This is a genomic window from Pantoea sp. Fr+CA_20, assembly GCF_024520835.1.
Taxonomy (GTDB): domain Bacteria; phylum Pseudomonadota; class Gammaproteobacteria; order Enterobacterales; family Enterobacteriaceae; genus Pantoea; species Pantoea allii.
Genome location: NZ_JALNPN010000009.1, coordinates 235 through 57,905 on the forward strand (window position 1 = coordinate 235; position 57,671 = coordinate 57,905).

The window sequence follows — 57,671 nt, forward strand, 5'->3', positions numbered from 1 at the left end:
GCGATTCAGGCTGATGCGCCAGCATCACCCGAAGGGCGAGGCCCACCGGGCCGAGGCAATCCTGCACGACCCACCAAATTCAGAAAAAAGCGCCTTCAGGCGCTTTTTTCGTTTCTGCGCTCCGATGTCTGACGTGCAGGATGAGAACCTGCTGCAGGTTCGACTGAATCGCAAAGCGATTCAGGCTGATGCGCCAGCATCACCCGAAGGGCGAGGCCCACCGGGCCGAGGCAATCCTGCACGACCCACCAATGTTGAAAGGCGCCCTAAAGGCGCCTTTTTGCTATGCGTAAAACGTGCGGGATGAGAACCTGCCGGCAGGTTCGACTGAATCGCAAAGCGGTTCAGGCTGATGCGCCAGCATCACCCGAAGGGCGAGGCCCGGACGGGAGAAACCCTGCACAACATCCCTCTTCACATAAAGCGCTGGCGGCCCTTTTTCTTTTCTGTGCTCAGATGCCAGTCGGGTCCATCTTACCTGCCGTCACCTCTCATCTTCCCTGCCCGCCTTAACCTCACGCAAGAATGTAAGAATCTTTTCACATATTTAACACTCAGAGACATTAAGCTTTTCCTGTTAACGTCCGATAACCTAAAACGTCTAATTGTAAGGAGAGCCTCATGACAACTATATTAACCAGCACACCGAGTATCGGAAGCGGCAGTTCATCAGACACGGTCAATTCAAGTGATACCGCATCACAAATCGCCAGCCTGAATAAGCAGATTTCTCGTCTCAACGACCAACTGAAAAGTTTGGGCGACGATAAGACGATGACCACAGAGGAGAAAAAGAAGCAGCAAGATACGATTAAGGCACAAATCCAGGTTTTAGAAGCGCAAATCCAGCAGTTACAACGCAAAGAGCAACAGAAAGCTGAAGCAAAGCAGGCGCAAAAAGAAGGTAATACTGCCCCTGCAGATGGTGTCAATCGCCCTACGCAAAACAACCAACTTGACGTTTATATTTAAAACGCAGGTCTGGATTCGCGTTGTTGCGTCAGCAATCTTGCCTGCTGACGCACTTCCTGCCATATCGCTTCGGCCGCTGGCGTTAAAGAGCGATTTTTACGCTTAATTAACGTCAGGGTGCGATTGATCTCAGGATAGAGACGCCGTACCGTTAGTGCGCGCCCCGCCGGTAGCGGTAACGCCAGAGCCGGTAAAATGCTGATCCCAATGCCCGCATCAACCATGGGAAAGAGCGTAGCGGGATGGCCGATTTCCTGGATCACGTGAATATTCACGTTCTGCTGGCGTAAAGCCGCATCAATTAATATCCGGCTGCCTGAAGCGTAATCCTGCAGCACCATCGTCCTGCCGTCCAACATAGACCACTGCGCCTGTGCTACCTCGGCAAGCGGATCGTCTTCCCGGCACAACAGCAGAAAAGGTTCGTCCAGAATCGCACAGCAGTCAAAATCCGTGTCATTAAGCGGGCCGATGACGATCCCAAAATCGACTTCAGCATTGCGTACACTTTCTAACACCCACTGCTGAACGCGATCGTGCAAAATGATCTTAATATCAGGATAGCTATGCTGGCTGGCGGCAAGACATTGCGGCATCAGGTGCGCAGAAATGGTCTGGCTGGCCGCGATTCGTACCGTCCCACTGCGCTGTTCGCCGTAGCTGCGAATATCAAGCAGCGTCGTATTCATCTCTTCCAGCAGCCTTTCCATGCGCGATGCCAGCTGCTGTCCGGCCTCAGTCAGGACCACTTCGCGCGTCGTACGGTCCAGCAGGCGAACGCCGATTTCATTTTCCAACTCTTTTATACTGTGGCTCACCGCTGACTGGCTCAGGCCAATAGCCTGCCCGGCCTGGCTAAAGCCGCCATAGTGGGCAACGGCAACAAAGGTGCGTAGCTGACGCAAAGAGTAATTCATCGATTTCTCACATAGATTAATCTAATAAATTAATTTTATTTCTAAACCCGCATCACGCACAATCCTCTCAGACTTAATTTAACCGGATTGTAACGATGGGATTTTTACGTATAGACCCAATGATGATAAAGCTTATCATCACCGTGTTGTTGGCCTCTTTTATTCCTGCCAGAGGCGGCTTCGTTGACGTTTTCCAGTACCTCACTACCGCCGCGATTGCCCTGCTTTTCTTTATGCATGGTGCCAAGCTATCGCGGGAAAAAATCATTGCCGGTAGCAGCCACTGGCGTCTCCATCTCTGGATTATGTGCAGTACGTTTGTGATGTTCCCGGCTATCGGCATGCTAATCGTCTGGTGGCATCCGGTAAACGTCGGCGCAGAGATTTATACCGGTTTCCTGTATCTGTGTATCTTACCTGCCACCGTGCAGTCAGCGATTGCCTTTACCTCGATGGCCGGCGGGAACGTTGCCGCCGCGGTATGTAGCGCATCGGCATCCAGCCTGTTGGGCGTATTTATCTCCCCGCTGCTGGTGAATCTGGTCATGGACGTCAACAGTAACGGGCCGGGCGATGGTCTGGAGCAGGTGGGAAAAATCATGCTGCAGCTGTTGGTGCCTTTTGTTCTGGGCCATCTGTCGCGTCGCTGGATTAGCGGCTGGGTGGAAAGACATCGTGGTCTGATTGGGATTACCGATCAAACCTCCATTCTGTTAGTCGTTTATTCCGCCTTCAGTGAAGCCGTGGTCAACGGCATCTGGAAACGCGTGGGCGTTGATACGCTGCTGTGGATTTTGGCGGGATGCGTACTGCTGCTGACGATCGTACTGCTGATTAACTACTTTGCCTCTCGTCTGTTCGGCTTCAGCCGCCCGGATGAGATCGTTGTTCTGTTCTGTGGTTCTAAAAAGAGCCTGGCAAACGGCGTGCCCATGGCGAACATTCTGTTCCCCGCCAGTGCGGTCGGCATCATCGTTTTGCCCTTGATGATCTTTCATCAGGTTCAGTTAATGGTGTGTTCGTTTATAGCCGGGCGCTATAAGAAAACCAACGACATGCAGGCTAAAAAAGTAAAAGCCGCGGCGGTGGAATCGCAGAAGTAACCCAAACGCTGCCTTGTTGGCTTGATACCCACGAGGCAGCGTGCTTATTCACCGCGCTTTAAGGGCTTCACCAGCCCTTCCAGCCCTTCAATTTTAATGGTCAGCGTCAGCTGCATCAGCTCACCTAAACGCCCTGACGGAAAATCACCACTCCGGGCAAACCACAGCAAATAGGGTTCAGGCAAATCAATCAGCATCCGGCCTTTATATTTGCCAAAGGGCATGGCTGTATTGGCTATCTCAACCAGATACTGTTTGTCCATTTCAGGCCCCCAATAACCGAATCATTTCAGCCTCATCAATCACTTCAATGCCCAGCTCCTGCGCCTTCACCAGCTTTGAACCGGCAGCTTCGCCAGCGATAAGCAAATCGGTTTTCCTGGATACACTCCCGCTCACTTTCGCGCCGAGTTCGGTAAGACGGGCCTTGGCATCGTCCCGATTCATCTGTGACAGCGAACCTGTGAGCACCACGGTTTTGCCTGCAAATGGACTATCAATTTCTTCGGCTTTCACCACCACCACTTGCGGCCAGTGAATGCCAATATCCTCAACCAACTGACGGATGACTTCCCGATTGCTCTCTTCTTCCATAAAGTTGCGGACATGCTTAGCAACGACGGTGCCGACATCCTGCACCGCAATCAACGCATCAAGATCGGCGTCCATCACCTTCTGCAACTCACCAAAGTGGTTGGCCAGATTAGCCGCCGTGGCTTCTCCGACTTCACGAATCCCCAGTGCATACAGGAAGCGCGCCAGCGTGGTGGATTTGGCCTTCTCCAGCGCATCGACCACGTTCTGCGCTGATTTCGCGCCCATGCGATCCAGACCGGTCAAAGTTTCACGGGTTAAACGGAACAGATCCGCTGGCGTTTTGACATACTCTTTTTCCACCAGTTGATCGATGATCTTATCGCCCATGCCATCCACATCCATGGCACGGCGCGACACAAAATGCTTCAGCGCTTCTTTGCGCTGCGCGCCACAGATCAGCCCACCGGTACAACGCGTCACGGCTTCGCCTTCGATGCGCTCCACATCTGACCCGCAGACCGGACAGTGGGCAGGAAACACGATTTCACGCGCATCCTCAGGACGTTCGCTGGCGATGACATTCACCACCTGAGGGATAACGTCACCGGCACGGCGAATAACCACCTTATCGCCGATACGCAGGTCAAGCCGTTCAATCTCGTCCGCATTATGCAAGGTGGCATTGCTGACCATGACGCCTGCCACCTGCACCGGCTCCAGTCGGGCGACAGGCGTAATCGCCCCTGTGCGGCCGACCTGGAATTCGACATCACGCACCACGGTCATCTGCTCCTGGGCGGGGAACTTGAAAGCCACCGCCCAACGGGGCGCGCGGGCCACAAAGCCCAGTTTTTCCTGCAAATCCTGAGAATCGACTTTGATCACCACGCCATCAATATCAAACCCCAGCGCTGTACGCTGGGCTTCAACGTCGTGATAAAACGCCAGAGCCTCATCGGCATTATGAGCCAGACGAATACGATCGCTGACGGGCAAACCCCAGGCTTTAAACTGTTGCAGACGCGCCATGTGGCTGCGCGGCATCTCGCCCCCTTCCAGCAGACCTAACCCGTAGCAAAAGAAGGTCAGTGGTCGTTTCGCGGTGATTCGCGGATCAAGCTGGCGCAGGGAACCCGCTGCCGCATTGCGCGGATTGGCAAAGACTTTGCCCTCGGTACGGCGCGCTTCAGCGTTCAGCTTTTCGAAACCGCGTTGGGTCATAAAGACTTCACCGCGCACTTCGACGCGGGCGGGAATATTCTCGCCTTTGAGCCGCAGCGGAATGGCGCGAATCGTCCGCACATTGGTGGTGATATTCTCGCCGGTCGTTCCGTCTCCGCGTGTGGCGGCACGGGTTAACAGTCCATCTTCATACAAGAGGCTGACGGCCAGGCCATCCAGTTTGAGTTCGCAGCAGTAAACCAGATCGTCGCTGCTTTTCAGACGATCCTGAACGCGTTTGTTGAACGCTCTAAAGCTGGCTTCATCAAAAGCATTATCCAGTGACAGCATGGGAACTTCATGACGTACCTGCTCAAACACCATCAGCGGAGCAGCACCCACGCGTTGCGTCGGTGAATCCGGGGTAATCAGATCGGGATGTTGTTCTTCAAGCTCACGCAGTTCACGCATCAAACGGTCGTATTCCGCATCGGGAACGTCCGGCGCATCCATTACGTGATAAAGGTATTCATGATGGCGCAGCGTAGTGCGCAGTTCGGTGATGTGTTCCTGGACGGATTTCATATAACCCCATCAGATAAAAAACCCCCGACAGGCGGGGGTTTATCATAACAAATTGGAAAAGTGCGGATCAGTCTCTGGATTCAACCACATCGCGGATACGCGCTTTGTAGGTTTCCAGTTTCTGCGGCGTCATCATGCGGCGCTCGTCATCAAGTACCACGCCACCGACATCGTCCGCGATGCGCTGTGCCGACTGCAGCATCAGTTTGAAATTCTGATTCGCATCACCATACGACGGCACCATCATGAAAATGGACACGCCAGGCGTAGTGAAGTCGGTCATTTCGTCTGGATTAAATGAACCGGGTTTGACCATGTTAGCCAGGCTAAACAGCACCGGGCCACTTCCGGCCGGACTGAGATGGCGATGGAAGATGTTCATTTCGCCATACTGGAAGCCGGCCTGCAAAATGCCCTGTAACAGCGCTTCACCATTAAGTTGACCACCAGAATGGGCGGCAACATGCAGAACCAACACGGCTTCTTTCGGTTTGCTGCTGGCCGCCGGTCGGGACTCGGGCTGCTTAGGCTGCGGCGGGCTAACCACTTCAGGCTCAGGCTCAGGTGCCGCCTGGTAAACCGGATTAGGCTGCACCGCATCCAGCGGGTCGGCATCCAGCAGAGGGTCCGCCTGTACCGGAGGCGCGGCAACAAAGGTAGGCTGCTGGCGTGCTGGCGCGGGCCGTTGCTGGGGCGTAGGTTCAGACGTTGGCGCTGGGGCAAAAAGCGGATCGCTGTCAGGCCCGGCGGTGGATGACTGACGCGCACGCGCTGCTGTGACAGGCTCGTCCGGCTGCACGCGAGTGTCATCGAAATGAGGCTCCTGGTGTTCGCGCGTGTGGCGCACACGAACTTCACCGACGCCTTCTGCTACGTCATCGGTCAGGGTCTCATCATCATGTTCATCACGTTGTTTCAAACGTTTGTGAGGGCGATCGCGGAACACTGAAGAGCGCTCTTTACGGCTGGTCCACAGTCCGTGAATAAGAAGCGCTATAATGGCGATCGCGCCAACAACGATTAATATCAGACGCAAATCCTGCATCATTGTATTCTCTGTTGTTCCAATACCTTGCCACCGCGGCAAACTTTATTCTCTAACTGTATTTGCCCTGCCAGATAAGTGCAAGTCTGTGCAGTATTTTCTCACAAATAAGATAGACCACCCACGCTTTTTCGCTGTTTTTTTACCCAAACGGCACCTGGCCAGCAGAAAAAGCCAGGTTATAGTGGGCGCGCCTTAACATCTTCAGGAGAATGGGCTCTATGGCTGTAAACAATTCGGTATCCTCTTTTAACGGTGTGCACTACTTCAGCCAGGGCTGGAAGCTGGTCAGATTACCCGGCCTCAGGCGCTTCGTGATCATCCCTTTACTGGTCAATATCGTTCTGCTGGGCGGCGCTTTCGTGTGGCTTTTTTACCAGCTGGATACGTGGATACCACAGTTAATGTCCCATGTGCCAGACTGGCTGCAGTGGCTGAGCTATTTGCTGTGGCCGCTGTCTGTGATTTCCGTCGTGCTGGTGTTCAGCTACTTCTTTTCCACTATAGCCAATCTGATTGCTGCCCCCTTTTGTGGCCTGCTGGCAGAACAACTGGAAGCGCGCCTGACCGGCAAACCGCTCCCCGACAGCGGCTGGGTCGGCATGCTCAAAGATATACCGCGTATCATGAAACGTGAATTACAGAAGCTGGGCTACTACCTGCCCCGCGCGCTTGGCTTACTGCTGCTCTACTTTATTCCGGGCTTTGGGCAAACTGTCGCGCCGGTGCTGTGGTTTATGTTCAGCGCATGGATGCTGTCCATTCAATACTGCGACTATCCTTTCGATAACCATAAGGTAGGTTTTCAGCAAATGCGCCATGCCTTGCGTCAGCACAAGACGGCGAATATGCAGTTTGGGGCGCTGGTCAGCCTGTTTACTATGATTCCTGTAGTTAACCTTGCCATCATGCCGGTGGCGGTTTGTGGCGCAACGGCGATGTGGGTCGATCGCTATCGCACGCGCCTTGCCCGCGCAAACCCAGGCTAAACTCATCAGCCAGCCTTATGCGATTTTTTGCAGGTCTTATTGCCATGAGACATATAGATATATGATTTCTTTCCTTCCGCCAGAAAGAAGAACAGGTATGCTCTGAGGGTTCCCAATAATTCATACAGTTAAGGACAGGCTATGAGCAAGATTTATGAAGACAACTCTTTAACAATTGGTCATACGCCGCTGGTTCGACTGAACCGCATCGGTAACGGCCGCATCCTTGTCAAGGTTGAGTCCCGTAACCCAAGCTTTAGTGTGAAATGCCGTATCGGTGCCAATATGATTTGGGACGCAGAAAAGCGCGGTATTCTTAAGCCCGGCATTGAGCTGGTTGAGCCGACCAGTGGTAACACCGGGATTGCACTGGCGTACGTGGCTGCCGCACGCGGTTATAAGCTGACGCTGACCATGCCGGACACCATGTCCGTTGAGCGTCGTAAACTGCTGAAAGCATTGGGTGCGAACCTGGTGCTGACCGAAGGCGCAAAAGGCATGAAAGGCGCAATCGGCAAAGCTGAAGAGATTGTTGCCAGCAATCCGGATAAATTCTTGCTGCTGCAGCAGTTCAGCAACCCGGCTAACCCGGAAATTCATGAAAAGACCACCGGCCCGGAAATCTGGGAAGACACCGATGGTGAAGTGGATGTGTTTATTGCCGGTGTCGGCACCGGTGGCACCCTGACAGGTGTGAGCCGCTACATCAAAAACACCAAGGGTAAAAAATCATTGATCACGGTAGCGGTCGAGCCAACCGATTCTCCCGTGATTGCTCAGGCAATGGCAGGCGAAGAGCTGAAACCTGGCCCACATAAAATTCAGGGCATTGGTGCCGGTTTTATTCCCGGCAACCTGGATCTGGCGCTGATTGACCTGGCTGTCGCCATCACCAACGAAGACGCTATCTCTACGGCACGTCGTCTGATGGAAGAAGAAGGTATTCTGGCAGGTATTTCCTCTGGCGCTGCCGTCGCCGCCGCGCTGAAGCTGCAGGAAGACGAAGCCTATGCCGACAAGAATATTGTGGTTATCCTCCCCTCTTCTGGTGAGCGCTATCTGAGTACTGCCCTGTTTGCCGATCTCTTTACCGAGAAAGAACTGCAGTAAGCGGGAAGGCTTTCGGATAAATGCTTAAAAAGCACCCAGATGGGTGCTTTTTTGTGGCGTAGATCTCACTTTTACCATGCGGCAGATTGATTTCAGTAACGTGGCTCTGGTATTTAGACTGCCAATTATTTCGAAGCCTGAAATTAATCCTCCTTTGAAGTGGATCAAGCTGAGTCAATATTCAGATTTAGTGAAAGGGCGAATCACGGCATAATTACCCGGTGACGTGCTCAAAACGCTTTTTGACACTCAGCGGGAAAGAAAGACTCATTCAAGCGCATTTGTCAGACAGTAAGATGTATACCCGCGCACCTACACAGGCTAAAGTTACGGCTCCAGGCTAGACTTTAGATCCATAACACTAATCCTGAAAAAGTTGGGGAAATAGAATGTTCCAGCAAGAAGTTACCATTACCGCACCAAACGGACTGCATACTCGCCCTGCTGCGCAATTTGTCAAAGAAGCTAAAGCCTTCCAGTCAGAAATCACTGTCACCTCCAATGGTAAATCTGCCAGCGCGAAAAGCCTGTTCAAGCTGCAGACGTTGGGTCTGACCCAGGGCACCGTTGTCACACTTTCTGCGGAAGGTGAAGATGAGCAAAAAGCCGTAGAGCATTTGGTTAAGCTGATGGCGGAACTGGAGTAATCTCCTTTCTGCACCGCTTTAAAACGACTCTTCTGCGCCATTGCGTGCAACATCTTGATCGCGGACAAACTGTCCGCGTTATTGCTTTCGTAGAGTACGTGTCCCACGACTATGGCAATGCAACGAGTCCAGTCAGCCATCGTGATAAAAAGGTAAGGTTATGATTTCAGGCATTTTAGCATCACCAGGTATCGCTTTCGGCAAAGCTCTGCTGCTGAAAGAAGACGAGATCGTCATCAACCGCAAAAAGATTTCAGATGATCAGGTTGAGCAGGAAATTCAGCGTTTTCTTCAGGGCCGTGGCAAAGCGGCTGAGCAGCTGGAAGCCATTCGCATTAAAGCCAGCGAAACCCTGGGTGAAGAAAAAGCAGCGATCTTCGAAGGCCACATCATGTTGCTGGAAGACGAAGAGCTGGAGCAGGAAATCACCGACCTGATCAAAAAAGATCACGCTACTGCCGATGCCGCTGTGAACTCAGTGATTGACGCCCAGGCTAAAGCCCTGGAAGAGCTGGACGATGAATACCTGAAAGAGCGCGCGGCGGACGTGCGCGACATCGGCAAACGCCTGCTGCAAAATATTTTAGGTCTGCACATTGTCGACCTGAGCGCAATCCAGGACGAATCTATTCTGGTGGCGAAAGATTTAACGCCGTCAGAAACCGCACAGCTGAACCTGAAAAAGGTGCTGGGCTTTATTACCGATTTGGGCGGTCGGACTTCGCACACGTCAATCATGGCTCGCTCGTTAGAGATCCCGGCAATCGTCGGTACCGGTAACGTGACTGCCACGATCAAGAACGGCGATTTCATTATTCTGGATGGCGTGAACAATGCGATTCACATTAACCCGTCTGAAGCGGTTCAGGAAGAGCTGAAAGCCGTTCAGCATCAGTATCATTCAGAAAAACATGAACTGGCCAAGCTGAAAGACCTGCCGGCGGTGACGCTGGATGGTCATCAGGTCGAAGTCTGCGCCAATATCGGAACCGTGCGTGATATCGCCGGTGCCGAACGTAACGGCGCTGAAGGTGTAGGTCTGTACCGCACCGAGTTCCTGTTTATGGATCGCGATTCGCTGCCTACTGAAGAAGAGCAGTTCCAGGCCTATAAAGCCGTTGCTGAAGCGATGGGATCGCAGGCCGTTATCGTGCGTACCATGGACATCGGCGGTGACAAAGACCTGCCTTACATGAACCTGCCAAAAGAAGAGAACCCGTTCCTGGGCTGGCGTGCTATCCGTATCGCGATGGATCGTAAAGAGATCCTGCATGCTCAGCTGCGCGCCATTCTGCGAGCCTCCTCCTTCGGTAAGCTGCGTATCATGTTCCCGATGATTATTTCGGTCGAAGAAGTACGCAGTCTGAAAGCGGAACTGGAGCTGCTTAAAGGGCAGTTACGCGAAGAAGGCAAAGCGTTTGATGAGTCAATCGAAGTCGGCATTATGGTTGAAACCCCCGCTTCTGCCGTGATTGCCCGTCACCTGGCTAAAGAAGTCGACTTCTTTAGCATTGGGACAAACGATTTGACGCAGTATACTCTTGCAGTAGACCGTGGTAATGATTTGATTTCGCACCTGTATAACCCAATGACACCGTCAGTATTGAACCTCATCAAACAAGTTATTGATGCGTCTCATGCTGAAGGTAAATGGACTGGCATGTGTGGTGAGCTGGCAGGTGACGAACGTGCTACACTACTGTTACTGGGAATGGGGCTGGACGAATTCAGCATGAGTGCCATTTCTATCCCTGGCATCAAGAAAATTATTCGTAATACACATTTCGAAGATGCGAAGGCGTTGGCAGAGCAGGCACTGGCTCAACCTACGGCGGAAGACTTGATGAACCTGGTTAACAAGTTCATTAAAGAAAAAACGCTCTGCTGATCCACGAGATGCTGGCCCCAAATTACTGCTTAGGAGAAGATCATGGGTTTGTTTTCTAAACTTTTTGGCGAAAAAACAGATAGCGCTGGGACAATTGATATCGTAGCGCCTCTGTCAGGCGAAATCGTGAACATTGAAGACGTACCAGATGTGGTGTTTGCAGAAAAAATCGTGGGTGACGGTATTGCGATCAAACCCAGCGGCAACAAAATGGTTGCACCGGTTGACGGTACTATCGGCAAGATTTTTGAAACCAATCACGCCTTTTCAATTGAATCAGATAATGGCATTGAGCTTTTCGTTCATTTCGGTATTGATACCGTTGAGCTGAAAGGTGAAGGCTTTAAACGTATCGCTGAAGAAGGTCAGAAGGTTAAAAAAGGCGACGTGGTTATCGAGTTCGATCTGGCCCTGCTGGAAGAGAAAGCAAAATCAACGTTAACACCGGTTGTCATTTCCAACATGGATGAGATCAAAGAGCTGACTAAGCTTTCTGGTCAGGTCATCGTGGGTGAAACGCCGGTGATTCGTATTAAGAAGTAATCCGCACTAAGATGTAAAAAGAAAAACGGCACCCTCAAAGGTGCCGTTTTTTTATGGCCTGTGACAACATTAATGCGGCTGCCAACGCGGTAAACGCAGGGTCAACTCAAGACCGCCTTCTGGCCGGTTAACGGCGCGGACTTCGCCATGATGCGCCAGAACCACCTTACGCACGATAGCGAGCCCCAGCCCATAACCTTTCCCCATCAGGGGTGAATTCACCCGCACAAAAGGGTCGAAAATACTGGAGAGCTTGGTTTCATCCACGCCAGGCCCCTGATCGCGCACGTGAATGGCCAGCCACTGAGATTCCACCTTCAGGCTCACCTCAATCCGCTGTCCCGGAAGCGAGAAGCGCAACGCATTGCGCAACACATTCTCAATGCCACGACGACACAGTTCAGCATTGCCGCGCACGGTATGATCGGCCTGACCGTCAACGTCAAACGTCACCTCAACACCGGGAATCTGCGCTTCATAACGCAGATCTGTCACGACCGCCTCTAACAATCCCGCCAGATCAAAATAGTGTTCACCCGGCATACTTTCATGCTCCGCACGCGCCAGGGTCAACAGCTCGCCGATCATCTTATCGAGCCGTTGTGCCTCTTCGTCAATGCGATCCAGCGAAGCATTCACGTTTTCCGGCCGTTGCCGTGCCAGGCCGGTTGCCAGTTGCAGGCGGGCAAGCGGGGAACGCAGTTCATGGGAGATATCATGAAGCAGAGCTTCACGCGCCTTCACCAGCGTATCCAGCCGCTCCACCATGGCATCAAAGGCCTGTGCCACGCTGGACAGCTCATCGTGACGTTTACGCAACGCCGGGTAAAGCCGGACGCGCAAATCACCATTTGCCACCCGGGAAAATCCTTCACGCAGCTGTCGCATCGGCCGGGTCAGGTTCCAGGCGAGAAGCAAACTGAACAGCAGCCCCACCGAGCCAGCAAAGATAAACATCGGCTCGGGAATATTCAGGAAACTGTGCGGCCGCCCTTCCCGACTCCGTTCGCGCATGCCTCTGAGATCGTACAGGAGCTCATAATCCTTGCCGTCGGCACCTTGCACCTGGCGCACCAGCTGGTCGGGAAATAGTGATTTATCGGGTGTTTCGGAAACGGAGGGGATTGCAGTGGCGTCAGACTGAAGATCATCAACGGGATTGATGCTGAGAAATTGCCGTTCTTCAGGCGTCCATTCCGCTGTCATTACCGCAAGTGCGGCGGGCCCTTCACGTTCCAGCACAGATGACGCTGACGCCATTAGCACGTCAGCCAGACGCTGTGTCACCAGGAGTTCAGGTGGATGGTGTCGGGTACCGGAAAGCGAAAACCCCAACCAGATAAGCTGGCTGATAATGACAAACACCAGCCAGAAGCCCAGCAGGATCTTCCAGAACATGCGTCCGCGATAGCTGTGATTCATCGAATGCGATAGCCAATGCTGCGGACGGTTTCAATCGTAATGCTCTCCGCCGTCAGCGCACTGAGTTTCTGACGGATATTGCTGATGTGCACGTCCACGCTACGATCGTAAGCCTCACGCGGTCGTCCCAGCCCTTTTTCTGACAGTTCGTCTTTGGTGACAACACGGTCGGGTGAGCGCAACAGCAAATCGAGCAGGTTAAATTCTGAAGCGGTCAGGTCAAAGGTTTTGCCACGCCATTCCGTAATGCGCCTGGCCGAATTGAGGGTTAACTCGCCCCATTGCAGTGTCTCTTTCTTGTCCTGCGGCGGCGCAAGCTCCTCAACGCGGCGCAGTACGGCACGCAAACGCGCAACCAGCTCACGGGGATAACAGGGCTTGGGCATATAGTCATCAGCGCCCATCTCCAGCCCGATGACCCGGTCAATGTTATCGCCTTTGGCGGTCAGCATAATTACCGGTAAGCGGCTTTGCTGACGCACCTGGCGCAGCACATCGGTGCCGCTCATATCGGGCAGCATGATATCCAGGATCATGGCGCTAAACTCACCGGACAGCGCCCCCTGAACCCCGGCCGTGCCGGTTAAAACCAGTTGCGTGTCAAAGCCTTCCGTAATCAGATATTGGCTTAACATCGTGCCTAACTCTACGTCGTCATCTACCAGCAAGATTTTCATTGTTATCTCTCATGTGTAACTGGCGCTATTTTGACCCGAGTCAGCGCAATGCGCAGCCGGTTTTACGCGATCCTTACAGATGCGATTAAGCATAGTGCGAACCCAGGCAAATAAAAAAGGCTTATGCACCCGGCGGATAGCACAAGCCTTTCTTAACGCGTCGATATTGACGACACGCTACTGATAGATGCCGGTAGAAAGATAGCGATCGCCACGGTCACAGACGATGGCCACCACCACGCTTCCCGGCCAGGCTTTGGCAATGCGCAACGCCCCGGCAACCGAGCCACCGGAACTGACGCCACAGAAAATGCCCTCACGACGCGCCAGCGCGCGCATGGTTTCTTCGGCTTCCTGCTGGCCCATATCAATAATCTCATCCACCAACTCAGGACGATAAATGCCCGGCATATAGGCCTGTGGCCAGCGGCGGATGCCGGGAATACTGCTGCCTTCGGTCGGCTGCAGGCCAATCACTTTGACGCCGGTATGATGATCTTTTAAAAACCGACCTACGCCGGTAATCGTGCCGGTGGTGCCCATGCTGGAAACAAAGTGGGTCATCCGCTGTTTCGACTGCTGCCACAGCTCCGGCCCGGTGGTTTGGTAGTGGCCAAGTGGATTGTCGGGATTATTAAACTGATCCAGTACGGTGCCTTCACCCCGAGCAGCCATCTCCTGGGCCCGATCGCGGGCGCCTTCCATTCCCTGTTCACGGCTGACCAGCACCAGCTCGGCACCATAGGCACGCATCGCATCCTGCCGCTCCTGGCTCATGTTATCCGGCATCAGCAGCCGTAGCTTATAACCTTTCATTGCCGCAATCATCGCCAGCGCAATACCGGTGTTGCCGCTGGTGGCTTCAATCAGCCGATCGCCTGGAGTAATGTCACCGCGCCGCTCCGCCTGATGGATCATCGACCAGGCGGCGCGATCTTTCACTGAACCGGCGGGATTATTCCCTTCCAGTTTAAGCCAGACCTCACTGCCGTTGTCAGGCGTCAGGCGTTGCAACCTGATGAGCGGCGTATTACCGATGGTGTCTTCCAGAGTGGTCACGGTGCATTTCCTGGCAAAACGCTATCCGCCATCGTTCAGGCTTCAGCCTGAATCATTGCGGTATAACGGTCATTAAAAAGGCGGGACACTGTCCCGCCCTGCGTGAAAAAGAAAATATCAGGCGCTATGCGCAAAGGCAACCGCCCGTAACGGCGTCGCCCCCTGATACAGTCGGGCCTGCTGTAACCCGACGAACAGGCGTTCGCCACGCAGCGGTGCGGTTTGTTCGCCATCAAAGACCAGCGAGAACGGCTCGCTCTGCCATCCGCTTGGCTGCACTACCAACTGCCAGAAATGACCGCGAGGGCTTACCTCTAAGACCTGAACAGGCAATGGCGTTTCCAGGCTGCTCCTGCGTGAAACGTCGATTTCCCACGGACGCAGGAACAGATCGACCGCGCCCTGATGTGCTGAGGTATAACCTAACGGCCAGTGATGCGCACCCACATGGAACTGAGAGCCATGAACTTCACCGTCAAAGCGGTTAACCTCACCCAGGAACTCCAGCACGAAACGCGTGGCAGGATCGCGCCAGACCTCGTCCGGCGTGCCCACCTGTTCGATGCTGCCCTGGCTCATCACCACCACGCGATCGGCCACTTCCATCGCCTCTTCCTGATCGTGCGTCACAAACACGCTGGTAAACTTCAATTCTTCATGCAGTTGGCGTAACCAGCGACGCAACTCTTTGCGCACCTGCGCATCCAGCGCGCCAAACGGCTCATCCAGCAGCAGGATTTGCGGTTCCACCGCCAGCGCCCTTGCCAACGCGACGCGCTGTTTCTGCCCGCCGGAAAGCTGGGCCGGAAAACGGTTTGCCAGATGGGACAGTTGCACCATCTCCAGCAGGCGCGTGACGCGCTGCTTGATCTCCGCACTGGACGGACGCTCACGGCGCGGCAACACCGTCAGACCAAAGGCAATGTTGTCAAATACCGTCATATGGCGGAACAGCGCATAGTGCTGGAAGACAAAGCCTACCTGACGCTCGCGCGCATGCAGACGGCTGACATCGTGGTCATGAAAACGGATCTGACCGCTGTTCTGATGCTCCAGCCCGGCGATAATACGCAGCAGCGTTGTTTTACCGGAACCGGACGGCCCCAGTAATGCCACCATCTGGCCAGAAGGAATATCCAGTGAGATATCGTTCAGCACCGCTGTGCGACCAAAGGATTTGTTGATCTGGTTAATCTCAATGCTCATGATTGTCCTCCAGTTGCAGGCGTTTATGCTGTTGCTCTAAACGCCATTGCACAATGCTTTTCAGAAACAGCGTCACGATTGCCATCACGGTCAGTAAGGCCGCAGCAGTAAAGGCGCCTACCGTATTGTAATCCTGATGCAGTAATTCAACCTGAAGCGGTAAGGTATAGGTTTCACCGCGAATAGAACCGGATACCACCGATACCGCGCCGAATTCACCAATGGCGCGGGCGTTTGTCAGCACAACGCCATACAGCATGGCCCAGCGAATGTTGGGCAGCGTAACGCGACGGAACATCTGCCAGCCCGAGGCACCTAACAGCACGGCGGCTTCGTCCTCATGACTGCCCTGACTCAGCATCACCGGCACCAGTTCGCGCACCACAAACGGACAGGTAACGAAGACGGTGACCAGCACCAGGCCAGGCCAGGAGAACATCACCTGAATATTATGGGCATCCAGCCAGCCCCCCGCCGGGCCATTGATGCCCCAGAACAGGAGATACATCAGGCCCGCCACGACAGGCGATACGGCAAACGGAATGTCGAACAGCGTTAAAAGCAGCTGGCGACCGGGAAAGGTAAAGCGTGTCACCAGCCAGGCCAGCAGCGTGCCGAACACTAAATTCACCGGCACGGTAATCAACGCGACCAGCACTGTCAGCCATATGGCATGCAGCATATCGCTGTCGGTCAGGTTGCTAAACGTCACGCCCAGCCCTTTGTACAACGCTTCCCAGAAGATGGAGACCATCGGCACCACCAGCAGAAGCAGCGATATCAGTGCGCCAATACCAATAAGCAGCCACTTACTCCAGTTAACCGGCTGGCGATCGGCCGTGTTGAGTTGCGAAATCTCTGCCATTAGTGGCCTCCCAGACGACGACCAAATCGGCTTTGTAATGTATTAATCGCGAACAGCAACAGCAGCGATGCCGTCAGAATCACCGAGGCGATAGCGCTGGCTGCCGGGTAGTCAAATTCCTGCAGGCGGACAAAAATCATCAGCGAGGTCACTTCGGTTTTCCAGGCGATGTTGCCCGCGATAAAGATCACCGCACCAAACTCACCCAGGCTGCGGGTAAACGACAGCGCAGTGCCCGCCAGAAGGGCTGGCGCGACTTCGGGCAACACGACCCGGCGAAAGCTCTGCCAGGGCGTTGCGCCCAGTGTCTGAGCGGCTTCCTCGTATTCGGGACCTAACTCTTCCAGCACCGGCTGCACGGTTCGCACCACAAAGGGAATACTGGTGAACGCCATCGCCAGCGCGATACCGATCCAGGTATAGGAAATCTTGATATCGAAATGGGCAAACCACTGCCCGTACCAGCCGTTAACGGAAAACAGACCGGCCAGCGTCAAGCCCGCCACGGCGGTCGGCAGCGCAAACGGCAAATCCATCAGCCCGTCAAGCAACGTGCGGCCCGGGAAGCGATAGCGCGTTAAAATCCATGCCATTAACATGCCGAATACGGCATTAAACAATGAGGCCACACCGGCCGACAGCAGCGTCACTTTGTAGGCTGCGATCAGTTGAGGATTGGTGACCACGTCCCAGTATTGCTGCAGCGTCATCTGCGACAGCTGCATAATCAGTGCGCTGATGGGCAGCAGCAGCACCAGGCAGGTAAACAGCAGGCTGGTGCCGAGGCTCAGACCGAAACCGGGCAGAACGCGTTTTTGGCTGGCTGCAAACATGATTACCGCCCCGCCGCTAACAGTTTATCCAGCTCGCCGCCGCTGGCGAAATGGGTTTTCATTACGTTATCCCAGCCGCCAAACGCCTCTTCCACCCGAAACAGGTTGGTGGCAGGGAAACGGGCTTTTTGCTGCGCCATTAACTGCGGATTGTTCACGCGGTAATAGAAATCCGTGATGATTTTCTGCGCCTCGGGGGAATACAGCCAGGTCAAATACGCTTTTGCCGCATCGCCCGTTTTATTCTGCGCGACATTTTTATCAACCCAGGCGACCGGAAACTCCGCCAGGATATCGGTTTTTGGCACCACGACTTCATAGTCATCTTTGCCGTATTGGTTGCGGATGTTATTTACTTCTGACTCAAAACTGATCAGCACATCTCCCAGGCCGCGTTCGGCAAAGGTGGTTGTGGCACCGCGACCACCGGTATCGAACACTTCAACATTCTTTAAAAACTTCGTCATAAACGCGCGGGTTTTGGCCTGATCGCCCCCGTCAGCCTGGCTGGCAGCGCCCCAGGCCGCAAGATAGGTATAGCGCCCGTTGCCGGAGGTTTTGGGATTAGGAAAAATCAGCTTCACATCGTCACGGGTTAAATCGGACCAGTCGTGAATCTGCTTTGGGTTTCCCTTGCGCACCAGGAACGCCATGGTGGAATAAAAGGGTGAACTGTTATTCGGCAGACGCGTTTGCCAGTCGGCCGGAATCAGCTTGCCTTTATCGTGTAATACCTGCACATCCGTGACCTGGTTATAGGTCACGACATCGGCACGCAGACCTTGCAGGATCGCCAGCGCCTGTTTAGATGACCCGGCATGGGACATCTTAATGGTCAGCTTGTCGTCAGGATGGCTGGCATCCCATTGACTGACAAAAGGCGCATTCAGGGCGACGAATAATTCACGTGCAACATCGTAAGAGCTGTTTAGCAGCTCGGTCGCGTTTGCGGCACCGGCCAGGCTCAGCGACAGTGCGAGTCCGCTCACGATTTTTTTCATCGCTGGTAAGGTCATGGTTCACCCTGAAGAAATTTGATGCAGATCTCATCTGCCGATACAGCAGTTTATTTATAACTCAGCGTAAACCCGTAACGGTTTTATATATCGTTTGCTGATTTCAAAGTCGAAAAAGGCATAAGGCGGTGGCAGAAGATAGCGGGAAAATGGTATTGGACGCGCAGGGCTGAGGGTCTGCCCTGCGGTTTAGCGGTATGAAAAGGCCTTAGCGCTGCCAGACAATTTTGCTGAGCTTCCAGCTCTTGAGTGTATCATCCGACGGCATTAACCCTTCTGGCCCGTGCCAGGTTCCGCTGTAGACATAGCGAAGATGCTGACTGTTGGGCGCGCGGCACTCCACGTCACGGTTGTCCAGCCCACTCGCCAGCACGCAGTTATTGAAGGCTTTGTCGAATTTAGCGCTGAACGCGTCACCGATTTTGCTGCCATCGGCGCTGGCAATGTGGCTGTCCAGCACTTCAATGCGGTCAACCTGCGACTGGCCATAAACCACCAGCATTACTTTGCCGTCATCCATGGCCTGCCAGAACGACACCACCTGACCATTATGACCGCGCATGCCCTGGCGCAGATCGTACTTGCCTTTCAACCCCTCTTTTATGGCGGCTTCGGTCATGGCGGTGGAGCCATTAATGCCACCCACGCCCTGCTCTGTGGCTGTCAGCGAGGCCCCAAACCAGTTCCAGGGCAGCGCCGATGACCAGTGGTAGCTCAGTGGATTCCACCAGCTTACCTGCTGGCTGCTGTTAGCATCAGTACCGGAGGAACTGGCACACCCACTGACCAGTATGGCCGCAGTCAGTAACGTGTAACGAACAGCTTTCATGAAAACTCCTGTGAATAAAAGAACAATAAAGGACAATAAGGCAGAACTGATTGGAGTCGCAAAGCGGCAAAAAGTTTATTCGGGATACTGTTGCGGTACAAAGCAGGCGCGAAGCCGGATGCTGCTGAATAACCACAGCAGCGCCAGCAGATCGAACAGCGTCAATAACAAGGGGAGCGGCGAGCTGAGAAAATCAGCCAGATACAGTTGAGCGCCTTGCCAGAGCAGGTTAATCGCCATAGCGAGCATTAAGACCTGGCGCCAGCTGCGCCACAGTCTTGGCAGACGCGAACGGTAGCCGGTCAACAGCAGGCCAAACAGCGCCGGTAAGCCCAGCGCCAGGCCTGACCAGAAGGCCTGGCGGTCAGGATAAAAGAGCGCCAGAAGATCGTTCCCCTGCTGGCGTGACGCGCCGGCCATAATCAACAGCAACCAGGTCCGTGACTGTAGCAGCAGAATCAGCCAGAAAAGAAACGGCAGGCGCAACTGGCCTTTATCATCGTACTCTTCCGGTGGCCAGACAGAATTAATATTCACGATCTTCGATTAAACGTTTGCCCAGTAACACCACATCGACCGTTTCGTAGTCGAGCTTTTCATAGAATGCGACCACCTGATCGTTCTCTTCACGCACCATCAAATGGATTTTTGGACAGCCGCGTGCGATCAGTTTTTTCTCAAGGCGGTTCATCAAGGCATTGGCAAAACCGCGTCCCTGATAATCAGGATGCACAGCAAGGTAATAGGCCGCGCCGCGATGGCCGTCGTAGCCACCCATCACCGTGCCAACGACTTCACCGCCCACTTCGGCCACCAGGAAAAGATCGGCGTCGTGATGCATTTTGCGTTCGATATCCAGCTCGGGATCGTTCCACGGCCGTAACAAATCGCAGCGTTCCCAGAGCGTGATTACTTCTTCAAAGTCTTCCTGGCGGAAGGTGCGGATTTCCATCTTCTTTACCTGCTATTCACCACAATTTGCTGATTATCACGCTTTCTTCGGCTGGCGCAACCCTCCCTACCGGGGGCAACGTTAAAAAAAAGGGATTTGGCTGTTAGTGAGCTGAAATACAAAGTAATAACCTGAAATGGTTGAAAGATCGCCGTGGCGCTAACGTTACGCTATAACACTTTGCATAATTGTTGCTTATGGACCTGCACATGCATTTGCTTAAACGTTTAATTCACCGCCGCCAGCTTCTGCTGTCAGGACTTGCACTGGCCGTGTTGTCTCCGCGCGCCGTACAGGCAAAAGAACAGCAGGCGTCTCTCTCTTCCCGTCACACCTCGCCAAAGCCGCCAGCCAGTAACGGTAAACGCATCGTCATGATCGACCCGGGCCACGGCGGGATTGATTCGGGTGCGGTGGGCGAAGAAGGCGCGGAAGAGAAGCATATTGTCTTAGAAATCGCCAACAACGTCCGCCGTGAGCTACAGTCACATCCGCGCATTGAGGTGCGCCTGACGCGCGACAGCGATCACTTTATTCCCCTTTATCAGCGCGTGGAAATTGCCCATCAGCATGGCGCGAATCTGTTTATGTCCATCCATGCAGATGGCTATACCAGCCCGGATGCCAACGGTGCCTCGGTTTTCGCCCTGTCCAACCGCGGTGCCAGCAGTAGCATGGCGCGCTATCTGTCAAACAGAGAGAACGATGCCGACAAGGTCGGTGGCGCAAAGGTGGAAGCGCAGGATCACTATCTGCAGCAGATCCTGTTTGACCTGGTGCAAACGGATACCATCAAAAACAGTCTGACGCTGGGCAAACACGTGCTGGATCAGATCCGTCCGGTGCATCACCTTCACAGTCAGCACACGGAACAGGCCGCCTTTGCCGTATTAAAATCCCCGTCGATTCCCTCGGTGCTGGTGGAAACCTCATTTATCACTAACCCGCGGGAAGAGCAGTTACTGGGCACCAGCGCATTCCGTCAAAAAATTGCATCGGCTATCGCCACCGGAATAATCAACTACTTTGATGAGTACGATCGCCGAATGTCGTAATGAATAAGCTATAATCACGTCCAATTTTTACCAAGAGAAGCCCATCACATGCCTGATATCTCCCGTGTAAAAACGTTCCTGTTGGATCTGCAGGATGAGATTTGTAGCAAGCTGACCGCCGAAGACGGCGGTGCACAGTTCATTGAAGACAGCTGGCAGCGCCCCGGCGGCGGCGGCGGACGAAGCCGCGTGCTGCGTGATGGCGCGGTCTTTGAACAGGCCGGCGTCAACTTTTCGCACGTTCATGGCGACCAGATGCCCGCGTCCGCTACCGCGCATCGCCCTGAACTGGCCGGGTGCAGTTTTGAAGCCATGGGCGTTTCACTGGTCATTCATCCTCATAATCCGTATGTGCCGACCAGTCATGCCAACGTGCGTTTCTTTATTGCCGAAAAACCTGGCGCTGAACCTATTTGGTGGTTTGGCGGTGGCTTCGATATGACGCCGTTTTACGGTTTCGAAGAGGATGCACTGCACTGGCACCAGACGGCATTCGATATTTGTCAGCCCTTTGGCGAAGATGTCTATCCGCGCTTTAAAAAGTGGTGCGATGACTATTTCTATCTGAAACACCGCGACGAGCAGCGCGGCATCGGTGGGTTGTTCTTTGATGATATCCACCAGCCCGGCTTTGAAAACAGCTTTGCATTGATTCAGGCGGTGGGCCGGGGCTTCCTGGACGCTTATCAGCCAATCGTCGCGCGCCGCAAACACGTGCCTTTTGGCGAGCGGGAACGTCAGTTTCAGCTCTATCGCCGTGGTCGCTATGTGGAGTTTAATCTGGTGTGGGACCGTGGCACGCTGTTTGGTCTGCAAACCGGGGGCAGAACGGAGTCTATCCTGATGTCCCTGCCGCCGCTGGTACGCTGGGAATATAACTATCATCCTGAGCCAGACTCGCCGGAAGCGGCGCTCTACCGTGATTTTCTGCCGGTAAAGAACTGGCTTAACCTGCCGGCATGAAGTCTGTCCGCCTGCCCCGCATGACAGGCAGGCAAACCAGCCCTCTGCGGGGCGAAGGTTAACACGGGGCCGCATCGTTGAATGCGGCCCCGTTTCATTATAGCGGCTGGGTTTGTGCTTCCACCACGGCCAGCGCCACCATATTAACGATGCGCCGCACGGAGGCGATACGGGTAAGGACGTGTACGGGCTTCGTCATTCCCATCAGCACCGGCCCCACCGTTACACCTTCAGAACTGGAGACACGCAGCAGGTTGTAGCTGATTCGCGCTGCCTCCACATTGGGCATGATCAACAGGTTGGCACTGCCTTTTAGCGGGCTGTCGGGCATGATTTCCCGACGAATACTTTCCACCAGCGCCGCATCACCGTGCATTTCGCCGTCAATTTCCAGCTCAGGTGCCCGCTGCTGCACCAGCGCCAGTACGTCACGCATTTTACGTGCGCCGGGTGCATTTGAGGTGCCAAAGCTGGAGTGCGACAACAGCGCCACGCGCGGTTCAATCCCAAATCGCCGCACGGTCTCGGCCGCCATCAGGGTAATGTCTGCGAGCTGCTCGGGCGTGGGATCTTCATTCACATAGGTGTCAGCAATAAAGGTGTTGCCGTTTGGCAGCAGCAACGCGTTCATGGCTCCCGCGACTTTCACATCGGAACGCAGGCCCAGCACTTTTTCCACAATCTCGTAGTGCTCGTTGTAATCCCCAATGGTGCCGCAGATGAGCGCGTCCGCTTCACCGCGATAGACCATGATGGCACCAATCAGCGTCGGATTACCGATCACCGCGCGCTGCGCCTGCTCAGGTGTTACGCCGCGCCGCTTCATCATCTGGTAATACTCATTCCAGTATGCTTTGAAACGCGGATCGGATTCATTATTGACGATTTCAAAATCCTTCCCGGCTTCGATTTTCAGCCCCTGCTTCTCCAGCCGCATGGCAATCACGTTCGGGCGGCCTATCAGAATGGGTTTTGCCAGCCCCAGCGACACGAGTTCCTGCGTCGCATGCAGCACCCGCACCTCTTCCCCTTCGGCCAGCACCACGCGTTTCGGCGCTTTACGGGCCTGAGAGAAAATCGGCTTCATAAACAGATTGGTTTTATAAACAAATTCCGTGAGCTGTTCGCGGTAGGCGTCAAAGTCGCTAATCGGCCGGGTTGCCACGCCGGAATCCATCGCCGCTTTCGCCACGGCGGGAGCAATCTGCACGATTAAACGGGGATCGAAGGGTTTAGGAATCAGATAGTCCGGCCCAAAACTCAGGTCCTGATCGCTATAGGCCGATGCCACCACATCGCTCTGTTCTGCCTGCGCCAGATCGGCGATAGCGTGAACCGCGGCCAGCTTCATCGCTTCATTGATGGCGGTCGCGCCAACATCCAGCGCACCGCGGAAGATAAACGGAAAGCACAGGACGTTATTCACCTGATTAGGAAAGTCAGAACGGCCGGTACAGATAATGGCATCAGGCCGCACGGCTTTGGCTAACGGCGGCAGGATTTCTGGCTGCGGATTCGCCAGCGCCAGAATCAGGGGGTCCTTTGCCATGGTTTTCACCATCTCAGGCGTGAGCACGTCCGGGCCGGAGCAGCCAAGGAAAATATCCGCGCCCTCAATCACCTCCGCCAGCGTACGTTTGCCCTGATCCTCAACCGCATAGTCGGCCTTGGTCTCGGCCATATTGGGTTCGCGCCCGCGATAAATCAGGCCTTTGGAATCGCACACCTGAATATTGTGTTTCTGTAAGCCCAAGGCGACCAGCAGGTTCATACAGGCAATCGCCGATGCGCCCGCGCCGGACACCACCAGCCGCACGTCTGAGATCGCCTTTTTGATAATGCGCAGCCCGTTTAACACCGCTGCCGTACAGATAATCGCCGTACCGTGCTGATCGTCGTGAAACACGGGGATTTTCATCCGTTGCCGCAGCTGCTGCTCAATGTAAAAACATTCCGGCGCTTTAATATCTTCAAGATTGATGCCGCCAAAGGTCGGCTCCAGCGCCGCGATAATCTCAATCAGCTTGTCCGGGTCATGCTCATCGACCTCAATATCAAAGACGTCAATGCCGGCAAACTTCTTGAATAATACACCTTTGCCTTCCATCACCGGTTTACCGGCCAGCGCCCCGATGTTCCCCAGGCCCAGCACCGCCGTGCCGTTAGAAATGACCGCCACCAGATTGCCGCGCGCGGTGTATTTATGGGCGGCCAGCGGATCGGCGGCAATTTCTAAACAGGGTGCGGCGACGCCGGGTGAGTAGGCCAGGGCCAGATCGCGCTGCGTCGTCAGCGGCTTGGTCGGCGACACCTGAATCTTTCCGGGAGTGGGATACTGGTGAAAATCAAGCGCACTTTGCTTCAGTTGGTCATCCATTTGACGTCCTTCTTCGCCAGGTGAGTGAGCGCCCAGTATAGAAAGCAGACCACCACAAAGCGGTGAGGCGCTTCAAAGAACCTCATTTCTTAGGGCACAGATTGTTACAGTCTGGCCTGCGTCATTTGTCATGGCTGCTATTCTTAATAGCCGGGCAGTCGTTATCCGCAGAAATGCTCTCTCGGGTGGTAACGCGCTACCCTCATCGCACAACATTCAGAGAAAACGCATTTTCACTGCACCCCGTCTGTTGCAATGTGGTGAGTCGGCGTTACTGCGACCCGTAATGTCTGCACGGATTAGGGCACGAGGCCAGAGGTGTTCCCTTTCGTTACAATGTATTTTCAAGGAGTGTAGAAATGAACCAGCTTGAAGCCCTTAAACAGTTCACCACCGTGGTGGCTGACAGTGGCGATATTGAATCGATTCGAAATTATCACCCACAAGATGCGACCACCAATCCCTCGCTTATTCTGAAAGCATCTGCTCTCCAGCCTTACAAACATCTGATTGATGACGCCATCGACTATGCGAAAAAACAGGGCGGCAGCAAAGAGACGCAGATCATCAATGCCAGCGACAAAGTGGCTATTAACCTCGGTATGGAAATTCTGAAAAGCATACCGGGCCGTGTTTCGACCGAAGTGGATGCGCGCCTCTCCTTCGATCGTGGCATGTGCGTCACGAAAGCTGAAAAGCTGGTTCGCATGTATGAAGAGCATGGCATTGACCGCTCACGTATTCTGATCAAACTGGCGTCAACGTGGGAAGGCATTAAGGCAGCGGAAGAACTGGAAAAAAATGGTATCCAGTGCAACCTGACGTTGCTGTTCTCGTTTGCGCAGGCGCGCGCCTGCGCCGAAGCCGGTGTTTACCTGATTTCGCCGTTTGTCGGTCGTATCTATGACTGGTACAACTCACGCAAACCGATGGACCCGTACAGCGCTGATGAAGATCCTGGCGTGAAATCCGTGCGCCGTATTTACGATTACTACAAGAAGCACCGTTATGACACCATCATCATGGGTGCCAGCTTCCGTAAAGTTGAACAGGTACTTGCGCTGGCCGGTTGTGACCGCCTGACGCTTTCACCGAATCTGCTGGAAGAGCTGCAAAACAGTGATGAGCCAATTGAACGTAAGCTGGAGCCGTCAACCGAGTGTTTCCATCAGCCGTCGCCGCTGTCTGAAGCTGAATTCCGTTGGGAGCATAATCAGGACCCCATGGCGGTAGAAAAACTGGCAGACGGTATCCGTCAGTTCGCCGTTGACCAGCAAAAACTCGAAGATGTGCTGGCGGCACGCCTCTAGTTTTCCCCTCTTTTACCGGGCGGGAGCACTCCCGCCCTGATGCTTAACAAGGGAGACCCTTTATGTCCTCACGCAGAGAGTTGGCTAATGCCATTCGCGCATTAAGTATGGATGCGGTACAAAAAGCAAAATCTGGTCACCCTGGTGCGCCAATGGGCATGGCAGATATCGCCGAAGTATTATGGCGTGATTTCCTCCAGCACAATCCCACCAATCCCGCCTGGCTGGATCGCGACCGCTTTATCCTTTCGAACGGCCACGGCTCCATGCTGCTTTACAGCCTGTTGCACCTGAGCGGTTACGATCTGCCTATCGAAGAACTGAAAAACTTCCGCCAGCTGCATTCCAAAACACCGGGGCACCCGGAAATTGGCTACACGCCGGGCGTTGAAACCACCACCGGCCCACTGGGCCAGGGCCTGGCGAATGCCGTCGGTCTGGCGATTGCTGAACGTACGCTGGCGGCCCAGTTTAACCGTCCCAATCACGATATCGTCGACCACTTTACCTATGTGTTCATGGGCGACGGCTGCCTGATGGAAGGTATTTCCCATGAAGTCTGCTCGCTGGCCGGTACGTTAGGTCTGGGTAAACTGATTGGCTTCTACGATCACAACGGTATCTCTATTGATGGCGAAACCGAAGGCTGGTTTACTGACGATACGCACAAACGCTTCGAAGCCTATAACTGGCATGTGGTGGGTGAAATTGACGGCCATGACGCCGATGCCGTGAAAGCGGCCATCCAGGAAGCGCAGAGCGTCACCGACAAACCGTCACTGATCATCTGCCGTACGGTCATTGGCTTCGGCTCACCGAATAAAGCCGGTAAAGAAGAAGCCCATGGCGCTGCGTTAGGCGAAGAAGAAGTGGCGCTGACCCGTAAGCAACTGGGCTGGAACTACCCGGCGTTTGAGATCCCTAAAGAGATTTACCAGCAGTGGGATGCCAAACAGGCAGGCGCTGAGCGCGAAAAAGCCTGGAACAACAAACTGGCTGCCTATAAGCAGGCTTATCCAGAGCTGGCCGCAGAATACGAGCGCCGCATGAACGGTGGAATGCCGGCAAACTGGGAAGCGGAAACCGCGAAGTTTGTTGCCGAGCTGCAGGCGAATCCGCAAAAGATTGCCAGCCGTAAAGCCTCGCAGAACGCACTGGAAGCTTATGGCAAACTGCTGCCCGAGTTTCTGGGCGGTTCCGCCGACCTTGCGCCGAGTAACCTCACCATCTGGTCAGGCTCAAAATCCATTAAAGACGATCCGGCCGGGAACTATATCCATTATGGTGTCCGCGAATTCGGCATGACGGCGATTGGTAACGGGATTGCCCATCACGGCGGCTTTGTGCCCTATACCGCAACCTTCCTGATGTTCGTGGAATACGCCCGTAACGCGGTCCGTATGGCGGCACTCATGAAGGCTCGCCAGATTATGGTGTATACCCACGATTCCATTGGTCTGGGCGAAGACGGTCCGACCCACCAGCCGGTTGAGCAAATTGCCAGCCTGCGCGTGACGCCAAACATGAGCGTATGGCGTCCCTGTGACCAGGTAGAGACCGCAGTGGCCTGGCAGGCGGCGATTGAACGTCATCACGGCCCGACTGCGCTGATCCTGTCGCGTCAGAACCTGGCACAGCCTGAGCGTACTCCAGAGCAGATGGCTAACATCAAGCGCGGGGGTTATGTACTGAAGGATTGCGATGGCACGCCAGACATCATCCTGATTGCCACCGGGTCCGAAATGGAAATTACCCTGGGTGCGGCGGCGAAGCTGACGACCGGCGGTCATAAGGTCCGGGTGGTTTCGCTGCCATCCACCGACCTGTTTGACGCGCAGGATGCGGCTTACCGTGAGTCGGTACTGCCTTCCACCGTGAAAGCGCGCGTCGCGGTAGAAGCGGGCATTGCAGACTACTGGTACAAGTACGTCGGACTGGACGGTGCCATCGTGGGCATGACCACCTTCGGTGAGTCGGCTCCGGCGGAAAAACTCTTTGCTGAATTTGGCTTTACGGTGGAAAACATCGTCAGCCATGCTGAAGCCCTGCTGAAACCGGCGTAATCCCTACCCGCCTGAGCGTCCTGCCGCTATCCGGCAAGGTCGCTCGTTCAGCGTACCACTGCGCGCCAGCCTTGTGCTGGCGCGCGGCTTTCTGAAATCCGCTTCCTGTCGCAGATCGCCTCACGCCTGGTCTTCGTTATCCGTCCTGAACAGGCTATCCATTGAGCATGGCATCCCGCGCGTTATCTCGCGTATCTTCCTGCTCGACAGCCGATGTGCATGATGCCGTTGCCGCCCTGCTTTACGCTCCCTTCATTGGGAACCCCAGCGGAACAGAAGAGGAAAACGCGCGTATGGGATGCGATGGCGTTGAGTGGCGCGGATTAATCGCTATTGCCGAGCGATGACGCGGGTTTACCCTGATTGAATCCTGTTTCCCTCTGTGAATATCAGCCAGGCCAACGCTTTTATCAGGACGCCAGGTCAGACTGCCGTTTACGCAGCCTCACCTGGCGTTATTCATGGAACAGGTTTATTTCAAAAAATGGCTCAGTAATAACAACGAAAGCGAAACGTTAATGGCCCCGCCGATGCGCGTGGCGATCTGCGCAAACGGCATCAGGCCCATGCGATTACCGGCCGTCAGAATGGCCACATCGCCGGTGCCGCCCTGACCACTCTGGCAGCAGGAGACAATCGCGACATCAATCGGATGCATACCAATCTTTTTCCCGACGAAAAAGCCCGTGGCGACCAGCGCACTGACCGTGCTGATAATCACCAGCAGGTTGGTGAGCGTAAACGCGGTGACCAGAATATGCCAGGGCGTAATGGCGACACCGACGGCGAACAGCACCGGATAGGTGACAGCAGTGCGAAAGAACCGGTAAACGACCTGAGAACCCGCCAGAATACGGGGAGAAACGCCATTGACCAGCTTCACCAGCACAGCCAGAAACAGCATCCCAACCGGCGCAGGCAGACCGGTAAATTTCTGACCCAACATGCCCACCATATACAGCAACACCGCAAGCAGCGCTCCGGAAGCAATCGCGGTGACGTCAACTTTCCCCGAAAAAACGGATTGCAGCGGCTCAGGTTCAACATTGGCGATGTTCGGCATCAACTGGCCTTCTCCCGTCAAGTGCGGATAACGTTTCCCCAGTTGGTTCAGGCAGCCCGAGATAATAATGGCGGTTACGCCACCCAACATGACCATGGGCAGAATACGGCCCAGCGCGACGCCCTGATCCATATGCAGTAAGGCCGCATAGCCAATGGAGAGCGGAATCGCGCCTTCACCGACACCACCCGCCATAATCGGCAGAATAATAAAAAAGAAGATCTGGAAAGGTTCCAACCCCAGCGCCAGCCCGACGCCCATGCCAACAATCATGCCCACCACTTCTCCGCACAACATGGGGAAAAAGATGCGCAGAAAGCCCTGGATAAGCACCGTGCGGTTCATGCTCATAATGCTGCCGACGATAATGCAGCAGATGTAGAGATAAAGAATATTGGTCGATTTATAGAATTGCGTCGTGGACGTCACCACGATGTCGGGAAGCAAACCGTAGTAAACCAAAGCAGAAGGGATAAAGGTGGCGCAAATCGCGGCGGCCCCCAGCCTGCCGACCACGGGCAGACGTTTACCAAACTCCCCACAGGCAAAACCAAAAAAAGCAAGCGTGGCGACCATGACCACGATATCGCTTTTCAGCGTCCCACTCAGGCAGTCTACCGCGATAAGCAAGCCCGCCAGTACGAAGAGCGGCAGAGGAATAATCCCGACTTTCCAGTTATCCATAATATGCCACCACTGATCTTTCATGGTTTTACGGCGCGATGTACTGGACAGTTTCTCAGACAAGAAAGAATCATCAGGTGTGCTCATTATTATCCTCTTTGCATCATTATTTTTTTCAGGATGCCGTTAAAAGAGGATGAATTACGTGAAGGGGAAGGTGTCTGGCATAAAGTTTTAATGGTCTTTTTTAAATTGAGTGATCGTCGTCCTGATTCGTGCCGTGGTTTTTATGGTTTTTATTGCGGTTCCGTCTGCTTTTCCACGTTAAGGGGCGGCAACGCGGTCAAAAAAACAGTCAGCGTTTTTTTTATGCTGCTTATCATGGGGTTATACTGGGTTGGCCCATATTGTTAAAAAGATGATACAGTAATGTTATTAATTCAAAGCACGTGTAATCGTCATGAAATTGTCATTTCAAACGAAGCTGTTTCTTTCGCTCGTTGTTTTTACGTCTGCCCTGTTCGTGCTACTGGGTAGTTATTATTACGTCAGCATCAACCAACAGATCTACCAGGCGATGAGCATGCGTGCCAAAGTTCAGGCCGAGGAGATTGCGCAGATACCTGACCTTAAAAAAGAGATAGCGGACCACAACATTCAGGCCATCCAGTCATTGATGCAGACGATTGCCAGCAAGAGCGATGCCAGTTTTATCGTTATTGGTGACCACCAGGGCCTGCATCTTTTTCATTCCGTGAGTGAAGATAAAGTCGGCAAGCCGTTAGTCGGCGGGGACAACGCTGCGGTTCTCTCGGGCCAAAGTATCACCACCATCCGGACTGGCGGTCTGGGGATTTCGCTGCGAAGCAAAGCACCGATTGTTAACGCTCAAGGCCAGGTCATTGGCATTGTCTCCGTGGGTTATCTCACCCGCTATCTTGAGGCGATTACCTTCAGCAATATGGTCAATATTCTGATCGTGGCTGCCCTGCTGCTTATTGCCCTGTTCGTCTTCTCCTGGTTTTTTACCTGCAATATTAAAAAGCAGATTTGCTCGCTGGAACCGCGTGAGATTGGCCTGATGGTGCGTCAGCAAAAAGCGATGATGGAGTCCATCTATGAAGGCGTTATCGTCATCGATGAACATCTGCGAATCGAAGTGATCAACCAGGCGGCGCGAAAACTGCTTGGACTGGCGCAGTCCGCCGAACAACTGCGCGGGCAATCTGTCAGCCAGGTGATCTCACCCGTTCCATTTTTGTCGCAGCCGGTCATGCTGGAAAAAGATACCCATGATGAGATTAGCCGCTTCAATTCGCTGACCGTTATCGCCAGCCGGGTCCGTATCATGCTGGAATCGTCCCTGATGGGATGGGTGATATCCTTTCGCGACCTCAATGATATCGACTCACTCAGCGCCCAACTCAGCCAGGTAAAACGTTACGTCGATAATCTGCGCATTATGCGTCATGAACAGCTTAACCGCATGAACACCCTTTCTGGCCTGTTGCACATGGGCCGCTTTGAAGAGGCAATCGATTATATTGAGGCACAGTCAGAGCACGAACAGGAGCTGCTGGACTTTGTCTCCACCCGCTTCCAGTCGCCCCTGCTCTGCGGTTTGCTGCTGGGCAAAGCGGTACGTGCCCGCGAGAAAGGCGTAGATATCCACTTTGATCCCGCGTGTCTGATGGATCGCCCCTTTCTTCCGCTCACGGATGCCGAACTGATCTCGGTAATTGGCAATCTTCTGGACAATGCCATTGAAGCCACCCAACGCGCGCCACTGCCACACGATCCTGTCGAAGTGCTGATTAAGCTCAACGCGCGTGAACTGATCATTGAAGTCGCCGATCGCGGTGTAGGCATCCGCCCTGAAATCCGTGAGCATATGTTCGAACGCGGGGTGACGACCAAAACCCGAGGCGATCACGGCATCGGGCTGTATTTAATCGAAAGCTATATTGCCCGCACCGGCGGAACGATTGAGGTGAGCGATAACCTGCCGCGCGGTGCTATTTTCTCGCTGTTTATTCCCTGTGTGGAAATAAATCAGTATCCCACCACGGAAACGGAGAAGGTCAGCAATGCAACATGATCCTATTGATGTCCTGATCGTTGAGGATGAGCACGAACTGGCTCAACTTCATGCAGAACTGATTAACAACCATCCTCAGCTGCGGCTGGTTGGAATAGCGCACTCGCTGTCAGAGGCGAAGCAGCAGCTTGAAACAAGATTGCCGCAGCTTGTGCTGCTGGACAATTATCTGCCGGATGGCAAAGGCATCACGCTGATTGGCGATCCTCTCCTGGCAAACGCTAACTGTTCCATTATTTTTATTACGGCCGCCAGCGATATGGATACCTGTAGCCAGGCCATTCGTAATGGGGCCTTTGATTACGTCCTTAAACCTGTCTCATGGAAGCGGCTTAACCGTTCGCTCGCCAATTTTATCGCCTTTGCGGAACAGCAACGCACATGGAAAATCGTCGATCAGAAGAATGTGGACGTGCTGTATCAGTTACAGGCAAAAAACTATCCGCACGACAACGGCAGCAAAGGCATTGAAGAAAATACCTTAGCACGGGTACAAACGCTTTTTGCGGCAGCCACGACGCGCCTTTTTTCGGTGGATGATGTGATGGCCGAGACCGGAGTGAGTAAGACGACCGCCCGCCGCTATCTGGAGCACTGCGTTGAAACAGGGTTTCTGACGGTGGAAATGCTGTATGGCAAGGTAGGACATCCCAGACGAATGTATAAACGCGCATGATGTTATCCCGGGATTGACGCTGTCGGCGCTAAGCTGCCCAGGCATCACGGCACAAGGGAAACCTGTCCGACAGGTGATCGCCACATTGGGCCAGGATGCGCTATCAGCCCGGCAGCGTGCTGTAATCCGAAACAAAAAAAACTGCCCTTCCCTCTTCCCGTCATTCGCAAACGCATTACTATAGGCTTTCTCCCTATTTCTATAGCGAAGCCGTCCCCGTTGAAAATGCGCACTCCTTATTTACTGGCCTTAATGGTTTCTTTGCTTCCCCTTAAAAGCATGGCGCAGGTTGCGCCCGATCCGTTGCTGGCATCGCAAATTGTCGATCGCTATGCCGAGCACATCTTCTATGCCAGCGGTGCCACCGGTATGGCATTGGTCGCGATAGACGGTAATCAGCGGGTTTTCGCCAGTTTTGGTGATACGCGGCCGGGCAGCAATATTCGTCCGCAAAAAGATTCATTGATTCGCATCGCCTCACTCAGCAAGCTGATGACCAGTGAAGTGATGGTAAAGATGGCCGAGCGCGGTGAGATCCGTCTTGACGATCCCCTGAGTAAATATGCACCGCCCGGAAAACGGGTTCCCAGTTTTGACGGTCAGCCCATTCGTTTGATTAACCTGTCGACCCATACCAGCGGCCTGCCGCGTGAACAGCCCGGCGGCAAACCGCATCGTCCGGTGTTCGTGTGGCCCACGCAGAGTGAACGCTGGAGCTGGTTAAACAAGGCCAACCTCAAAGCCGCGCCAGGCACCAACGCGGCCTATTCCAACCTTGGTTATGATCTGCTCGGTGATGCGCTGTCACGTGCAGCAGGTAAACCTTATCCGGCACTGCTACAGCAGTTGATTACCCGTCCGCTGGGCATGAAAGACACCACCTTTACGCCGTCACCTGAACAGTGCGCCCGTCTGATGGTCGCGGAAAAAGGGGCCAGCCCCTGTAACAACACACTGGCAGCGATTGGCAGCGGCGGCGTCTATTCGACACCTGATGATATGGGGCGCTGGATGCAGCAGTTCCTGAACTCATCGGTGAATCATCGTACGCCGCAAATCGACCGCCTGCAGACCTTGATCTACCGTCGCGACCAACTGCATAAAGTCGATGGCATGGATGTGCCGGGCAAAGCCGACGCGCTGGGCATGGGATGGGTTTATATGGGCCCGGCAAACGGTCGTCCTGGCATTATCCAGAAAACCGGTGGTGGCGGTGGTTTTATCACCTATATCGCGATGATTCCGCAGCAAAACGTTGGGGTTTTCGTGGTCGTCACCCGTTCGCCACTGACGCGTTTTACCCCGATGAGCGACGGCGTCAACAACCTGCTCGCGGAGCTGGTGGGCAATCAGAACGGCTCACCGATGATGGTGCAGGCGATTCCTTAACCGCGGCTATCCGCCGTGGCGGACTGGCTCACCCAGAGCGTGGGCCAGTCGTCACTGCTGTGCCAGGCATCGCAGGTCGACTCCTGCGCGTATTCGGCTAAAACAAAACGATCGCCATCAAACTGCCAACGGGTGGCCGTGCCGCAGTCGCCCAATCCACGTCCCTTGCCAAAGGTATAGAGCTGCCCGGTTGCCGCATCATAATCCGCATTAATCAGCTCAAGCTGGCGATCTGTGTCACCCGGCGGCGTAAAAGGCAGAGTCAGGGTCAGACCGCGCGCGACATAGGGCGGCGCACGCGTCACTTCAAAGGCCAGATCGATAACGTTGTACGCGCCCATCTCACAGCTCACCAGCAGCAGCGCTTTTTTATCGGTCAGGGGAGATACGCTCACTTCCCGGCGCAGCGGATCGAGCGAACAGCTGTCCGAATTCACGCGCCAGGTGCCGTAATCGATAAGGCCACTGGTCTCTTCACGCGTCAGTGGCGCAGGCGCAGCTACGGCGGGTTGCAGCTGTGGCACCGCAGGGGCGGCCGGCACGCTGTTTCGTTCCCCGCGCCTGACCCAGGCACTGATGTCATTAACCCGTCCCTGTACGTCATCCATATATAACAGCGCCGCCTTCATACCGCGCAACGAAATCTGCGGACCGGCATTGAACGTCAGCTGCAGGCTTTTGGCATCCATGGTCAGTTCAAGGAACTCATTAATAGCGATGGGATTACTGGTGTCAAGATGGTGCGGTTCGACCGTCCAGTGCTTGAAATCGGGCCGGAGTCGGCGTTGATCGACTAACAGATTATCTTTTAGTGCCGGGCCGGGAAGCGCTCCGCTGTAGGCGCTGCCGTAATCGATGCGCAGTAAAGGCTGGTCATCCGTTCCCGCGTGGCGGGAAAGGGTCATCACCAGGCCTTTGTCGCCAGGTATGCTTCGCGCAACGCAAAGCGCTGCATTATTGCAGGTTAATTGCCAGTCAGAAAACAGCTTCTGTACCGGCTCAGCCTGAACAGCCGCAACCATAAAAAAAGGCAACGCAAACAGCGATTTCATCCCATACCACATTAAGAAAAACCAGCCCCAACTTCTTTGAGTGGAAGATGATAGCGCAATCGCGCACGTCACGAAGGCCGCATTCTGTGAAGTGCTCAGCAAGCGCAGCTAACCGTCTAAAAAACATCCGCTTTATGACAAGAGAAGTGCAATAAAGTCTGCAGAATATTTATCATGCTGATTCACCCCGCGCCGCTCAATCGGATTCGTCGGACATTCCCGCCAGCGCAATCGGTCAAATACACATAAACGGTCAAAAACAGGCATGATATAGTCGTCACAAGATTAAACATAAAAGGTTATCAACAGATTCTTCTCAGGTTAAAAAGACCTTTAAAGGTGATCAGCATCACTTTTTAATAATAAAGATTACATCCCGTTTCATAAAAACCCAACAAATATCTCTTTATATGCGCCGTGAAAATAGCGTCCTGCGTACCCACGCTCAGGCCACATTTTTGCCGCGCGCCTTCCAGTACTTTATAACCCTCGGAGGCCAGCATGTTGCCGATTGAACGCCAGCAGAGAATTATTGATGAATTAATGCGTAATGGACGTGTCATTGTCGCGGAACTTACCGCATTGTGTCAGGTTTCGCAGGAAACGATTCGTCGGGACTTAGCGCAACTGGAAAAGAAAGGCATATTACAGCGAAGTCATGGCGGTGCAGTCCCGGTTAAACAATATAATGCGGCTATACAAATAAATAATCGTGGCATTAATGAATATGAATTATCTTTTCGCCAGCGAATTAATGAACATGTCGATGCCAAAATGGCCATTGCCAAACGGGCACTGGGATTTATTAGCGTGGGTGACTGTGTATTACTCGACAGCAGTACCACCTGTTTTTATCTGGCCCGACAGTTACCCGATATAGAATTAACGGTATTAACCAATTCTCTGCGCATTGTGCAGACGCTGGCGGCGCGCAGCAGTATTCGCACGATTTGCCTGGGCGGAGAATATTCCGATCGCTATGAAGATTTTCACGGCATCGTGACTGAACAACCCTTAAAAGAGTTTCAAATAAATAAAATCTTTTTTTCCTGTAGCAGTCTGGGCAATGACGGTTATTTACGCGAAGGGAATGAACGTAATGCACATTTAAAACAATAGCTCATTCTGGCAGCAGAACGAAAACATTTATTAATGGACAGCTCTAAGTTTCTTCGGCCCTCATTCGCGCGTGTTTGCCATTACCGTGATGTGGATTTTCTCATTACTGACCAATTAAAAGATAAAGAACTGGAACAGGAACTGGCGTGGAACGGGGTAAATATTATCGACTGTTCGCAACGCCCTCAGTCCGTACAGCTTATGAATAATTAAATGGAGTCGCTATGAAAAAACAGCTTATCGCCTGCACCCTGATCGCGTTATTTGCATTCCAGGCCCAGGCAGCAGAAAAAATACGAATGGGGATCGTGGTGAAAATTGGCGGCATTCCGTGGTTTAACGCCATGGAGGCCGGGATAAAAAGTGAAGCGGCGAAAAGTGGGATCGATGCGTGGATGGTCGGGCCCACCGCAGCCGACCCCGCCTTACAGGTGCGGGCCATTGAGGATTTGATTGCGCAGAAAGTGGACATCATTGGCGTGGTGCCGAACGATCCCAAGGTGCTGGAACCCGTTTTACAGCGCGCCCGTGATGCGGGCATCAAAGTGATTACCCACGAGTCGCCGGGCCAGAAGTTTGCCAACTGGGACTTTGAGTTGGTGGATGCAACCACCCATGGCATCAACCATATGAAAGCGCTGGCAGCCTGTATGCACGATGAAGGCCAATACGCGATGTACGTTGGCAGCCTGACGGTGCCGCTCCACCAGCAGTGGACCGACGCCGCGCTGGAATATCAAAAGCAGCATTACCCAAAAATGCAATTAGTCACTGACAAATTTGGCGTGGGGGAATCGCTGGATGATTCCATCCGCACAACCAATGAGCTGATGTCCAGGTATCCGGATCTCAAAGGGATTCTGGCCTTTGGTTCTCAGGGCCCTATCGGCGCAGGCCGGGCGGTGATGAACCGCAACAAGATTAATCAGGTCTGCGTCATTGGCGCATTCAGTCCGGGCCAGGGCGCGCAGCTCGTCAACCGGGGTGCCATTAAAGGTGGCTATATCTGGAATCCGCATACCGCCGGAGAAGTGTTTGTCCGTCTTGCCGAGATGATGGAGAAGAACACGCCGATTAAAGATGGCATGACCATTGAAGGATTAGGCAAGGTGCGGGTGGATGAAACCACGCACACCATTCTGGGCAACAACACCGAAAGCCTGGATAAAGCCAACCTGCCGAAACTGATTAAGCTGGGGCTGTAGTGATGGAACCTGTCGCACCACAAACGCTCGTCACCCTGAACAGGTTGTCGAAAACCTTTGGCGGTCATCGCGCACTGAGCGATATGTCGCTGACGCTGCTGGCCGGTGAAGTGCACTGCCTTGCCGGGACGAATGGCTGTGGCAAAAGCACGCTGATCAAGGTGATGTCCGGCGTACATGCGCCGGACAGCGGCAGCGAGATCCGCCTGGGCGACGGGGAAATCGTGCCTCGCCTCTCGACACAGCAGGCCAGGGACTTTGGCATACAGGTGATCTATCAGGACCTGTCCCTGTTCCCCAACCTGAGCGTGGCTGAAAATATCGCGTTTGAACACAACCTGCGTGGCCTGTTCGGCTGGCACCAGCGTAAGACACTGTTTGACAGCGCCCGGCGCGTTGTCGAGGAGCTGCAATTCACGCTCGATCTTAACGAAAAAGTGGCGCATCTCTCTATCGCCCAGCGGCAACAGGTGGCTATCTGTCGTGCCCTGGTTGCCGATGCCCGGCTGGTGATCATGGATGAACCCACCGCCTCACTTACCCGCACGGAAGTGAATCAGCTGTTGCGCACGGTGCGCTATCTCAAGCAGAAGAACATCTGTGTGGTGTTTGTCAGTCATCGTCTGGATGAAGTGCTGGAGATCTCGGATCGGGTCACGGTCATTCGCGATGGTCGCAAGATTGGCAGCTTTCCAGCGCAGGAGATGACGCCGCACCGCCTGACGGAGCTGATGACCGGACAGAAGCTGGAATATCCGTTAAAAAATCCAACGCGTAAGCGCGATCGGGTGCTGCTGGAGGTGGAGGATCTCAGCCGTAACGGACAGTACCACGACGTGAATTTTCGTTTGTATGAAGGCGAAGTGCTGGGGCTCTGTGGCCTGCTGGGTTCAGGCCGTACCGAGCTGGCCCTGTCGCTGTTTGGTATGACCCGGCCTGACAGCGGCAAGATCTGGCTGGACACGAAACCGGTGCGCTTTCGCAGCCATGAAGACGCTATCAAAGCCGGTATTGGCTATGTGTCAGAGGACCGCCTGACGCTGGGGCTGGTTCAGCAACAGTCGGTGGCCGATAACATGGTTTTACCCATTCTCGACAAACTGCAAAACCGCTTTCACCTGATTGATGAATACCGCAAGAACAGGCTGATCCTGCAGTGGATTCAGCAACTGGGCGTCCGGGTTGCCGACCCCGAGCAGGCGATCGCCACGCTTTCCGGCGGCAATCAGCAAAAGATCGTTTTAGCCAAGTGGGTGCTCACTCAGCCTCGTCTGTTAATTCTTGATTCGCCCACTGTCGGTGTTGATGTCGGGGCGAAAGCCAGTATTTACCAGTTGATCCACGAGCTGGCGCGTGAAGGCTTGTCGATTATGTTGATTTCCGACGAGGTCCCTGAGGTCTGGCACAACTGTGACCGCATTTTGCATTTCCGCGACGGCACGATCCATGCCGAATACCAGCCAGACAGCGTTGAGCAACAGCAACTTGCAGAGGTGATCAATGCCTGACTTATCCCGCTTACGTCCTCACTCCAGTCAGGGCTGGCTGACCTGGGTTTTACTGCTGTTCATTGTGGTTTTCTCACTGACCAGCGACCAGTTCCTCAGCGTGCAAAACCTGCTGGATTTAGCCGAAAGCTATGCGGTAACCGGCATCTTTGCGCTGGGGCTGTTTGTGGTGCTGGTCACCGGCGGCATCGATATCTCCTTTGCTGCCGTCGCCTCGGTGGTGCAGTACTTTATCGCCGCCCTGTTTGTGCACTATCAGTTTGATAACGCACTGCTGAGCATTATCCTGGCCATTGCCTGCGGCACCCTGTTCGGGGTGATCAATGCCTGGCTCATCACCTGGCTGCGGGTCGTTTCCATCATTATCACCATCAGTATGCAGTCGCTGTTGTTTGGCCTGCTGATGTGGTTAACCGGCGGACGCAGCCTCTATCAGTTACCCGACTGGTGGATCACCTTACGCAACGTGCTGCCGTTTACGTGGCAAGGCCAGACGTTTCAGCTTGGCCTGCCGCTGCTCATCCTGCTGATCATCGCCACCCTGACCGCCGTGTTACTCAACAAAACCCACTTAGGCCGCCAGCTTTATGCCGTCGGCGGTGACGCAGAGTCCGCCCGGCGCATCGGGATTCGCGTCGGCCTGATCCACCTGTTTGCCTATGGCTGGTTGGGTGCGATGGCAGCGATTGGCGGGTTGGTACAGGTTTACCGCATGGGGGAAGTGGTGCCGAACGCGCTGGTGGGCGGTGAACTGGATGTGCTGGCTGCCACCGTACTGGGTGGTGCCAGCCTGATGGGCGGAAAAGGCACGGTCAGCGGCACCTTAATGGGGGTTTTCCTGATCGCCATTTTGAAGAACGGTCTCAACCTGCTTGGTGTCTCCAACTACTTCATGAACATCGTGGTCGGCGGGGTCATCATGATCGCCATCGCCGTTACTCACTATAAAAAACGCAAAGAGACTGACGTCAGCTTTGTCTGATGGGAGAACCCCTATGAAACCTTTATTGGCGTTAAAACCTGACGGCACCAATACCGGCCTGCTGCTGCTCATCGCGTTTGCACTGGCGCTGTTCAGCATCCTGTTGCCCGGTCGTTTCTTTACCGATTCCACCTTTCTCAGCATGGCCTTTCAACTGCCTGAGCTGGGCTTGCTTACTCTGGCGATGTTTATTGCCATTCTGAGCGGGGGATTAAACCTGGCCATTATTACGACCGCCAACCTGACCAGCTTATTCATCGCCTGGGTGCTACTGAGCATGTTGCCGGACGGCGCGGGAACCGGCCAGCAAGTGGGCTGGTTACTGCTGGCGATGCTGGGCGCGATGGTCATTGCGGCACTCATCGGTCTGATTACCGGCGTGATGGTCACGCGCATCGGCGCGCATCCTATTCTGGTGACGCTCGCGACCATGATCACGCTCAACGGCATCGGCATCTGGCTGACAAAAGGGGCGGCGGTGAGCGGCATGCCGCCGGTCGTGCGCGCCCTGGGCTCCGATACGTTGCTGGGTGTTCCGCTGCCGCTGTGGGTATTTTTACTGGCCGCCGCCCTACTGGCGCTGTTCCTGGGAAAAACCGGCGCCGGTAAATGCATCTATATGGGCGGCAGTAACATCAATGCCACCTGGTTTAGCGGTATCAACACACACCGCATGATCATCCTTGTCTATGTCATCTCCAGCCTGCTGTGTGTGCTGGCGGGGCTGGTAATGATGGCGCGCTTTAACTCCGCGCGCATGGGTTATGGCGATGCCTATCTGCTACTGACCGTGCTGGCCATTATTCTTGGCGGCACCGATCCCAACGGCGGCTTTGGCCGCGTTACCGGTGTCGTTCTGGCGCTGATTGCACTGCAGATCCTCTCCACCGGCTTCAACCTGATGAATATCAGCCAGCACGTGAGCCTGGCGATGTGGGGCGCGGTACTGATTGTGGTGCTCGCCGTGAAACAGGGCAAAGCCCGACTGAATGCACGCCGTGACGTGAAGCGCAGCAAGCGCCTGAGCGCGGCACTGAATCCTCTGACTGAGAAAAAGGAAGTATGATGCGTATTCAAATCTCCCCATCATTGATGTGTATGAACCTGATGGAGATCAAACAGCAGTTGGCTGTGCTGAACTCCCGCGCCGACTTCCTGCATGTCGATATCATGGACGGTCACTACGTTAAAAATATCACCCTCTCGCCGTTCTTTATCGAGCAAATCCGTCCGCATACGCCGGTGGCTATCGATGTGCATTTGATGGTTGAGCAGCCTACTGATTTTATTGAAGCGGTGGCCAAAGCGGGGGCTGACTTTATTTGCCCGCACGCAGAGACGATCAACCGTGATGCCTTCCGGGTCATCAACCAGATCCGCAGCCTGGGGAAAAAACCGGGCGTGGTATTAAACCCTGCCACGCCGGTGTCCTTTATTCACCACTATATTCATCTGCTGGAGAAGATCACGGTGATGACGGTGGACCCGGGTTATGCCGGGCAGCCGTTTATTCCGGAAATGGTCGAGAAGATTCAGACACTCAAGGCGTTAAAACAGGCTCACGGCTACCGTTATCTGATTGAGATTGATGGTTCCTGTAATCAGCGCACTTACCGCACCCTGCTGGAGGCCGGGGCGGAAGTGCTGATTGTGGGCACCTCGGGTCTGTTCAATATACATGAGGATCTCACCACCGCCTGGACGATGATGCGCAGCAGTATTGATGCGGCGCAGGAACTGGTGCAGGAGTCGGCATGAAACGACGCTGGCTTGGCATTGACATTGGCGGTACCAGTACGCGCCTGCAGTTGATGGAAGAAGGCCGGAACTGGTGTGGCTTTCGTAAAGTGCCGACCGCCAGCTGGTCACAACAACCGGATGCGCTGACCGCGCTGGGCGATGTGATCGGCGAAACTCTGGAGACACAGCCGGTAAACGGCGTGATGCTCGGCTTGCCCGGTATTCTCAGCCGTGACCGTCAGCAGGTGATCTCTTTGCCCTTTATTCAGGCGCTGGATCAGCAACCCGTGGTGGCGCAACTCAGTGCGCGGCTTGGCGTGCCGGTTGCGATGGATAAAGATGTGAACCACCTGATGTTATGGGATCTGCTGCAGCTTGAGAGGCTACCCGCGAATGCCGTGGGCTTGTATCCCGGAACAGGTCTGGGGAACAGCCTGTGGCTGGAAGGCCGGTTTTATCATGGTCATCATGGGGGTTCAGGCGAGTTAGGCCATATTCCGCTGGCGGGCAACGATCTGCCCTGCCCGTGCGGAAACCGGGGTTGCGCCGAAACCCTGATATCCGGTCACTGGCTGAGCGGCTGGGCAGCATCACAGCAGCCCGATACCGCCATTTCGCAGCTCTTTACCCTGCACGGCGATCACCCCGATCTGCTGGCGTTCGTCGAGCGCCTGGCCCAGCTGATCGCCAGCGAAATGAATATTCTCGATCCCGAATACCTGATTCTGGGCGGTGGCGTGCTGGCGATGGCTGATTTTCCGCTGGCGCGGCTGCGCAGTGCCATACAGCAATACCTGCGTCCACCCGTGACGCGCCAGGGTTTGAAAATCGTCTTCAGTCACGCGACCGATCACACCGGCTGTCGCGGTGCCTGTCTGGCCGCTGAGCGCTATTTTGGAGGGGAAAAATGAAAGGCAAAGTGTGTGTGTTTGGCTCCTTCAACCTGGATATCGTGGCAGGCATGACGCGCTTTCCGTTACCGGGCGAATCCTTAATTGCACAGCACAGCATGATGGGGCCAGGAGGCAAAGGGGCTAATCAGGCCACCGCCGCGCTGCGCGCCGGTGCCCGGGTGCACTATATTGGCAAAGTAGGACACGACGACTTTGGTCTCTTTGCCCGGCGACATCTGGAAAAAACCGGTTTTGATGCGATTACGCTGTTCACCTGCAAAGACAAACCCACCGGAAATGCGTTGATTTACGTGGCCGGGAATGACGCCGAGAACATGATTTCCGTCTATCCGGGTGCCAATCTCACCGTGACAGCCGCGGAGGTTACGCGCTGTAAACCGACCGTTGCGGCGGCGGACATTCTGCTGGTGCAGTTGGAAAATAATCTGAGCGCCATTCAGCGCATGATTGATCACGCACGCGCAGCAAATACCTTTGTGATCCTCAATCCGGCGCCGTTTCAAAAAATCAGTGATGCCCTGCTGGCGAAGGTCGATCTGCTGACGCCAAACAGCACCGAAGCCATGCTGCTGACGGGCGTGAAGGTCACGGACATGGCCAGTGCCCGGCAGGCCGCCGAGGCGCTTCACCGTAAAGGCGCACGTCAGGTGATTATTACCCTTGGCACAGCCGGTGCCTTACTGTCTGACGGGCAACAGCTGCTTCACATTCCTGTTTTTCCCGCCACACCACTGGATACAACTGGCGCGGGCGATGCCTTTAACGGTGCGCTGGCTGCCCGGTTAGCCGCAGGGGTTTCTCTGGAGCAGGCCGCGCTTTTTGCGGCGGCGTTTGCCTCCCTGTGCGTCGAACAACCCGGCGCCGCCCACGCTATGCCCTCCTACGCCGATGCACTGGCGCGCCTGCAGGCGCATCCCGAATGCGTGGCCGGGAACGTCATGGCCTGCGCGTAACCCGGCAGCAGATGTGCCGCCAGGCACATCTGCTCTGCACATCATCAGAGCGTCAGCCAGCCCGCGATAAGCGCATGCTGCAACAACATAATGGTTTTGCCGTCGCGAATCCGCCCTTCTTTCACCCATTGCATGGCATCAGGAAAAGCCATTTCCAGCACGTCGATCGCTTCATCGTCGACACCGCCGCCCGCATTCTCACGCAGCGACTCGTGATATTCAGCCGCAAAGAAATGCACCAGCTCGGTCACGCCACCCGGCGACATGTAAACCGCGTAGAGTTTTTCCACCTCTCCCACGGCATAACCGGTCTCTTCGATGGCCTCTTTGCGAATGCAATCTTCAGGGGAATCATCATCCAGTAAGCCCGCACAGGCCTCAATCAACATACCGTCCTGATTACCGTTAACATAGGTGGCGATGCGGAACTGGCGCGTCAGCACCACACTGTTTTTTTCACGGTTATACAGCAGGATGGTGGCACCATTGCCGCGATCGTAAACTTCGCGTTTGTGACGCACGATTTCGCCCTGGTTGTCGGTAATCTCATAGGTGATATTACGCAGAACAAACCAGTTCTCTGACAGCAGCTTATCTTTGATGATGTTGATCTTGAACGACATGGACGCTCCGCAGCCATATGAAGGGAGCCAGAGATAATAGGACGTGCAGCCAAAGAAAACTATCTGAATTGCGCACCGCCCGCACGCCATCATCAATAACGGCGAGCCGAAAACGCAGGTGCAGCGCAAAAAAATGCCAGCACGCTGGCTGGCATTTTATGCAGCAAATGGGGTCATGTTTATGACGATTTGCCGTCGTGCTCATGGTGGTCATGTTCGGTAGCGGCGATGGCATTAACACGCTTGCGCACGCCAAACCAGCCCAGTACCAGAATCACCGCGATCAACGGAATGGACGCGATAGTGTAGGTTCCATTTGGATAGTCGAACGCCATCAAGACCAGCACGCTAAACAGGAACAGCAGCGTCAGCCACGAGGTAAAAGGTGCACCCGGCAGCTTGAAGCTGACATCGTCCGCTTTGCCTTCTTTGATCGCTTTACGCAGGCGTAACTGGCAAAGCACGATAAAGCCCCACGACGAGATAATGCCGAGCGACGCCACGTTTAATACGATTTCAAACACTTGAGACGGCACGTAGTAGTTAAGCACCACGCCGATGATATAGACACCCACGGTGACCAGAATTCCGGCATACGGAACCTGCTGGCTGCTCATTTTTGACATGAACTTAGGTGCAGATCCGCCCATCGACATGGAACGCAGGATACGACCGGTGGAGTAGAGACCGGAGTTCAGGCTGGATAATGCCGCACTGAGCACCACGATATTCATGATGCTGCCAATATAAGGCACGCCTAACTTAGAGAAGAAGGTCACAAACGGACTTTGTCCGGCCTGATAGGCATTCCACGGCAGCAGCATCACCAACAGCACCACAGAACCGACATAGAACAAACCAATACGCCAGATGACGCTGTTGATCGCTTTCGGCAACATGGTTTCAGGATCTTTACACTCGCCGGCGGCCGTACCGACCAGTTCTATCGAGGCGAAGGCAAACACGACGCCTTGCACCAGCACCAGCGCCGGTAACAGGCCATGCGGGAATAAGCCGCCGTTATCCGTGATCAGATGGAAACCCGTTGCATTACCATCCAGTGGTTTGCCCGTGCCGAGAAACACCACACCGACCACCAGAAACACCACAATCGCCAGCACTTTCACTAAGGCGAACCAAAACTCCATTTCGGCAAACCACTTTACGCCGATCATGTTCATGGTGCCGACAATCGCCAGTGCGCCCAGGGCGAACACCCACTGCGGCACATCGCCAAACGCGCCCCAGTAGTGCATATAAAGCGCAACGGCAGTGATATCAACAATCCCGGTCATGGCCCAGTTAACAAAGTACATCCAGCCCGCCACATAAGAGGCTTTCTCGCCCATGAACTCACGAGCATAGGAGACAAAGCTTCCGCTGCTGGGACGGTGTAAAACCAGTTCGCCCAGTGCACGCAGGATGAAGAAAGAGAAGATACCGCAGACCAGATAAATGATGGCTAAGGCCGGACCCGCTGCCTGTAAACGGGCGCCTGCGCCCAGAAACAGACCCGTACCAATGGCACCACCGATAGCAATCATCTGTACGTGACGATTGCCCATGGCTTTCTTATAGCCGGAGTCGTGGGAATTGAGCCAGCGTCGTTTCGCAGCGCGCATGTCCGCTGCTGATTTCTTAGTAGATTTCATAGCCTTCCTGTTTGTCCTGACCATAAGTCATAGCGCATCCAAACGATTGCGTTTAGCAGTGCGAAATGGGTTGTCTTCCTCTGTGCGCCCGCCTGTGAGTTGACTAAAAGCGGCGCGGGAATTTACGGCGATGAATCCTAACCGTTATGTAACATCGAAGCAAAATATACCGAGGGGATCAGTCGGACGATTTGTAAAAAATTTTTCTGAGATCACAAAAAAACCGGCCTTTGGCTGGCCGGTAAACACTACAGGGATGGAAAAAGAGAGGGTTTAGCGGTAAATCTCTGCGGTGCCGGTCCAAAGACTGGAATCGCCGGGTGTGTCCACGCCGATAACTCGGAAATGGCTGGCGCCTTCGGCTTTCGCCTGCTGCGAAAGCTGGCGGGTGACATCATCAAGTGAGCCATTCACGCTGGAGACAGAGACGCTGCCAATCTTTTGCAGGTTCTGGGCTTCACGTTGATCCACCGCCGTGGCGGCGAAGGTCGGGAATGACGCAGTGGCCAACAGGGCGGCGGCGGTGAGGTAAGCAGGTAAATGTTTCATCAATACTCCTGTACTCGCGTTGGTCGCTGTGGTTAAACACGGTAGTGATTATTGCCGAGATAATGAAAGGCAACCTTTGTGAGGTGTAAAGCTGTGCGAGTAATGTTCGCTCTGACGTCGGGATTCCTGGGAAACGTCAACTGCGGTTATTGAGTGACTGAACGGCGCGCGTTGGGCGATGCCATGACAAGCCGCTTGCGTATCCCGCCACCTCTTTTATAATTCCCTGCCATTAAAGGGGTTATTACCGTGATTGTTAAACGCTCTGTTACCAGAAGTATTGCGCAGTCTTTAACCTTGATTGTGTTGCTGGCTTTACTGACTACCGGTCTGGCGCTGCTCACGCTGTCCAGCAGCCTGCGCGACGCGGAAGCCATTAACCTGGCGGGCTCACTGCGGATGCAGAGTTACCGGCTGGCCTGGGATGCCAGACTGGAGCCACAGCTGCTGGCGAATCATCTGGTGCAGTTCCAGCAAACCCTTGATGCCTCAGTTTTACAGCAGCTCGACCGTCCCTGGGTGCCACGCAAAGTGATTGACCACTATCAGCGTTTGCGTGTGGGCTGGCCCGTTTTGGCTCAGCATCTTCATGACAACGCGGCGCAGGCCTGGCGGCAACAAATGCCTGCTTACGTCGGGGAAATTGACCGCTTTGTTCTGGAACTGCAGCGTTATGCAGAACTGAAAATGCGGGTGGTGGCGGTCAGTAGTCTGACAGGCGTGGTGGCGATTGTGGCCCTGGCGCTGATGACAATCCGCTTTACCCGCCAGCAGGTGGTTAAGCCGCTGAATGCGCTGGTCACGGCCAGCCGGTATGTGGAAAGCGGTAATTTTGCCTTTCCGCCACTGCATGTCCAGCAGCAGAATGAACTCAAGGTGCTGTCACATACGTTCAGCAGTATGGCCGCACAGTTACAGTCTCACTATCAGATACTGGAGCAGCGGGTACGCGACAAAACCCGGGATCTCACCCAGGCGAACCATACGCTGTCGTTGCTGTATGAGAGTTCACAGATTTTGACCCGTGGCCCCTTGCACCCTGCCCTCTTCGACAACGTGTTAGCCAACGTGCGCGCCAGGGAAAACCTTGCGTTTATCCGGCTGGAAGGCGAGTCGTTTATGTTTGCGTCGGGCCAGATCGATGCTTCGTACGCCTGGCATCATTTACCCTTGCAGCAGGACGGTCAACCTATTGGCACGCTGCGCTGGCAAACGACCGTCACCACGCCGCCGGAGGCATTAATGCGAAGCCTGGCCGCCATGCTGGGGCGGTCACTCTGGATCTGGCAGACCCAAAAACAGCATCAGCAGATGCTGCTGCTTGAAGAGCGCGCAACGATTGCACGCGAGTTGCATGATTCGCTGGCCCAGGCGTTAACCTACCTGCGAATTCAACTGACACTGCTTAGGCGCACCGTCGATGCTGGCGATCGTGCCGCACACGACATCATTGCTGAATTTGATCGGGCGCTGGCAGAGGCTTACCGCCAGCTGCGCGAGCTGCTTGCCACCTTCCGCTTAACCATTGAAAAATCAGATCTGGTGGCGGCCCTGCAAGCCATGATCGCCTCCTTACAGGAACAGTCCGCGGCCGAGATCCAGTTCACCTGCCAGCCAGGCCTTCAGGACCTGGATGCCCAGCAACAGGTCCACGTCTTACAGATCGCCCGAGAGGCGCTGTTAAATGCGATTCGCCATGCCAGTGCTCAGGTGATTATTATCGACTACCAGCACACGGAGAAAGGTGAACATGTCCTGACCGTGACGGATGACGGCATCGGTATCGGCAGCACGGAAGAGCCGCCCGGCCATTATGGTTTAACCACGATGACCGAACGTGCTGAACGGCTGGCAGGGTCTTTGCAGATTACAGCACTGCAACGGGGCACGCGCGTCGCACTGCGCTTTCCGCCGCGCCTGGCTCAGCAGATTGAATAACGCCACAACCGCACCGTTTTGCATTTTACCCACGCCGCAATAATCATGCAGGATGTGGCAGATCAACAGACGAAGACGAGATTGCCCCGTACAATGAACATCCTGCGCCTGAACGTTCAGGCGCAGTCTGGAAAACCGATCAGACGCACTGCCCATACCGCAAGCCAGTAATGCCAGGGGACAGGGAGATAACATGGAACAACCTGCTTTAACCATCATGATAGTGGACGACCATCCACTCATGCGCCGTGGCATTCGCCAGTTACTGGCGCTGGAACCGCAGCTACAGGTCGTCGCGGAGGCCAGTAACGGCACCGAAGCGCTGGCGGAAGCCCGCCGCCTGACACCGGATGTCATCCTGCTCGATCTGAATATGAAAGGCATGTCGGGCCTTGATACGTTGAAAGCGCTGCGCCACGAAGGCATTAGCTCACGTATTCTGGTACTGACCGTCTCTGATGCGCGCAGTGATATTTATGCTCTGGTGGATGCGGGCGCAGACGGATATTTACTCAAAGACAGCGAACCCGAAATCTTGCTCGGCCAGATTATGCAGGCCTCGCAGGGCGAGAAGGTGTTTAGCGACGCGGTGAAGCACTATCTTGCTACGCGGCACAACAGCGACGATCCTTTCCGTTTGCTGACCGAACGCGAACGCGGGGTGATGCAGGAAGTGGCGCGAGGACTGTCAAATAAAGAAGTCGCGAATGCGCTGCATATTTCGGAAGAAACGGTGAAGGTGCATATTCGTAACGTCCTGCGCAAACTGGATGTGCGTTCACGCGTTGCTGCAACAATTATGTGGATTGAACGTCGAAACAGTTGATAAAAAACGCGCAAATTTACACATTCTCTATAATTTCTCCACTTTTCAACCCGGCCTCGCACGTAAAGTAGACTTCTACCCGTGCGTGGTTTGCGTGGATTTTTTGTGCATCATGCGCTGTATCGCTCATATTAATAATAAAAGCAGTGAGGAGTGTCGATTCAATGTCGAATTTCTTTATCGACCGCCCTATTTTTGCCTGGGTTTTGGCAATTTTGCTGTGCCTGTGCGGCACGCTTTCCATTATTTCGCTTCCTGTTGAACAGTATCCTGACCTGGCTCCCCCAAACGTGCGTATCACCGCCACCTACCCTGGCGCGTCGGCACAAACGCTGGAGAATACCGTAACTCAGGTTATCGAACAAAACATGACCGGCATCGATAACCTGATGTATATGTCCTCCAACAGTAGCAATACCGGACAGGCACAAATTACCCTGACCTTCACCGCCGGGACCAATCCAGACGAAGCGCGCCAGCAGGTGCAGAATCAGTTGCAGGCAGCGCTACGCAAGCTGCCTCAGGCCGTGCAGTCGCAAGGCGTCACAGTAAACAAAACCGGCGACAGCAATATTCTGATGGTGGCCTTTGTCTCGACCGATGGCAGCATGGACAAGCAGGATATTGCCGATTACGTCGCCAGTAATATTCAGGACCCGCTGAGTCGTATTGACGGCGTGGGCGAAGTGGACGCCTACGGCACGCAATATGCGATGCGTATCTGGCTCGATCCCTACAAACTGACCGCTTATTCTCTGACCACAGATGATGTGGTTAACGCCATTAAATCTCAGAACGCCCAGGTCGCCGTCGGCCAGGTCGGTGGCCTGCCCGCCGTCAAAAAACAGGCGCTAAACGCCACGGTAAATGCGCAGTCGATGTTGCAAACACCCGAGCAGTTTAAGGCAATTACCCTGAAGAACAATCCTGACGGGTCGGTCGTCACCCTGGGTGATGTGGCTGATGTGGCGCTGGGTGCAGAAAAATATGATTATCTCAGCCGCTACAACGGCCAGGCGGCGTCCGGACTGGGTGTAAAACTGGCGTCCGGCGCGAACGAGATGAACACGGATAAACTGGTGCGTGCTCGTCTGGATGAGCTGTCACAGTATTTTCCACATGGGCTGGAGGCCAAAATCGCCTATGAAACCACGCCTTTTGTTAAAGCCTCTATTACGGATGTCGTGAAAACCCTGCTGGAGGCCATCCTGCTGGTGTTTGGCGTGATGTACCTGTTTATGCAGAACTTCCGTGCCACGTTAATCCCCACTATCGCCGTGCCGGTGGTGCTGTTTGGCACCTTCTGCGTTATCTATGCCTTCGGATACAGTATTAACACTCTGACCATGTTTGCCATGGTGCTGGCTATCGGTTTGCTGGTGGATGATGCCATCGTGGTGGTCGAGAACGTTGAGCGAATCATGAGCGAGGAAGGGCTGTCGCCCCGCGCGGCCACCCGCAAATCCATGGGTCAGATTCAGGGCGCACTGGTGGGCATTGCGCTGGTGCTGTCAGCCGTGTTCATCCCCATGGCCTTTTTTGGCGGCACCGTGGGGGCGATCTACCGTCAGTTCTCCATCACCATCGTCTCCGCCATGATCCTGTCAGTGCTGGTGGCGATGATCCTGACGCCCGCGCTCTGTGCCACGCTGCTCAAGCCCATCGCCAAAGGAGAGCATCACGGTCAGCGTGGGTTTTTCCGTTGGTTTAACTACCATTTTAACCGCAACGCCGACCGCTATGAACGCGGTGTCGCCAGTATCCTGCGCACCGGCGGGCGCTGGCTGCTGCTGTATCTGGCGATTATTGGCATTATGGCGTACCTGTTTCTTCATCTGCCCTCCTCTTTTTTGCCGCAGGAAGATCGCGGCATGATCATGACCCAGGTACAGCTTCCTGCCGGTTCGAGCATGGATCAAACCTCAGCGGTAGTGGCAAAAGTTGAAAAATATTACCTGACCAAAGAGAAAGACAATGTTCTGTCGGTCTTCTCAACCATCGGTTCCGGGCCGGGCGGTAACGGGCAGAACGTGGCGCGTCTGTTTATCCGTTTGAAAGACTGGGACGACAGACCAGGTGCCGATCGCACCTCATTTGCCATTATTGAACGCGCCGGTAAAGCGTTTAAACACATCAATGAAGCCGTCGTGATTGCCAGCAGTCCACCGGCAATCACCGGGCTGGGCAGCTCATCCGGCTTTGACCTGGAATTACAGGATCATGCCGGTATTGGTCATGACAAGTTAATGGCGATGCGTGACACGCTGCTGGACAGGGCCAGCAAAGACAAACTCCTGTCTCGCGTGCGCCACAATGGTCTGGACGACAGCCCGCAGTTGCAAATCGATATTGATGAGCGCAAAGCACAGGCACTTGGCGTGTCACTGGATACCATTAACGACACGCTGACCACCGCCTGGGGTTCCAACTACGTTAACGACTTCCTGGATCGCGGCCGGGTGAAAAAGGTTTACGTTCAGGCGGAAGCCCCGTACCGCATGCTGCCGGATGATGTCAATAAATGGTACGTGCGCAACAGCAGCGGCACGATGGTGCCCTTTTCCGCGTTTGCCACCAGCCGCTGGGAAACGGGTTCACCGCGTCTGGAACGTTATAACGGGTACTCCTCACTGGAAATCGTCGGGGAAGCCGCGCAGGGCGTGAGTAGCGGCACCGCGATGGACGAGATGGAAAAACTGGTCAACGCCCTGCCGCTGGGCGTCGGTTTCCAGTGGACGGGTGCGTCGTATCAGGAGCGGTTATCCGGCTCTCAGGCTCCCGCACTCTATGCCGTTTCTCTGCTGGTCGTGTTTCTCTGCCTGGCGGCACTGTACGAGAGCTGGTCGATTCCCTTCTCGGTGATGCTTGTCGTCCCACTTGGCGTTCTTGGTGCTCTGATTGCCACCTGGACGCGAGGACTGGAGAACGATGTCTATTTCCAGGTCGGTCTGCTGACCGTCGTGGGGTTATCGGCTAAGAACGCAATACTGATCGTAGAATTTGCCAACGAGCTTAACAGCAAAGGCGGAGAACTGATTGAATCGACGCTGGCGGCCTCACGTCAACGCCTGCGGCCGATCCTGATGACCTCCCTGGCCTTTATCTTCGGTGTGATGCCGATGGCGATCAGCAGCGGTGCGGGATCGGGCAGCCAGCACTCGGTGGGAACGGGCGTCATGGGCGGTATGATTTCCGCCACCCTGTTAGCCATCCTGTTCGTCCCGCTGTTCTTTGTTCTGGTGCGTCGCCGCTTCCCACTCAAAGAGAAACATCAGGACTGAGCTGCCGCCTGTTTTCACAATGAACAGGCAAAAAAAACGGCCTCTGAAAACAGCGGCCGTTTTATTTCTGTGTGTGGTAAGAATTACAGCAGAGGGGAAATTGCCCTGCTTTTCTCCTCGCGTGTTACTTATTGCGTAACATCGCTTCGATGAATTCTTTCCAGTTCCCCATTTCGGTGTCAATCATAGAACCCTCTCTTATTGTAGTGGCAATATTACGCCTTTTTTTTCGCCTGGTGAATACGTTTACACCTGTTATTACTATCGGCAAAGGCGCCAAAAGGCTGAGTCTTTTCTGATTTGCTGGCTGACGCACATTTCAGCAAAGGCTTAACCTGACAGGTTTTAATGCGGTTTTGACCAGGACGTAGCCTAAAAAGCGTAATTAAGGAAATTCTTAATTCAAAATTGATAAACCACGTAATTATTAGAGGCATAACTGAAACCGTTTACCTACAGGCGGGAAACCTCTGTATTGGCGCAATTTATTCCACCCAGACGCCATCGGGCGGATGATGCATCAGATCACACTATGGTAAACTGCCGAGCTGATTTTAATGACAGGAGCAGACGATGAGCGCGCAGTGGGTCATGTTTGGGATTAAGAATTGCGACACGATTAAAAAAGCGCGTCGCTTTTTAGAGGCGGCGGGCGTGGACTATCGTTTCCACGATTACCGTGCTGACGGCCTGACCGGTGACCAGTTGCAGCAGTTTATCGACGTGCTGGGCTATCAGGACCTGCTCAACACGCGCGGCACAACCTGGCGTAAGCTACCCGAGGCAGAGCGTGAGGCCATTACGGATGCCGGGAGTGCCAAAGCGCTGATGCTGGACCAGCCCGCCATCATCAAACGCCCTGTCCTGCGCGCGCCCGACGGCGCTTTGCTGCTCGGCTTCAGTGAATCCCTTTACCAGAACCTGCTTCAGGAGAAGTCATAATATGTTTTGTCCGGTCATTGAGCTGACGCAGCAGCTTATTCGTCGTCCTTCTCTCAGCCCCGATGACGCCGGATGTCAGGCGCTGCTGATTGCGCGTCTGGAAGCGATTGGTTTCCATATCGAAACCATGAACATCAACGATACCCTGAATTTCTGGGCCACGCGCGGTGAGGGCGAAACCCTGGCGTTTGCCGGCCACACCGATATCGTGCCGCCTGGCGATGCCAGCCGCTGGATCAATCCGCCGTTTGAACCCACCATCCGTGACGGCATGTTGTTTGGTCGCGGTGCCGCCGATATGAAAGGATCGCTGGCCGCCATGGTCGTTGCCGCCGAGCGCTTCGTCGCGGTTCATCCTCATCACAAAGGACGCCTGGCCTTTTTGATTACGTCTGACGAAGAAGCCAGTGGCGCAAACGGAACGGTAAAAGTCGTTGAGCGCCTGATGGCACGTAACGAGCGTCTGGATTACTGTCTGGTCGGGGAACCTTCCAGCAGCGAAGTCGTGGGTGACGTCGTGAAAAATGGCCGTCGTGGCTCGATTACCGCTAACCTTACCGTGCATGGCGTACAGGGCCATGTGGCCTATCCTCAGCTTGCTGATAACCCGGTGCACCGTGCTCTGCCTGCACTCAATGAGCTGGTCGCCACCGAATGGGATCAGGGCAATGCCTTCTTCCCTGCCACCAGCATGCAGATCGCCAACGTTCAGGCTGGCACCGGCAGCAACAACGTGATTCCCGGCGAACTGTTTGTCCAGTTCAACTTCCGTTTCAGTACCGAACTCACTGACAGCATGATTCAGCAGCGCGTGGCAGAACTGCTGGACCGCCATCAGTTGCGCTATACCATCGAGTGGAAACTTTCCGGTCAGCCCTTCCTGACATCACGCGGCAAACTGGTTGATGCCGTAATAAACGCCGTAACGCACTATAATGAAATTAAGCCGCAGTTACAGACTTCTGGTGGAACCTCTGACGGACGTTTTATTGCTCGAATGGGCTCGCAGGTGGTGGAACTGGGCCCGGTGAATGCCACAATTCACAAAATCAACGAATGCGTTAAAGCATCCGATTTACAAATGCTGAGCCGAATGTACCAACGCATCATGGAACAATTGATCGCCTGACAGCGAGGGAAGGAGCGGGCCTATGGAGTTTATTAAAGATTATTGGTGGATACTGGTGATCCTGCTGATGGTAGGTGTGTTAATGAACGTTTATAAAGATCTGAAACGCATCGACCACAAAAAGTTTATGGATAACAAGCCTGATCTCCCGCCACACCGTGATTTCAACGATAAATGGGACGACGACGACTGGCCGAAAAAGAAATAACCGCTTCGCGCCCTCGCTGGTGTGAGGGCGCACGATTACATCGTCATAATGACATCATCACTGCCGGGTTTTCCGCCGCCCAGCGCCTCATCAAAATAGCGTTTCGGCACCGTGTACTGCAGATGATGCAGGGCAAAATGCATACTGCGCTGATCGATGGCATGCGCCAGATCTTCCACAATATTTAGCGTCACGTCACCGCCGAGCAGCCTTAAACGCTGTTCAGCCTGCTGGGCCTGTGCCAGCGGAATGTTCTCATCCTCATCGCCGTGAATCAGATGCACAGTCGTACGCGTGCTGGCTTTTTCCGGTAGCGTGACAAAGCGGCCACTAAAGACAATCGCCCGACCAGCCAGATCGTCGTGGGCTTTGATGCCTTCCAGCACCATACTGGCACCCTGTGAAAAGCCCACCAGCGCGGTGGCTTCGGGATTCACGCCGCTTTGCTGCTGCCAGTGGCGAACCGACGCCACAAATTGCGGCATGCTGGTGTCAACGCAGGCCTGCTCGCTTTTATCATGCAGTCCGGCTTCCTTAAACCACTGACCGCCAGGGCCAGGCGATCCCACCGACACCACCAGCGCCGCAGGAAAGGTTTTAGCAAACCAGCTGCCAATTTCGGCCATGGCGTCGGGATTATCACCAATGCCGTGATAAAGCAGAAACAGCTGGGCAGCCCTTGCAGGCTGCTGAACAATTACGTATCTCAGTGTCATATCGACCTCCTGCTACTACTCTACGCTCCCGGGCGCAGGATGATATTGGGAATATTTGAACGACTTGGTGGATTTATTGCAATTGCCTGCGCAACGCGTCGCCATCCCTGTCGGGTAACGCCAGCAGTGCCCCAGCGGCTTCAGCGCGTAACGCCATAATCAGCGCCTTGCGTCCGTTGAGCCGTGCCGCCTGCGCCAGTTCAGCCAGACTGATGTTGGCGCTGACCGCCTGCCGGAGTAACGGCAAAGGCTGCTGGCTGATATCGACCAGCCGCTGGAGAACCGCCAGGCTTGCCTCCAGTGGGCGCTGCGCCCAGGCAAAACCGGCTGCCAGCCAGGCATCGTGCGGGGTAAAATCCTGATCACAAGCCTCAGGTAATGGCAGGTCCAACTGAATATGTGATCTCAGCAGTGGCCAGTCGCGTGCCAGTTGCTGGCTCGCCTTCTGCTGCAGCTGTTTTCCGGCGGGCGTCAGCCCCCGTAAGGCCATCGCGGCGTAGCAGCCGCTGCTGGCTTCGCGCTGACTGCCGATCCGTGCCAGCGTAAAACCGCAGGCTTGCCAGAACGCCCAGAGATCGTCAGTGTAGCCAAAGCTGACGGAGAGGTAGTCGTATCCGGCGGCATCGGCACTGGCGGACGCAACCAGTTGCTTTCCGGTTCCCTGACGGCGGGAAGACGCGGCGACAGCAATCCGGCTGATGCGTAAGGCGCGAAGCGTGGCGGCGTCGGTGAAACCCGCGTGCGCCGCCAGCGACTGCGCAACTAAGTTACCGCGAGGCCGCCTGTGGCCCGCCCAGACGGCCTGCGCTAATTCATTTGTCAGTCCGCCCTCTTCCACCAACCATAGCGCCCCCTGCAGCGCCGGAACATCGCCCGCCAGCCAGAGATGCATTCCCGGTGCATCCAGCAGGCGACGCAGATCCAGCGGTGAGGTGCGGTAATGCGCACGGGTGAGCAGTTTATAAGCCGCCTGCTGGGCAGCAATGTCAGAGCCTTCGACTCGCCGGGGCGATAGCTCACCCGTTCCCGCTGTTTCGGGCGCATCCTCGAACAGCAGCGCCTGGTTAAGCCAGTGTTCCAGCGGGTCATGGCGCGCCCAGCGCAGCGGTTCGTCCAGGGTAAAATGGCGTACCCGCTCAATCTCCGCACAGAACTTCAGCATAAAGCCCCGACCGCTGCCTTCATAACCCTGAATCGTCGTTACCAGCAACACGCGCGGAAACCGCGCCACCAGCGCATGGAGTAGCGGTGCCGGAATGGCGGCGGCTTCATCCACGATGAGCCAGTCAACGTCAGGCAATGTGGGCAGGGCCAGAATCGCATCAGGTGCCATAAACCGGTAATGATCCCCGGCGAAGGACGCTAACACTGTCGTGGTGATTTTTGCGGGTGCGGTGATCAGGCAACGCGTGTTCTGCCGGGCCAGCATTCCTGCCAGCGCCGACTTTCCTCTGCCACGTGCCGCTGTGACCACCGCCACGCCAGCAGAGAAACAAGCCAGTTCGTGCAAAATCGCCTGCTGCTGAAAAGCCGCCCGACAATGCCAGGCGGGCCGTGGCGTCCAGTTGGGCAACCGGAGCGGCTGCGGCGGCTGGTGTAACAGCACCTGCTCATCATTTTCAATCAGGTATTGCAGATGATGGACAAAGTTTGGTGTGGCAATCGGCTCGCTGACATCCGCCCAACGCAGGCTGTCAGCATCGGGCTGCTGCGCCCAACGCGTCCATTCGGGCACTAACAGCAGCAGCCAGCTACCGGCCGTCAGCGTTCCCGCCAGCGCCGCCAGCGCCTCGGCATGAAAGCCATATCGGGCATCGAAAACGGCATGATGGAACTCGCGCCCCAGCAGCGTACGAAAGGCGGCAGTCGGACAGTGCGTGCCCACATCTGGCGCGTTATCGCTCAGCCACAGCATGTCGCCTTCCAGCGTCTGGCACCAGGTGATCGCCGTCTCCTGGCACCAGCGGGCTTCCCCGCTGATGACGGCCAATCGCCGTATACCGGCGGTCTGCATGGCACAGGTCACTGCTTTCAGGTTCATCCTTTATTAGCAAAGGTATCGCACTGGCCGGGGTTACCGCTGTCGAATCCGCGTTTGAACCAGGTGTAACGCTGCTCTGAGGTGCCGTGCGTAAAGCTGTCCGGGACGACCCGACCCTGACTTTTCTGCTGCAGGCGATCGTCACCAATAGCTTCGGCGGCGTTTAACGCTTCCTGTAAGTCCCCAACTTCGAGGATTTTTTCCTGCTCCATATAGTGGCCCCAGACGCCGGCAAAGCAGTCGGCCTGTAGCTCCATTTTTACGGACAGCTGGTTAATCTGGGTCTGGCTGGCCCCCTGCTGCATCTGACGGACCCGGG

The 57,671-nt window shown here is 54.7% G+C and carries 52 protein-coding genes, 2 other RNA genes and 1 pseudogene (1 of these 55 running past the window's edge); 31 read left to right on the plus strand and 24 right to left on the minus strand.

Annotated elements, in window-relative coordinates:
- Positions 1-119: 119 nt before the first annotated feature.
- From NR177_RS12690 to NR177_RS12700, 3 genes are all read left to right on the plus strand, one after another.
- A non-coding RNA gene (locus NR177_RS12690) (RtT sRNA) lies at positions 120-251 on the plus strand.
- Positions 252-282: 31 nt separating this feature from the next.
- Positions 283-412, plus strand: a non-coding RNA gene (locus tag NR177_RS12695) — RtT sRNA.
- Between the two features lie 209 nt (positions 413-621).
- Positions 622-972, plus strand: a complete 351-nt coding sequence (locus tag NR177_RS12700; protein WP_096012872.1) for a FlxA-like family protein — start codon at positions 622-624, stop codon at positions 970-972.
- On the opposite strand, the gene NR177_RS12705 is transcribed toward NR177_RS12700, so the two are convergent.
- Positions 969-1,889, minus strand: coding sequence for a LysR family transcriptional regulator (locus NR177_RS12705; RefSeq protein WP_256853006.1), 921 nt, complete (start codon positions 1,887-1,889; stop codon positions 969-971). The two genes, NR177_RS12700 and NR177_RS12705, sit on opposite strands and share 4 nt — an antisense overlap.
- 95 nt (positions 1,890-1,984) lie before the next feature.
- Here NR177_RS12705 and NR177_RS12710 point away from each other — a divergent pair, with 95 nt between their 5' ends.
- A complete protein-coding gene (locus NR177_RS12710; RefSeq protein WP_063880461.1) occupies positions 1,985-2,992 on the plus strand; it encodes a bile acid:sodium symporter family protein in 1,008 nt (335 codons plus the stop codon).
- Between the two features lie 44 nt (positions 2,993-3,036).
- Here the strand turns inward: NR177_RS12710 and NR177_RS12715 are convergent, their stop codons facing one another.
- From NR177_RS12715 to zipA, 3 genes are all read right to left on the minus strand, one after another.
- Positions 3,037-3,255 (minus strand): DUF3820 family protein, encoded by a 219-nt coding sequence (locus NR177_RS12715; RefSeq protein ID WP_063880462.1) that lies wholly within the window; start codon positions 3,253-3,255, stop codon positions 3,037-3,039.
- A gap of 1 nt (position 3,256) precedes the next feature.
- Positions 3,257-5,275 carry an NAD-dependent DNA ligase LigA gene (gene ligA / locus NR177_RS12720; RefSeq protein WP_256853007.1) on the minus strand — a complete coding sequence of 673 codons (2,019 nt, stop codon included), beginning with the start codon at positions 5,273-5,275 and terminating at the stop codon, positions 3,257-3,259.
- Between the two features lie 67 nt (positions 5,276-5,342).
- On the minus strand, positions 5,343-6,323 hold the full coding sequence (gene zipA / locus NR177_RS12725) for a cell division protein ZipA (protein ID WP_256853008.1): 981 nt from the start codon (positions 6,321-6,323) through the stop codon (positions 5,343-5,345).
- 218 nt (positions 6,324-6,541) lie between these two features.
- On the opposite strand from zipA, the gene cysZ reads away from it, so the two are divergent.
- From cysZ to crr, 5 genes are all read left to right on the plus strand, one after another.
- Positions 6,542-7,309: a sulfate transporter CysZ gene (gene cysZ / locus NR177_RS12730; protein ID WP_256853009.1), complete on the plus strand. Its 768-nt coding sequence runs from the start codon at positions 6,542-6,544 to the stop codon at positions 7,307-7,309.
- 141 nt (positions 7,310-7,450) lie between these two features.
- Positions 7,451-8,419: a cysteine synthase A gene (gene cysK, locus NR177_RS12735; protein ID WP_063880466.1), complete on the plus strand. Its 969-nt coding sequence runs from the start codon at positions 7,451-7,453 to the stop codon at positions 8,417-8,419.
- 389 nt (positions 8,420-8,808) lie between these two features.
- Complete coding sequence (gene ptsH, locus NR177_RS12740) at positions 8,809-9,066, plus strand: phosphocarrier protein Hpr (RefSeq protein ID WP_003848868.1); 258 nt, start codon at positions 8,809-8,811, stop codon at positions 9,064-9,066.
- Between the two features lie 160 nt (positions 9,067-9,226).
- Entirely contained in the window at positions 9,227-10,954 is a 1,728-nt protein-coding gene (gene ptsI, locus NR177_RS12745; protein ID WP_145394048.1) for a phosphoenolpyruvate-protein phosphotransferase PtsI, read from the plus strand.
- A 42-nt stretch (positions 10,955-10,996) separates the two neighbouring features.
- A complete protein-coding gene (gene crr / locus NR177_RS12750) occupies positions 10,997-11,497 on the plus strand; it encodes a PTS glucose transporter subunit IIA (protein WP_063880468.1) in 501 nt (166 codons plus the stop codon).
- 69 nt (positions 11,498-11,566) lie between these two features.
- Here the strand turns inward: crr and NR177_RS12755 are convergent, their stop codons facing one another.
- From NR177_RS12755 to NR177_RS12800, 10 genes are all read right to left on the minus strand, one after another.
- The gene (locus NR177_RS12755) at positions 11,567-12,919 is read right to left on the minus strand and encodes an ATP-binding protein (RefSeq protein ID WP_256853010.1); all 1,353 of its coding nucleotides are present in this window, start codon (positions 12,917-12,919) and stop codon (positions 11,567-11,569) included.
- Positions 12,916-13,596 (minus strand): response regulator transcription factor, encoded by a 681-nt coding sequence (locus NR177_RS12760; protein WP_063880470.1) that lies wholly within the window; start codon positions 13,594-13,596, stop codon positions 12,916-12,918. Before NR177_RS12760 ends, NR177_RS12755 begins: the two co-directional genes overlap by 4 nt.
- 177 nt (positions 13,597-13,773) lie before the next feature.
- On the minus strand, positions 13,774-14,655 hold the full coding sequence (cysM, locus tag NR177_RS12765; RefSeq protein WP_063880471.1) for a cysteine synthase CysM: 882 nt from the start codon (positions 14,653-14,655) through the stop codon (positions 13,774-13,776).
- Between the two features lie 117 nt (positions 14,656-14,772).
- Entirely contained in the window at positions 14,773-15,861 is a 1,089-nt protein-coding gene (cysA, locus tag NR177_RS12770; RefSeq protein ID WP_109717587.1) for a sulfate/thiosulfate ABC transporter ATP-binding protein CysA, read from the minus strand.
- Entirely contained in the window at positions 15,851-16,726 is an 876-nt protein-coding gene (gene cysW, locus NR177_RS12775) for a sulfate/thiosulfate ABC transporter permease CysW (protein ID WP_256853011.1), read from the minus strand. The genes cysA and cysW overlap by 11 nt, the downstream gene beginning before the upstream one ends.
- On the minus strand, positions 16,726-17,559 hold the full coding sequence (cysT, locus tag NR177_RS12780) for a sulfate/thiosulfate ABC transporter permease CysT (RefSeq protein WP_063880477.1): 834 nt from the start codon (positions 17,557-17,559) through the stop codon (positions 16,726-16,728). Before cysT ends, cysW begins: the two co-directional genes overlap by 1 nt.
- 2 nt (positions 17,560-17,561) lie before the next feature.
- Positions 17,562-18,575: a sulfate ABC transporter substrate-binding protein gene (locus NR177_RS12785; RefSeq protein ID WP_063880478.1), complete on the minus strand. Its 1,014-nt coding sequence runs from the start codon at positions 18,573-18,575 to the stop codon at positions 17,562-17,564.
- A gap of 208 nt (positions 18,576-18,783) precedes the next feature.
- A complete protein-coding gene (locus NR177_RS12790) occupies positions 18,784-19,404 on the minus strand; it encodes an RpoE-regulated lipoprotein (protein ID WP_256853012.1) in 621 nt (206 codons plus the stop codon).
- A 75-nt stretch (positions 19,405-19,479) separates the two neighbouring features.
- Positions 19,480-19,941, minus strand: coding sequence for a DUF2919 domain-containing protein (locus tag NR177_RS12795; protein ID WP_063880483.1), 462 nt, complete (start codon positions 19,939-19,941; stop codon positions 19,480-19,482).
- Entirely contained in the window at positions 19,931-20,356 is a 426-nt protein-coding gene (locus tag NR177_RS12800) for a GNAT family acetyltransferase (RefSeq protein WP_006117810.1), read from the minus strand. The genes NR177_RS12795 and NR177_RS12800 overlap by 11 nt, the downstream gene beginning before the upstream one ends.
- A 209-nt stretch (positions 20,357-20,565) precedes the next feature.
- Here NR177_RS12800 and amiA point away from each other — a divergent pair, with 209 nt between their 5' ends.
- On the plus strand, positions 20,566-21,411 hold the full coding sequence (gene amiA, locus NR177_RS12805; protein ID WP_241567980.1) for an N-acetylmuramoyl-L-alanine amidase AmiA: 846 nt from the start codon (positions 20,566-20,568) through the stop codon (positions 21,409-21,411).
- A gap of 48 nt (positions 21,412-21,459) precedes the next feature.
- Entirely contained in the window at positions 21,460-22,374 is a 915-nt protein-coding gene (hemF, locus tag NR177_RS12810; protein WP_063880487.1) for an oxygen-dependent coproporphyrinogen oxidase, read from the plus strand.
- Between the two features lie 97 nt (positions 22,375-22,471).
- On the opposite strand, the gene maeB is transcribed toward hemF, so the two are convergent.
- On the minus strand, positions 22,472-24,751 hold the full coding sequence (gene maeB / locus NR177_RS12815; protein WP_256853013.1) for an NADP-dependent oxaloacetate-decarboxylating malate dehydrogenase: 2,280 nt from the start codon (positions 24,749-24,751) through the stop codon (positions 22,472-22,474).
- Between the two features lie 359 nt (positions 24,752-25,110).
- On the opposite strand from maeB, the gene tal reads away from it, so the two are divergent.
- The 3 genes from tal to NR177_RS12830 all read left to right on the plus strand — a co-directional run bounded on the left by tal (position 25,111) and on the right by NR177_RS12830 (position 28,471).
- Positions 25,111-26,061 (plus strand): transaldolase, encoded by a 951-nt coding sequence (gene tal / locus NR177_RS12820; RefSeq protein ID WP_063880491.1) that lies wholly within the window; start codon positions 25,111-25,113, stop codon positions 26,059-26,061.
- A gap of 62 nt (positions 26,062-26,123) precedes the next feature.
- The gene (tkt, locus tag NR177_RS12825) at positions 26,124-28,124 is read left to right on the plus strand and encodes a transketolase (protein WP_256853014.1); all 2,001 of its coding nucleotides are present in this window, start codon (positions 26,124-26,126) and stop codon (positions 28,122-28,124) included.
- A gap of 161 nt (positions 28,125-28,285) precedes the next feature.
- The gene (locus NR177_RS12830) at positions 28,286-28,471 is read left to right on the plus strand and encodes a hypothetical protein (protein ID WP_256853015.1); all 186 of its coding nucleotides are present in this window, start codon (positions 28,286-28,288) and stop codon (positions 28,469-28,471) included.
- Between the two features lie 125 nt (positions 28,472-28,596).
- Here NR177_RS12830 and NR177_RS12835 read toward each other — a convergent pair whose 3' ends face one another.
- Positions 28,597-29,958, minus strand: coding sequence for a 2-hydroxycarboxylate transporter family protein (locus tag NR177_RS12835; RefSeq protein WP_256853016.1), 1,362 nt, complete (start codon positions 29,956-29,958; stop codon positions 28,597-28,599).
- A gap of 313 nt (positions 29,959-30,271) precedes the next feature.
- Here NR177_RS12835 and NR177_RS12840 point away from each other — a divergent pair, with 313 nt between their 5' ends.
- From NR177_RS12840 to ampH, 3 genes are all read left to right on the plus strand, one after another.
- Positions 30,272-31,909 (plus strand): sensor histidine kinase, encoded by a 1,638-nt coding sequence (locus NR177_RS12840; RefSeq protein ID WP_218995392.1) that lies wholly within the window; start codon positions 30,272-30,274, stop codon positions 31,907-31,909.
- On the plus strand, positions 31,899-32,585 hold the full coding sequence (locus tag NR177_RS12845; RefSeq protein WP_096012857.1) for a response regulator: 687 nt from the start codon (positions 31,899-31,901) through the stop codon (positions 32,583-32,585). Before NR177_RS12840 ends, NR177_RS12845 begins: the two co-directional genes overlap by 11 nt.
- 225 nt (positions 32,586-32,810) lie before the next feature.
- Positions 32,811-33,974, plus strand: coding sequence for a D-alanyl-D-alanine-carboxypeptidase/endopeptidase AmpH (gene ampH / locus NR177_RS12850; protein ID WP_172823932.1), 1,164 nt, complete (start codon positions 32,811-32,813; stop codon positions 33,972-33,974).
- Here ampH and NR177_RS12855 read toward each other — a convergent pair.
- Positions 33,971-35,038 carry a DUF1176 domain-containing protein gene (locus tag NR177_RS12855; RefSeq protein ID WP_256853017.1) on the minus strand — a complete coding sequence of 356 codons (1,068 nt, stop codon included), beginning with the start codon at positions 35,036-35,038 and terminating at the stop codon, positions 33,971-33,973. The two genes, ampH and NR177_RS12855, sit on opposite strands and share 4 nt — an antisense overlap.
- Positions 35,039-35,527: 489 nt before the next feature.
- Here NR177_RS12855 and NR177_RS12860 point away from each other — a divergent pair.
- The 8 genes and pseudogenes from NR177_RS12860 (at position 35,528) to NR177_RS12895 (ending at position 43,447) form a co-directional block, all read left to right on the plus strand.
- Positions 35,528-36,358, plus strand: a pseudogene (locus NR177_RS12860) (DeoR/GlpR family DNA-binding transcription regulator).
- 11 nt (positions 36,359-36,369) lie between these two features.
- On the plus strand, positions 36,370-37,350 hold the full coding sequence (locus NR177_RS12865; RefSeq protein WP_145394054.1) for a substrate-binding domain-containing protein: 981 nt from the start codon (positions 36,370-36,372) through the stop codon (positions 37,348-37,350).
- 2 nt (positions 37,351-37,352) lie between these two features.
- Positions 37,353-38,858, plus strand: coding sequence for a sugar ABC transporter ATP-binding protein (locus NR177_RS12870; RefSeq protein WP_063880505.1), 1,506 nt, complete (start codon positions 37,353-37,355; stop codon positions 38,856-38,858).
- Entirely contained in the window at positions 38,851-39,840 is a 990-nt protein-coding gene (locus NR177_RS12875) for an ABC transporter permease (RefSeq protein ID WP_063880506.1), read from the plus strand. Before NR177_RS12870 ends, NR177_RS12875 begins: the two co-directional genes overlap by 8 nt.
- A gap of 13 nt (positions 39,841-39,853) precedes the next feature.
- Positions 39,854-40,906 carry an ABC transporter permease gene (locus NR177_RS12880; RefSeq protein ID WP_256853018.1) on the plus strand — a complete coding sequence of 351 codons (1,053 nt, stop codon included), beginning with the start codon at positions 39,854-39,856 and terminating at the stop codon, positions 40,904-40,906.
- Positions 40,906-41,598, plus strand: coding sequence for a D-allulose 6-phosphate 3-epimerase (alsE, locus tag NR177_RS12885; RefSeq protein ID WP_063880508.1), 693 nt, complete (start codon positions 40,906-40,908; stop codon positions 41,596-41,598). The genes NR177_RS12880 and alsE overlap by 1 nt, the downstream gene beginning before the upstream one ends.
- Positions 41,595-42,491, plus strand: a complete 897-nt coding sequence (alsK, locus tag NR177_RS12890) for an allose kinase (protein WP_063880509.1) — start codon at positions 41,595-41,597, stop codon at positions 42,489-42,491. The genes alsE and alsK overlap by 4 nt, the downstream gene beginning before the upstream one ends.
- Positions 42,488-43,447, plus strand: a complete 960-nt coding sequence (locus NR177_RS12895) for a ribokinase (RefSeq protein WP_109717575.1) — start codon at positions 42,488-42,490, stop codon at positions 43,445-43,447. Before alsK ends, NR177_RS12895 begins: the two co-directional genes overlap by 4 nt.
- A gap of 44 nt (positions 43,448-43,491) precedes the next feature.
- Here the strand turns inward: NR177_RS12895 and nudK are convergent, their stop codons facing one another.
- The 3 genes from nudK to NR177_RS12910 form a co-directional block, all read right to left on the minus strand.
- Positions 43,492-44,070, minus strand: a complete 579-nt coding sequence (gene nudK, locus NR177_RS12900) for a GDP-mannose pyrophosphatase NudK (protein ID WP_063880511.1) — start codon at positions 44,068-44,070, stop codon at positions 43,492-43,494.
- Between the two features lie 179 nt (positions 44,071-44,249).
- On the minus strand, positions 44,250-45,722 hold the full coding sequence (gene ansP, locus NR177_RS12905; protein WP_028725129.1) for an L-asparagine permease: 1,473 nt from the start codon (positions 45,720-45,722) through the stop codon (positions 44,250-44,252).
- 273 nt (positions 45,723-45,995) lie between these two features.
- Positions 45,996-46,271: a DUF1471 domain-containing protein gene (locus NR177_RS12910; RefSeq protein WP_109717573.1), complete on the minus strand. Its 276-nt coding sequence runs from the start codon at positions 46,269-46,271 to the stop codon at positions 45,996-45,998.
- A 249-nt stretch (positions 46,272-46,520) separates the two neighbouring features.
- Between NR177_RS12910 and narQ the strand changes: the two genes are divergently transcribed.
- The 3 genes from narQ to acrD all read left to right on the plus strand — a co-directional run bounded on the left by narQ (position 46,521) and on the right by acrD (position 52,316).
- On the plus strand, positions 46,521-48,209 hold the full coding sequence (gene narQ, locus NR177_RS12915; protein ID WP_145394057.1) for a nitrate/nitrite two-component system sensor histidine kinase NarQ: 1,689 nt from the start codon (positions 46,521-46,523) through the stop codon (positions 48,207-48,209).
- A gap of 193 nt (positions 48,210-48,402) precedes the next feature.
- Positions 48,403-49,035, plus strand: coding sequence for a response regulator (locus tag NR177_RS12920; RefSeq protein WP_063880515.1), 633 nt, complete (start codon positions 48,403-48,405; stop codon positions 49,033-49,035).
- Positions 49,036-49,199: 164 nt separating this feature from the next.
- A complete protein-coding gene (gene acrD / locus NR177_RS12925) occupies positions 49,200-52,316 on the plus strand; it encodes a multidrug efflux RND transporter permease AcrD (protein WP_241567972.1) in 3,117 nt (1,038 codons plus the stop codon).
- A gap of 124 nt (positions 52,317-52,440) precedes the next feature.
- Here the strand turns inward: acrD and ypfM are convergent, their stop codons facing one another.
- Positions 52,441-52,503, minus strand: a complete 63-nt coding sequence (ypfM, locus tag NR177_RS24015) for a protein YpfM (RefSeq protein WP_139015967.1) — start codon at positions 52,501-52,503, stop codon at positions 52,441-52,443.
- 386 nt (positions 52,504-52,889) lie between these two features.
- On the opposite strand from ypfM, the gene NR177_RS12930 reads away from it, so the two are divergent.
- The 3 genes from NR177_RS12930 to NR177_RS12940 are packed head-to-tail and all read left to right on the plus strand — an operon-like array spanning position 52,890 to position 54,595.
- Complete coding sequence (locus tag NR177_RS12930; RefSeq protein ID WP_063880517.1) at positions 52,890-53,258, plus strand: ArsC family reductase; 369 nt, start codon at positions 52,890-52,892, stop codon at positions 53,256-53,258.
- A gap of 1 nt (position 53,259) precedes the next feature.
- On the plus strand, positions 53,260-54,387 hold the full coding sequence (dapE, locus tag NR177_RS12935) for a succinyl-diaminopimelate desuccinylase (RefSeq protein WP_063880518.1): 1,128 nt from the start codon (positions 53,260-53,262) through the stop codon (positions 54,385-54,387).
- A gap of 22 nt (positions 54,388-54,409) precedes the next feature.
- On the plus strand, positions 54,410-54,595 hold the full coding sequence (locus NR177_RS12940) for a YpfN family protein (protein ID WP_047715355.1): 186 nt from the start codon (positions 54,410-54,412) through the stop codon (positions 54,593-54,595).
- Positions 54,596-54,630: 35 nt separating this feature from the next.
- On the opposite strand, the gene ypfH is transcribed toward NR177_RS12940, so the two are convergent.
- The 3 genes from ypfH to NR177_RS12955 all read right to left on the minus strand — a co-directional run.
- Complete coding sequence (gene ypfH, locus NR177_RS12945) at positions 54,631-55,311, minus strand: esterase (RefSeq protein WP_256853019.1); 681 nt, start codon at positions 55,309-55,311, stop codon at positions 54,631-54,633.
- A 73-nt stretch (positions 55,312-55,384) separates the two neighbouring features.
- Positions 55,385-57,352, minus strand: coding sequence for a tRNA(Met) cytidine acetyltransferase TmcA (locus NR177_RS12950; protein WP_256853020.1), 1,968 nt, complete (start codon positions 57,350-57,352; stop codon positions 55,385-55,387).
- On the minus strand, positions 57,349-57,671 hold the 3' end of the coding sequence (locus NR177_RS12955; protein WP_256853021.1) for a neutral zinc metallopeptidase. It continues 538 nt past the right edge of the window; only the last 323 of its 861 coding nucleotides appear in the window; its start codon lies beyond the right edge, outside the window — the gene reads right to left on this strand; it ends in the stop codon at positions 57,349-57,351. The genes NR177_RS12950 and NR177_RS12955 overlap by 4 nt, the downstream gene beginning before the upstream one ends.

Excerpts from the sequence above, each read along its gene's own strand:
- tal (WP_063880491.1), top strand. The coding sequence starts at position 25,111 with ATGAACCAGCTTGAAGCCCTTAAACAGTTCACCACCGTGGTGGCTGAC.
- NR177_RS12845 (WP_096012857.1), top strand. The coding sequence starts at position 31,899 with ATGCAACATGATCCTATTGATGTCCTGATCGTTGAGGATGAGCACGAA.
- NR177_RS12910 (WP_109717573.1), bottom strand. The coding sequence starts at position 46,271 with ATGAAACATTTACCTGCTTACCTCACCGCCGCCGCCCTGTTGGCCACT.
- NR177_RS12840 (WP_218995392.1), top strand. The coding sequence starts at position 30,272 with ATGAAATTGTCATTTCAAACGAAGCTGTTTCTTTCGCTCGTTGTTTTT.
- ansP (WP_028725129.1), bottom strand. The coding sequence starts at position 45,722 with ATGAAATCTACTAAGAAATCAGCAGCGGACATGCGCGCTGCGAAACGA.
- NR177_RS12800 (WP_006117810.1), bottom strand. The coding sequence starts at position 20,356 with ATGGAAATCCGCACCTTCCGCCAGGAAGACTTTGAAGAAGTAATCACG.
- NR177_RS12930 (WP_063880517.1), top strand. The coding sequence starts at position 52,890 with ATGAGCGCGCAGTGGGTCATGTTTGGGATTAAGAATTGCGACACGATT.
- NR177_RS12715 (WP_063880462.1), bottom strand. The coding sequence starts at position 3,255 with ATGGACAAACAGTATCTGGTTGAGATAGCCAATACAGCCATGCCCTTT.
- NR177_RS12865 (WP_145394054.1), top strand. The coding sequence starts at position 36,370 with ATGAAAAAACAGCTTATCGCCTGCACCCTGATCGCGTTATTTGCATTC.
- maeB (WP_256853013.1), bottom strand. The coding sequence starts at position 24,751 with ATGGATGACCAACTGAAGCAAAGTGCGCTTGATTTTCACCAGTATCCC.
- acrD (WP_241567972.1), top strand. The coding sequence starts at position 49,200 with ATGTCGAATTTCTTTATCGACCGCCCTATTTTTGCCTGGGTTTTGGCA.
- NR177_RS12855 (WP_256853017.1), bottom strand. The coding sequence starts at position 35,038 with ATGTGGTATGGGATGAAATCGCTGTTTGCGTTGCCTTTTTTTATGGTT.
- NR177_RS12950 (WP_256853020.1), bottom strand. The coding sequence starts at position 57,352 with ATGAACCTGAAAGCAGTGACCTGTGCCATGCAGACCGCCGGTATACGG.
- cysK (WP_063880466.1), top strand. The coding sequence starts at position 7,451 with ATGAGCAAGATTTATGAAGACAACTCTTTAACAATTGGTCATACGCCG.
- ptsI (WP_145394048.1), top strand. The coding sequence starts at position 9,227 with ATGATTTCAGGCATTTTAGCATCACCAGGTATCGCTTTCGGCAAAGCT.
- cysZ (WP_256853009.1), top strand. The coding sequence starts at position 6,542 with ATGGCTGTAAACAATTCGGTATCCTCTTTTAACGGTGTGCACTACTTC.
- hemF (WP_063880487.1), top strand. The coding sequence starts at position 21,460 with ATGCCTGATATCTCCCGTGTAAAAACGTTCCTGTTGGATCTGCAGGAT.
- NR177_RS12755 (WP_256853010.1), bottom strand. The coding sequence starts at position 12,919 with ATGAATCACAGCTATCGCGGACGCATGTTCTGGAAGATCCTGCTGGGC.
- NR177_RS12880 (WP_256853018.1), top strand. The coding sequence starts at position 39,854 with ATGAAACCTTTATTGGCGTTAAAACCTGACGGCACCAATACCGGCCTG.
- crr (WP_063880468.1), top strand. The coding sequence starts at position 10,997 with ATGGGTTTGTTTTCTAAACTTTTTGGCGAAAAAACAGATAGCGCTGGG.
- NR177_RS12940 (WP_047715355.1), top strand. The coding sequence starts at position 54,410 with ATGGAGTTTATTAAAGATTATTGGTGGATACTGGTGATCCTGCTGATG.
- cysW (WP_256853011.1), bottom strand. The coding sequence starts at position 16,726 with ATGGCAGAGATTTCGCAACTCAACACGGCCGATCGCCAGCCGGTTAAC.
- alsE (WP_063880508.1), top strand. The coding sequence starts at position 40,906 with ATGCGTATTCAAATCTCCCCATCATTGATGTGTATGAACCTGATGGAG.
- NR177_RS12705 (WP_256853006.1), bottom strand. The coding sequence starts at position 1,889 with ATGAATTACTCTTTGCGTCAGCTACGCACCTTTGTTGCCGTTGCCCAC.
- cysA (WP_109717587.1), bottom strand. The coding sequence starts at position 15,861 with ATGAGCATTGAGATTAACCAGATCAACAAATCCTTTGGTCGCACAGCG.
- NR177_RS12835 (WP_256853016.1), bottom strand. The coding sequence starts at position 29,958 with ATGAGCACACCTGATGATTCTTTCTTGTCTGAGAAACTGTCCAGTACA.
- NR177_RS12920 (WP_063880515.1), top strand. The coding sequence starts at position 48,403 with ATGGAACAACCTGCTTTAACCATCATGATAGTGGACGACCATCCACTC.
- nudK (WP_063880511.1), bottom strand. The coding sequence starts at position 44,070 with ATGTCGTTCAAGATCAACATCATCAAAGATAAGCTGCTGTCAGAGAAC.
- NR177_RS12895 (WP_109717575.1), top strand. The coding sequence starts at position 42,488 with ATGAAAGGCAAAGTGTGTGTGTTTGGCTCCTTCAACCTGGATATCGTG.
- NR177_RS12785 (WP_063880478.1), bottom strand. The coding sequence starts at position 18,575 with ATGACCTTACCAGCGATGAAAAAAATCGTGAGCGGACTCGCACTGTCG.
- ypfH (WP_256853019.1), bottom strand. The coding sequence starts at position 55,311 with ATGACACTGAGATACGTAATTGTTCAGCAGCCTGCAAGGGCTGCCCAG.
- ligA (WP_256853007.1), bottom strand. The coding sequence starts at position 5,275 with ATGAAATCCGTCCAGGAACACATCACCGAACTGCGCACTACGCTGCGC.
- alsK (WP_063880509.1), top strand. The coding sequence starts at position 41,595 with ATGAAACGACGCTGGCTTGGCATTGACATTGGCGGTACCAGTACGCGC.
- dapE (WP_063880518.1), top strand. The coding sequence starts at position 53,260 with ATGTTTTGTCCGGTCATTGAGCTGACGCAGCAGCTTATTCGTCGTCCT.
- ptsH (WP_003848868.1), top strand. The coding sequence starts at position 8,809 with ATGTTCCAGCAAGAAGTTACCATTACCGCACCAAACGGACTGCATACT.
- NR177_RS12760 (WP_063880470.1), bottom strand. The coding sequence starts at position 13,596 with ATGAAAATCTTGCTGGTAGATGACGACGTAGAGTTAGGCACGATGTTA.
- zipA (WP_256853008.1), bottom strand. The coding sequence starts at position 6,323 with ATGATGCAGGATTTGCGTCTGATATTAATCGTTGTTGGCGCGATCGCC.
- cysT (WP_063880477.1), bottom strand. The coding sequence starts at position 17,559 with ATGTTTGCAGCCAGCCAAAAACGCGTTCTGCCCGGTTTCGGTCTGAGC.
- tkt (WP_256853014.1), top strand. The coding sequence starts at position 26,124 with ATGTCCTCACGCAGAGAGTTGGCTAATGCCATTCGCGCATTAAGTATG.
- NR177_RS12700 (WP_096012872.1), top strand. The coding sequence starts at position 622 with ATGACAACTATATTAACCAGCACACCGAGTATCGGAAGCGGCAGTTCA.
- NR177_RS12790 (WP_256853012.1), bottom strand. The coding sequence starts at position 19,404 with ATGAAAGCTGTTCGTTACACGTTACTGACTGCGGCCATACTGGTCAGT.
- NR177_RS12875 (WP_063880506.1), top strand. The coding sequence starts at position 38,851 with ATGCCTGACTTATCCCGCTTACGTCCTCACTCCAGTCAGGGCTGGCTG.
- NR177_RS12710 (WP_063880461.1), top strand. The coding sequence starts at position 1,985 with ATGGGATTTTTACGTATAGACCCAATGATGATAAAGCTTATCATCACC.
- NR177_RS12870 (WP_063880505.1), top strand. The coding sequence starts at position 37,353 with ATGGAACCTGTCGCACCACAAACGCTCGTCACCCTGAACAGGTTGTCG.
- amiA (WP_241567980.1), top strand. The coding sequence starts at position 20,566 with ATGCATTTGCTTAAACGTTTAATTCACCGCCGCCAGCTTCTGCTGTCA.
- ampH (WP_172823932.1), top strand. The coding sequence starts at position 32,811 with ATGCGCACTCCTTATTTACTGGCCTTAATGGTTTCTTTGCTTCCCCTT.